Origin of the sequence: Cupriavidus campinensis (genome assembly GCF_905397395.1) — a bacterium.
GTDB lineage: Bacteria > Pseudomonadota > Gammaproteobacteria > Burkholderiales > Burkholderiaceae > Cupriavidus > Cupriavidus campinensis.
This window is the reverse complement of the sequence record NZ_CAJPVH010000013.1, coordinates 57672-113973: the sequence shown is the minus strand read 5'-3', so window position 1 is coordinate 113973 and position 56302 is coordinate 57672. Positions and strand designations below refer to the sequence as shown.

51 protein-coding genes and 1 pseudogene (1 of these 52 running past the window's edge) are annotated in these 56302 nt (G+C 66.6%); 37 read left to right on the top strand and 15 right to left on the bottom strand.

Going from position 1 to position 56302, the window contains the following annotated elements; all coding sequences use genetic code 11:
- The 3 genes and pseudogenes from KHO18_RS10735 to KHO18_RS10725 all read right to left on the bottom strand — a co-directional run.
- Positions 1–237, bottom strand: a pseudogene (locus KHO18_RS10735) (PhoH family protein); the annotation flags it as partial.
- A 336-nt stretch (positions 238–573) separates the two neighbouring features.
- Entirely contained in the window at positions 574–1035 is a 462-nt protein-coding gene (locus KHO18_RS10730; protein WP_144200694.1) for a peroxiredoxin, read from the bottom strand.
- A 177-nt stretch (positions 1036–1212) separates the two neighbouring features.
- A complete protein-coding gene (locus KHO18_RS10725; protein WP_144200692.1) occupies positions 1213–1602 on the bottom strand; it encodes an Mth938-like domain-containing protein in 390 nt (129 codons plus the stop codon).
- 243 nt (positions 1603–1845) lie between these two features.
- Between KHO18_RS10725 and KHO18_RS10720 the strand changes: the two genes are divergently transcribed.
- The 11 genes from KHO18_RS10720 to clpB all read left to right on the top strand — a co-directional run bounded on the left by KHO18_RS10720 (position 1846) and on the right by clpB (position 14565).
- The gene (locus KHO18_RS10720) at positions 1846–3075 is read left to right on the top strand and encodes a pyridoxal phosphate-dependent aminotransferase (protein WP_144200690.1); all 1230 of its coding nucleotides are present in this window, start codon (positions 1846–1848) and stop codon (positions 3073–3075) included.
- Between the two features lie 54 nt (positions 3076–3129).
- Positions 3130–4440 carry a homoserine dehydrogenase gene (locus KHO18_RS10715; protein ID WP_092289434.1) on the top strand — a complete coding sequence of 437 codons (1311 nt, stop codon included), beginning with the start codon at positions 3130–3132 and terminating at the stop codon, positions 4438–4440.
- 13 nt (positions 4441–4453) lie between these two features.
- Positions 4454–5899, top strand: a complete 1446-nt coding sequence (thrC, locus tag KHO18_RS10710; RefSeq protein ID WP_144200688.1) for a threonine synthase — start codon at positions 4454–4456, stop codon at positions 5897–5899.
- Between the two features lie 176 nt (positions 5900–6075).
- Positions 6076–7284: a molybdopterin molybdotransferase MoeA gene (locus KHO18_RS10705; protein WP_144200907.1), complete on the top strand. Its 1209-nt coding sequence runs from the start codon at positions 6076–6078 to the stop codon at positions 7282–7284.
- A gap of 18 nt (positions 7285–7302) precedes the next feature.
- A complete protein-coding gene (gene moaD / locus KHO18_RS10700; protein WP_144200686.1) occupies positions 7303–7560 on the top strand; it encodes a molybdopterin converting factor subunit 1 in 258 nt (85 codons plus the stop codon).
- A gap of 1 nt (position 7561) precedes the next feature.
- Positions 7562–8080 carry a molybdenum cofactor biosynthesis protein MoaE gene (locus KHO18_RS10695; protein ID WP_211943151.1) on the top strand — a complete coding sequence of 173 codons (519 nt, stop codon included), beginning with the start codon at positions 7562–7564 and terminating at the stop codon, positions 8078–8080.
- The gene (crcB, locus tag KHO18_RS10690; protein WP_144200682.1) at positions 8081–8461 is read left to right on the top strand and encodes a fluoride efflux transporter CrcB; all 381 of its coding nucleotides are present in this window, start codon (positions 8081–8083) and stop codon (positions 8459–8461) included.
- A gap of 324 nt (positions 8462–8785) precedes the next feature.
- Positions 8786–10945, top strand: a complete 2160-nt coding sequence (locus tag KHO18_RS10685) for a 3-hydroxybutyrate oligomer hydrolase family protein (RefSeq protein WP_211943150.1) — start codon at positions 8786–8788, stop codon at positions 10943–10945.
- Positions 10946–11110: 165 nt separating this feature from the next.
- On the top strand, positions 11111–11593 hold the full coding sequence (locus KHO18_RS10680) for a DUF2778 domain-containing protein (protein ID WP_144200678.1): 483 nt from the start codon (positions 11111–11113) through the stop codon (positions 11591–11593).
- Positions 11590–11880, top strand: coding sequence for a hypothetical protein (locus KHO18_RS10675; protein ID WP_144200676.1), 291 nt, complete (start codon positions 11590–11592; stop codon positions 11878–11880). The genes KHO18_RS10680 and KHO18_RS10675 overlap by 4 nt, the downstream gene beginning before the upstream one ends.
- 96 nt (positions 11881–11976) lie before the next feature.
- Positions 11977–14565, top strand: coding sequence for an ATP-dependent chaperone ClpB (clpB, locus tag KHO18_RS10670; RefSeq protein WP_211943149.1), 2589 nt, complete (start codon positions 11977–11979; stop codon positions 14563–14565).
- 69 nt (positions 14566–14634) lie between these two features.
- Here clpB and KHO18_RS10665 read toward each other — a convergent pair whose 3' ends face one another.
- The 6 genes from KHO18_RS10665 to KHO18_RS10640 all read right to left on the bottom strand — a co-directional run bounded on the left by KHO18_RS10665 (position 14635) and on the right by KHO18_RS10640 (position 19403).
- Positions 14635–14970, bottom strand: coding sequence for a type II toxin-antitoxin system RelE/ParE family toxin (locus tag KHO18_RS10665; RefSeq protein WP_211943148.1), 336 nt, complete (start codon positions 14968–14970; stop codon positions 14635–14637).
- Complete coding sequence (locus tag KHO18_RS10660; protein ID WP_092289416.1) at positions 14967–15239, bottom strand: type II toxin-antitoxin system Phd/YefM family antitoxin; 273 nt, start codon at positions 15237–15239, stop codon at positions 14967–14969. The genes KHO18_RS10665 and KHO18_RS10660 overlap by 4 nt, the downstream gene beginning before the upstream one ends.
- Positions 15240–15321: 82 nt before the next feature.
- Positions 15322–16122: an enoyl-CoA hydratase/isomerase family protein gene (locus tag KHO18_RS10655; RefSeq protein WP_211943147.1), complete on the bottom strand. Its 801-nt coding sequence runs from the start codon at positions 16120–16122 to the stop codon at positions 15322–15324.
- Positions 16119–17354: a CaiB/BaiF CoA transferase family protein gene (locus KHO18_RS10650; RefSeq protein WP_144200667.1), complete on the bottom strand. Its 1236-nt coding sequence runs from the start codon at positions 17352–17354 to the stop codon at positions 16119–16121. The genes KHO18_RS10655 and KHO18_RS10650 overlap by 4 nt, the downstream gene beginning before the upstream one ends.
- Before the next feature lie 68 nt (positions 17355–17422).
- Complete coding sequence (locus tag KHO18_RS10645) at positions 17423–18400, bottom strand: Bug family tripartite tricarboxylate transporter substrate binding protein (protein WP_211943146.1); 978 nt, start codon at positions 18398–18400, stop codon at positions 17423–17425.
- A gap of 82 nt (positions 18401–18482) precedes the next feature.
- Positions 18483–19403, bottom strand: coding sequence for a LysR family transcriptional regulator (locus KHO18_RS10640; protein ID WP_211943145.1), 921 nt, complete (start codon positions 19401–19403; stop codon positions 18483–18485).
- A 450-nt stretch (positions 19404–19853) separates the two neighbouring features.
- Between KHO18_RS10640 and KHO18_RS10635 the strand changes: the two genes are divergently transcribed.
- From KHO18_RS10635 to aceA, 16 genes are all read left to right on the top strand, one after another.
- Positions 19854–20858: a sulfate ABC transporter substrate-binding protein gene (locus KHO18_RS10635; protein WP_144200661.1), complete on the top strand. Its 1005-nt coding sequence runs from the start codon at positions 19854–19856 to the stop codon at positions 20856–20858.
- A gap of 278 nt (positions 20859–21136) precedes the next feature.
- Positions 21137–22177 carry a sulfonate ABC transporter substrate-binding protein gene (locus tag KHO18_RS10630; protein ID WP_144200659.1) on the top strand — a complete coding sequence of 347 codons (1041 nt, stop codon included), beginning with the start codon at positions 21137–21139 and terminating at the stop codon, positions 22175–22177.
- 53 nt (positions 22178–22230) lie between these two features.
- Entirely contained in the window at positions 22231–23394 is a 1164-nt protein-coding gene (ssuD, locus tag KHO18_RS10625; protein WP_211943144.1) for an FMNH2-dependent alkanesulfonate monooxygenase, read from the top strand.
- Positions 23395–23422: 28 nt separating this feature from the next.
- Complete coding sequence (gene ssuC, locus KHO18_RS10620; RefSeq protein WP_144200655.1) at positions 23423–24217, top strand: aliphatic sulfonate ABC transporter permease SsuC; 795 nt, start codon at positions 23423–23425, stop codon at positions 24215–24217.
- Positions 24218–24247: 30 nt separating this feature from the next.
- The gene (locus KHO18_RS10615; RefSeq protein WP_211943156.1) at positions 24248–25177 is read left to right on the top strand and encodes an ATP-binding cassette domain-containing protein; all 930 of its coding nucleotides are present in this window, start codon (positions 24248–24250) and stop codon (positions 25175–25177) included.
- Between the two features lie 46 nt (positions 25178–25223).
- Entirely contained in the window at positions 25224–26078 is an 855-nt protein-coding gene (locus KHO18_RS10610; protein WP_144200653.1) for an EAL domain-containing protein, read from the top strand.
- Positions 26075–26764: an RBBP9/YdeN family alpha/beta hydrolase gene (locus KHO18_RS10605; RefSeq protein ID WP_144200651.1), complete on the top strand. Its 690-nt coding sequence runs from the start codon at positions 26075–26077 to the stop codon at positions 26762–26764. Before KHO18_RS10610 ends, KHO18_RS10605 begins: the two co-directional genes overlap by 4 nt.
- A 108-nt stretch (positions 26765–26872) precedes the next feature.
- Positions 26873–27817, top strand: a complete 945-nt coding sequence (gene cysT, locus KHO18_RS10600) for a sulfate ABC transporter permease subunit CysT (protein WP_144200649.1) — start codon at positions 26873–26875, stop codon at positions 27815–27817.
- Between the two features lies 1 nt (position 27818).
- The gene (gene cysW, locus KHO18_RS10595; protein ID WP_211943143.1) at positions 27819–28751 is read left to right on the top strand and encodes a sulfate ABC transporter permease subunit CysW; all 933 of its coding nucleotides are present in this window, start codon (positions 27819–27821) and stop codon (positions 28749–28751) included.
- On the top strand, positions 28748–29830 hold the full coding sequence (locus tag KHO18_RS10590) for a sulfate/molybdate ABC transporter ATP-binding protein (RefSeq protein ID WP_144200637.1): 1083 nt from the start codon (positions 28748–28750) through the stop codon (positions 29828–29830). The genes cysW and KHO18_RS10590 overlap by 4 nt, the downstream gene beginning before the upstream one ends.
- Before the next feature lie 39 nt (positions 29831–29869).
- Complete coding sequence (locus tag KHO18_RS10585; RefSeq protein WP_144200634.1) at positions 29870–30817, top strand: CysB family HTH-type transcriptional regulator; 948 nt, start codon at positions 29870–29872, stop codon at positions 30815–30817.
- Between the two features lie 339 nt (positions 30818–31156).
- Positions 31157–32314, top strand: coding sequence for a sensor histidine kinase (locus tag KHO18_RS10580; RefSeq protein ID WP_144200632.1), 1158 nt, complete (start codon positions 31157–31159; stop codon positions 32312–32314).
- Between the two features lie 53 nt (positions 32315–32367).
- Positions 32368–33183: a LytR/AlgR family response regulator transcription factor gene (locus KHO18_RS10575; protein WP_144200630.1), complete on the top strand. Its 816-nt coding sequence runs from the start codon at positions 32368–32370 to the stop codon at positions 33181–33183.
- 81 nt (positions 33184–33264) lie between these two features.
- Positions 33265–33681: a gamma-glutamylcyclotransferase family protein gene (locus KHO18_RS10570; RefSeq protein WP_144200628.1), complete on the top strand. Its 417-nt coding sequence runs from the start codon at positions 33265–33267 to the stop codon at positions 33679–33681.
- A 133-nt stretch (positions 33682–33814) separates the two neighbouring features.
- Positions 33815–34822, top strand: coding sequence for an alpha/beta fold hydrolase (locus tag KHO18_RS10565; protein WP_211943142.1), 1008 nt, complete (start codon positions 33815–33817; stop codon positions 34820–34822).
- A 298-nt stretch (positions 34823–35120) separates the two neighbouring features.
- Positions 35121–36416, top strand: a complete 1296-nt coding sequence (gene aceA, locus KHO18_RS10560) for an isocitrate lyase (RefSeq protein WP_144200624.1) — start codon at positions 35121–35123, stop codon at positions 36414–36416.
- A 94-nt stretch (positions 36417–36510) separates the two neighbouring features.
- On the opposite strand, the gene KHO18_RS10555 is transcribed toward aceA, so the two are convergent.
- The 4 genes from KHO18_RS10555 to KHO18_RS10540 all read right to left on the bottom strand — a co-directional run bounded on the left by KHO18_RS10555 (position 36511) and on the right by KHO18_RS10540 (position 41542).
- Positions 36511–37827 carry a glucoamylase family protein gene (locus KHO18_RS10555; protein ID WP_244844696.1) on the bottom strand — a complete coding sequence of 439 codons (1317 nt, stop codon included), beginning with the start codon at positions 37825–37827 and terminating at the stop codon, positions 36511–36513.
- Between the two features lie 357 nt (positions 37828–38184).
- Positions 38185–39810: a DUF3131 domain-containing protein gene (locus KHO18_RS10550; RefSeq protein WP_244844695.1), complete on the bottom strand. Its 1626-nt coding sequence runs from the start codon at positions 39808–39810 to the stop codon at positions 38185–38187.
- 205 nt (positions 39811–40015) lie between these two features.
- Positions 40016–40450 carry a universal stress protein gene (locus tag KHO18_RS10545; RefSeq protein ID WP_092289374.1) on the bottom strand — a complete coding sequence of 145 codons (435 nt, stop codon included), beginning with the start codon at positions 40448–40450 and terminating at the stop codon, positions 40016–40018.
- Positions 40451–40585: 135 nt separating this feature from the next.
- Entirely contained in the window at positions 40586–41542 is a 957-nt protein-coding gene (locus KHO18_RS10540; RefSeq protein WP_144200620.1) for a LysR family transcriptional regulator, read from the bottom strand.
- Between the two features lie 155 nt (positions 41543–41697).
- Here KHO18_RS10540 and KHO18_RS10535 point away from each other — a divergent pair, with 155 nt between their 5' ends.
- On the top strand, positions 41698–42399 hold the full coding sequence (locus KHO18_RS10535; protein WP_144200618.1) for a haloacid dehalogenase type II: 702 nt from the start codon (positions 41698–41700) through the stop codon (positions 42397–42399).
- A gap of 49 nt (positions 42400–42448) precedes the next feature.
- Complete coding sequence (aceB, locus tag KHO18_RS10530) at positions 42449–44035, top strand: malate synthase A (protein ID WP_144200616.1); 1587 nt, start codon at positions 42449–42451, stop codon at positions 44033–44035.
- Positions 44036–44132: 97 nt separating this feature from the next.
- Here aceB and KHO18_RS10525 read toward each other — a convergent pair whose 3' ends face one another.
- Positions 44133–44543 (bottom strand): VOC family protein, encoded by a 411-nt coding sequence (locus KHO18_RS10525; protein WP_144200614.1) that lies wholly within the window; start codon positions 44541–44543, stop codon positions 44133–44135.
- A 323-nt stretch (positions 44544–44866) separates the two neighbouring features.
- Here KHO18_RS10525 and KHO18_RS10520 point away from each other — a divergent pair, with 323 nt between their 5' ends.
- Positions 44867–45337, top strand: coding sequence for an SRPBCC family protein (locus KHO18_RS10520; RefSeq protein WP_144200612.1), 471 nt, complete (start codon positions 44867–44869; stop codon positions 45335–45337).
- Positions 45334–46791, top strand: a complete 1458-nt coding sequence (locus KHO18_RS10515) for a DHA2 family efflux MFS transporter permease subunit (protein ID WP_244844694.1) — start codon at positions 45334–45336, stop codon at positions 46789–46791. Before KHO18_RS10520 ends, KHO18_RS10515 begins: the two co-directional genes overlap by 4 nt.
- A gap of 15 nt (positions 46792–46806) precedes the next feature.
- On the opposite strand, the gene KHO18_RS10510 is transcribed toward KHO18_RS10515, so the two are convergent.
- Complete coding sequence (locus KHO18_RS10510) at positions 46807–47076, bottom strand: acyl-CoA-binding protein (RefSeq protein WP_144200608.1); 270 nt, start codon at positions 47074–47076, stop codon at positions 46807–46809.
- A gap of 177 nt (positions 47077–47253) precedes the next feature.
- On the opposite strand from KHO18_RS10510, the gene tsaB reads away from it, so the two are divergent.
- From tsaB to KHO18_RS10480, 6 genes are all read left to right on the top strand, one after another.
- Positions 47254–48033 carry a tRNA (adenosine(37)-N6)-threonylcarbamoyltransferase complex dimerization subunit type 1 TsaB gene (gene tsaB, locus KHO18_RS10505; protein WP_144200606.1) on the top strand — a complete coding sequence of 260 codons (780 nt, stop codon included), beginning with the start codon at positions 47254–47256 and terminating at the stop codon, positions 48031–48033.
- Positions 48030–48566, top strand: a complete 537-nt coding sequence (gene rimI, locus KHO18_RS10500) for a ribosomal protein S18-alanine N-acetyltransferase (protein ID WP_377731793.1) — start codon at positions 48030–48032, stop codon at positions 48564–48566. The genes tsaB and rimI overlap by 4 nt, the downstream gene beginning before the upstream one ends.
- Positions 48563–49378 (top strand): uracil-DNA glycosylase, encoded by an 816-nt coding sequence (locus KHO18_RS10495; protein ID WP_144200604.1) that lies wholly within the window; start codon positions 48563–48565, stop codon positions 49376–49378. Before rimI ends, KHO18_RS10495 begins: the two co-directional genes overlap by 4 nt.
- Entirely contained in the window at positions 49359–50492 is a 1134-nt protein-coding gene (locus KHO18_RS10490) for a DUF1853 family protein (RefSeq protein ID WP_211943141.1), read from the top strand. The genes KHO18_RS10495 and KHO18_RS10490 overlap by 20 nt, the downstream gene beginning before the upstream one ends.
- Before the next feature lie 90 nt (positions 50493–50582).
- On the top strand, positions 50583–53537 hold the full coding sequence (locus KHO18_RS10485; protein ID WP_144200600.1) for a putative mucin/carbohydrate-binding domain-containing protein: 2955 nt from the start codon (positions 50583–50585) through the stop codon (positions 53535–53537).
- A 42-nt stretch (positions 53538–53579) separates the two neighbouring features.
- Positions 53580–56302, top strand: the 5' portion of a protein-coding gene (locus tag KHO18_RS10480) for a putative mucin/carbohydrate-binding domain-containing protein (protein WP_211943140.1). Its footprint extends 229 nt past the window's final position; 2723 of the gene's 2952 nt are visible here — the first part of the coding sequence; it begins with the start codon at positions 53580–53582; the stop codon falls past the right edge of the window.

The following is a 56302-nucleotide window of genomic DNA, read 5'->3' as shown; positions in this document are numbered from 1 at the left end:
TGGCGCCGGGGTGTCGGGCGTGCGGGCGCGCGTGGTGCTGCCGGCGCGGCCGCGCGTGGCGGGCGCCTGGAGGTCGCCCGTGTCACCGTTCGGGCCTGACTCGAGCAATGCCTCGCGTTCGAGCGCCGGCACAGGTTTCTTACCCTGCGCGGCTTTGGCCTTGGGCAGTGAGACCGGTGCGAATTCGCTTGGGTCCAGCAGTTGGGCAGGCTTGGCGGGCATGGTAGGCAGCGGCATGCTTGGACATCCTTTCAGGGGGGCGGAAAAGGGCGGGCGGCGGCGCGAAGCGCGCGGCGGGGTGCACACCTTGGTGCATGCCGGGGCGCGACGGCCGCAAACAAAAAAGCCGCCATGCCTGTTGAACAGGTGTGGCGGCTTCTTCGCGGACCCCGGACACGGCAGGTCCGCTACCAGCCCGGGGACTTTCTCTCCTGGGCCGGAACGGTACAACAGCGTGGCAACTGGGATCTGAACGCATTACGGGCCAATGTATCCGAACGTTTTCGGTTTGGCAATGACCCTGCGGACGGAGTGTTGCGCGGTGTTGCAGCCGCGCCAGTGGCGCCTGGCGGACTAGATCTTGCGGATGAGTTCGAGGACTTCGTCCACGTGGTTCGGCACCTTGATGCCGCGCATCTCGTGCCGCAGGATGCCCTTGCCGTCGAGGATGAAAGTGCTGCGCTCGATCCCGCGCACTTCCTTGCCATACATCTTTTTCATCTTGATGACGTCGAACAGGCCGCAGAGCGCCTCGTCGGCGTCCGAGATCAGCTCGAAGGGCAGTTCGAGCTTGGTCTTGAAGTTCTCGTGAGACTTCAGGCTGTCGCGCGAGATGCCGAACACCACGGCGCCGGCCGCCTCGACCTCGGCGTACTGGTCGCGGAAGTTCATCGCTTCGGTGGTGCAGCCCGGCGTGTTGTCCTTCGGGTAGAAGTACAGGACCACGGTCTTGCCGCGCTGGCCGGCAAGATGGAACTCCCCGCCGGTAGCGGGGGCGCGGAAGTCCGGAACGGCCTGGTTGAGACTGACTGTCATGCTGGTGGCTCTCCTGGATGGCGGTGCATCATCGGTGATGGCGGCCCGTTTGTTGTGGGGGTGGACCCGGGCTTGTGCCATGGCGGGTGCAGTTTGGGGCAGTCGGCCAGACTTCAAGCGTGGCGTGCGCTCAACCTCGGCAGGTTGTCGGCCGATATTCGCACCAGGGAGCCGGCTCTAGGCCTCGTCGACCACCGGCTCCACCAGCAGGATCGCCGCCACCTTGCGGCCCTCGGCCATCAGGATATTGTAGGTGCGGCATGCGGCCTGGAGATCCATGGCGTCCACGCCGATGTGGCGGCGGGCCAGCGCGGCGGTCAGGCGCGGGTGAGGAAAACGCAGCTTGTTGCCGGTGCCCAGCAGTACCACCTCTGCCTGTTTATCGAGCAGGACGTCGAAATGGGCCGGTTCCAGGTCCTCGAAGCGGGCCACCGGCCACGGCTCGACCGGGCCTTCCGGCATCACCAGCACGGACTGGTCGTGGCGGACCAGGTTGATTTCGATATACCCGGGACCGTAGCTGGTCACGGTATTGAGATTGTTGGGTTTGTCGGCGTGGAGTTTCAAGTGGGGCTCGCGGTGGCAGGATCGTGCGCCCGGCGCGGGAAAGCGTCGCTGCAATGCAAGAATCCATGCCGAAGTCTGTCATAATCCGATAAATTATAGCTTTTGCCTCCCTGTCTGCCACGCGCCGGGCACATCACCGCGGATGCGCCGCCGTCCGCCCAGACTTGCCAGGACATTCCAGAAGATTCCGAAAATCCGCTGCCACGGAGACCGGCAGCCTGCCCTGACATCGCCAACACCGCCGTGAAACCCATCCAGAAATCGAACAAGCTCCAGAACGTTTGCTATGACATCCGCGGCCCGGTGCTGGAAAAGGCCCGGCAGATGGAGGAGGAAGGGCACAAGATCATCAAGCTGAACATCGGCAACCTGGCCGTGTTCGGTTTCGATGCCCCGGAGGAGATCCAGCAGGACATGATGCGCAACCTGCCCAATTCGGCGGGTTACTCGGACTCCAAGGGCATCTTCGCGGCGCGCAAGGCCATCATGCACTACACCCAGGAGAAGAAGATCCAGGGCGTGGGGCTGGACGACATCTACGTGGGCAACGGCGCCTCGGAGCTGATCGTGATGTCGATGAACGCGCTGCTCAACAGCGGCGACGAGGTGCTGGTGCCGGCGCCGGACTATCCGCTGTGGACCGCCGCCGTGAGCCTGTCCGGCGGCACCCCGGTGCACTATATCTGCGACGAGGCCGACGACTGGATGCCGGACCTCGACGATATCCGCAGGAAGATCACCCCGAACACCAAGGCGATCGTCGTCATCAACCCGAACAACCCCACCGGGGCGCTGTATTCGGACGAGCTGCTGCAGGAGATCGTCGCCATTGCGCGCCAGCACGGCCTGATCATCTTTGCCGACGAGATCTACGACAAGGTGCTGTACGACGGCCATTCGCATACCTCGATCGGCGCGCTGTCCACGGACGTGCTGACGGTGACCTTCAACGGCCTGTCGAAGAACTACCGCTCGTGCGGCTACCGCGCCGGCTGGATGGTGGTGTCGGGCGACAAGCGCCCGGCTCAGGACTATATCGAGGGCCTGAACATGCTGTCCTCGATGCGCCTGTGCGCCAACGTGCCGGGCCAGTGGGCCATCCAGACCGCGCTGGGCGGCTATCAGAGCATCAACGACCTGGTGGCCGAGGGCGGCCGGCTGCGCCGCCAGCGCGACCTGGCCTATGAACTGATCACCCAGATCCCCGGCGTGAGCTGCGTCAAGCCCAAGGCCGCGCTGTACCTGTTCCCGAAGCTCGACCTGTCGATGTACCCGATCCAGGACGACCAGGAATTCATCTACGAACTGCTGCAGGAATCGAAGGTGCTGCTGGTGCAGGGCACCGGCTTCAACTGGGGCGCGCCGGATCACTTCCGGATCGTGTTCCTGCCGCACGAGGAAGACCTGCGCGAGGCCGTGACCCGCGTCGGCCGTTTCCTCGAAACCTATCGAAAACGTCACGGCACGGCCTGAGCCGCCGCGGCGCCCCCGTTCATCCCGCATCAAGCAACCCAGAGTCAGACGTCCATGCAACCCATTAAAGTCGGCCTTCTCGGCATCGGTACCGTTGGTAGCGGCACGTTCAACGTGCTCAAGCGCAATCAGGAAGAAATTCGTCGCCGTGCAGGCCGCGGCATCGAGATTGCGATGGTGGCCGACCTCAATACCGAGCGCGCCCGGGAGCTGACCGGCGGCGAGGTGGAAGTCGTCAGCGATGCCAATGAGGTGGTCACCCGCCCCGAGATCGACATCGTGGTGGAGTTGATCGGCGGCTACGGCATTGCCCGCGAGCTGGTTCTGAAGGCCATCGAAAACGGCAAGCACGTGGTCACCGCCAACAAGGCGCTGCTGGCCGTGCATGGCAACGAGATCTTCGAGGCCGCGCGCCGCAAGGGCGTGATCGTGGCGTTCGAGGCTGCCGTGGCCGGTGGCATCCCCATCATCAAGGCGCTGCGCGAAGGCCTGACCGCGAACCGCATCCAGTGGATCGCCGGCATCATCAACGGCACGACGAACTTCATCCTGTCCGAAATGCGCGACAAGGGCCTGGACTTCGACGTGGTGCTCAAGGAAGCCCAGCAGCTGGGCTATGCCGAGGCCGACCCGACCTTCGACATTGAGGGCATCGACGCCGCCCACAAGGTCACGCTGATGAGCGCCATCGCCTTCGGCATGCCGGTGCAGTTCGACAAGGCCCACGTGGAAGGCATCACCAACCTGTCCGCCATCGACATCAAGTACGCCGAGGAACTGGGCTACCGCATCAAGCTGCTCGGCATCACGCGCCGCCGCGAAGAGGGTGTGGAGCTGCGCGTGCATCCCACGCTGGTGCCGGCGTCCCGCCTGATCGCCAATGTGGAAGGCGCGATGAACGCCGTGCTGGTGCAGGCCGACGCCGTGGGCACCACGCTGTACTACGGCAAGGGCGCCGGCGCCGAGCCGACCGCCTCGGCCGTGATTGCCGATCTGGTGGACGTGACGCGCCTGCATACGGCCGATCCGAACCATCGCGTGCCGCACCTGGCGTTCCAGCCGGACGAGCTGTCCAGCGTGCCGGTGCTGCCGATCGAGGAAGTCACCAGCTCCTACTACCTGCGCATGCGTGTGTCCGACGAGACCGGCGTGCTGGCCGAGATCACGCGCATCCTGGCCGAAGGCGGCATCAGCATCGACGCGATGCTCCAGAAGGAGTCGCGCCAGGGCGAGCCGCAGACCGACATCATCATCCTGACGCACCTCACGCGCGAGAAGCACGTGAACGCCGCCATCCGCGGCATCGAGTCGCTGCCGACGGTGCTGTCCGCCGTGACGCGCCTGCGCATGGAAGAACTGAACTAAGACGCCCTCGCTCATGCAATACCAATCGACGCGCGGCCATGACATGCCGCAATCGTTCTCCGAGATCCTGCTGGGCGGCCTGGCGCCGGACGGCGGGCTCTACCTGCCGAAGCAGTACCCGCAGGTTACGGCCGACGAACTGGAAGCCTGGCGCAAGCTGTCCTACGCCGACCTGGCGTTCGAGGTCCTCTCGCGCTTCTGCGACGACATCCCCGCCGACGACCTGCGCGCGCTGACGCGCAAGACCTACACCGCCGAGGTGTACTGCAACGCACGTCCGGGCGACAACACGGCGGACATTACCCCGCTGCGTACGCTGGGCGAGGAGGGCGGCACGCCGCTGCAACTGCTGGGCCTGTCGAACGGCCCGACGCTGGCCTTCAAGGACATGGCGATGCAGCTGCTCGGCAACCTGTTCGAGTACGCACTGCGCCGCGCCGGCCTGAAGCTGAACATCCTCGGGGCAACCTCCGGCGACACCGGCAGCGCGGCCGAGTACGCGATGCGCGGCAAGGATGGCATCCGCGTGTTCATGCTGAGCCCGCACCGCAAGATGAGCGCGTTCCAGACCGCGCAGATGTTCAGCCTGCAGGACCCGAACATCTTCAACCTGGCCATCGAAGGCGTGTTCGACGACGCCCAGGACATCGTCAAGGCGGTGTCGAATGACCACGCTTTCAAGGCGCGCCAGTCCATCGGCACGGTCAATTCGATCAACTGGGCGCGCGTGGTGGCCCAGGTGGTCTACTACTTCAAGGGCTGGCTGCTGGCCACCGATGGCCCCGGCCAGAAGGTGTCGTTCTGCGTGCCGTCGGGCAACTTCGGCAATGTCTGCGCCGGCCATATCGCGCGCATGATGGGCCTGCCGATCGACAAGCTCGTGGTTGCTACCAACGAGAACGACGTGCTGGACGAGTTTTTCCGCACCGGCACCTACCGCGTGCGGACCTCGGCGCAGACGTACCACACGTCGAGCCCGAGCATGGACATCTCCAAGGCCTCGAACTTCGAGCGCTTCGTGTTCGACCTGCTCGGCCAGGACGGCGACAAGCTCGCCGACCTGTTCCGCGACGTGGACACCAAGGGTGGTTTCGACCTCTCCGGCACGCCGGAATTCGACCGCATTCGCCAGTTCGGCTTTGTCTCGGGCCGCAGCACGCATGAGGACCGCCTGGCCACCATCCGCGACGTGCACGCGCGTTACGGCGTGACCATCGACACCCATACCGCCGATGGCGTGAAGGTGGCGCGTGAGTACCTGACGCCGGGCGTGCCGATGGTCGTGCTGGAAACGGCACTGCCGGCCAAGTTCGCCGACACGATCCGCGAGGCGCTGGGCCATGAGCCCGAGCGGCCCGCCGCGTTCGATGGCATCGAGGCGCTGCCGCAGCGTTTCGAGGTGATGCCGGCGGACGCCGCGCAGGTCAAGGCGTATATCGCCCGCCACACCGGGCTGTAAGCGACACCACCGCGGCGACCGACCGGCACTCAACTCGCTACAATCGGGTTTGCCGGGCCCGCTGCCACGGCCCCCAGGCTTCGCGCCGGGGGCTGTTTTTCATGGGCCAACCTGATTCCAGCCACGCTCACATGACTCAAGCCCCCACCCAAACTGCTGCGGCCAACCGTCCGCCGATGCTGACCATGGCCGAGGCGCTCGTGGCCCTGATGGCCGGCGTGCGTCCGCTGACGGCCACCGAGACCGTCGACACGCTCGACGCCAACGGCCGCGTGCTGGCCGCGCCCGTGACCAGCACGCTGCGCGTGCCGCCCGCCGACAATACCTCGATGGATGGCTACGTGATGCGCGCCGCCGACGTGCCCGCGCCGGGCACGCGCCTGCCGGTCTCGCAGCGGATTCCGGCCGGCCACGTGGGCACGGCGCTGGCCGCCGGCACTGCCGCGCGGATCTTCACGGGCGGCCTGATCCCGCCTGGCGCTGATGCCGTGGTCATGCAGGAGCAGTGCGTGGCCGATGGCGACGCGGTCGTCGTCAATCATGTGCCGGCTTCGGGCGAATGGATTCGCCGCGCAGGCGAGGACATCGAGGCCGGCGCGGAAATCCTGCCGGCCGGCACGCGGCTGACGCCGCAGGCGCTGGGACTGGCGGCCTCGGTGGGACAGGCGAGGCTGGACGTGGTGCGCCGCGTGCGCGTGGCCGTGTTCTTTACCGGCGACGAACTGGCGATGCCCGGCGAGCCGCTCAAGCCGGGCGCCATCTATAACTCCAACCGCTTCACGCTGCGCGGCCTGCTCGAAAACCTGGGCTGCGAAGTGTCCGACTTCGGCATCGTGCCGGACACGCTGGCCGCCACGCGTGACACCCTGCGCCGCGCCGCCGAAGGGTGTGATCTGATCATCACCTCGGGTGGTGTCTCGGTGGGTGAGGAAGACCATATCCGGCCGGCCGTGCAGGCCGAAGGGCGGCTGGACCTCTGGCAGATCGCCATCAAGCCCGGCAAGCCGCTGGCCTTCGGCCAGGTGGCGAATGGCTCGGACAGCCCGGCGCACTTCCTTGGCCTGCCCGGCAACCCGGTGTCGAGTTTCGTCACCTTCCTGCTGTTCGTGCGGCCGTTCATCCTGCGTCTGCAAGGCGTGGCCGATGTGACGCCGCGCCGCCTGCCGCTGCGTGCCGATTTCGATCTGGCGCGTGGCGACCGCCGCAACGAATTCCTGCGCGCGCGCCTCAACGACGCGGGCGGCCTCGACCTGTTCCCGAACCAGAGTTCGGGCGTGCTGACGTCTACGGTCTGGGGCGACGGGCTGATCGACAACCCGCCGAACCAGACCATTCGCCGCGGCGACACCGTGCAATTCATCCCGTTCGACGGCCTGCTGGGCTGACGCGCGGACCCAACCATCATGCAAATCGAACTCCGATACTTCGCCAGCGTGCGCGAGCAGGTGGGGCAGGGCGCCGAGCGCGCCGAGGTGCCCGCCAGCGTACGCACCGTGGGCGACCTGCGCGGCTGGCTGCGCGAGCGCGGCGGCCACTGGGCCGAGGCGCTGGCCGAAGGCCGCGCCCTGCGCATGGCCGTGGACCACGCCGTGGCCCGCGCCGACACCCCGCTGGCCGAGGGCTGCGAAGTGGCGTTCTTCCCGCCCGTGACCGGAGGCTGAGATGAGCGCACGCGTGCAGCACGACGATTTCGACCTCGGCGCGGAAGTGGCGGCGCTGCGGGCCAGCAATCCCGGCGTGGGCGCCGTGGCCAGCTTTATCGGCACCGTGCGCGATGTCACGCATGGTACGGCGGTCCGCACGATGGAGCTCGAGCACTATCCAGGCATGACCGAGAAGTCGCTGGAGCGCATCGAAGCCGCCGCGCGCGCGCGCTGGCCTCTGCTTGGCGTGACCATCGTCCATCGCGTGGGGCTGTTGCAGCCGCTGGACCAGATCGTGCTGGTGGCGGTGGCCTCCGCGCACCGGGGCGATGCCTTCGCCGCGTGCGAGTTCATCATGGACTACCTGAAGTCCGAGGCGCCGTTCTGGAAGAAGGAAGAAACGCCCGAGGGCGCGCGCTGGGTCGATGCGCGGGTCTCGGACGATGCGGCGCTGCGCCGCTGGGGCATCGAATCGTTCAACGCCGAATCATCGAGCAACACGTCGAACAACACGTCGAACAATAACAAGGAAGGCTGAATGGGTCCGCTTGGATTTGTGGCGGTGGGCGCCGGCGCCGCCGTGGGCGCCTGGCTGCGCTGGGGATTTTCCGTATGCTGGAACGCGGCCAACCCGGCGTTGCCGTACGGCACGCTGGCCGCCAACCTGGTGGGCGGCTATCTGGTCGGGATCGCCGTGGCGTTCTTCCAGTCGCACCCGGGCCTCTCGCCCGAATGGCGGCTGCTGGCCGTCACCGGCTTCCTCGGCGGCCTGACTACGTTTTCGACGTTCTCGAGCGAGGTGGTCGGCAACCTGATGGCCGGCGACTATCGCTGGGCGCTGGCCCACGTGGTGGTGCACCTGGGCGGCTCGCTGGTGCTCACGGCCCTCGGCATCTGGACCTGGCGCGCGCTCGCCTGAGCGTTTTCCCTTTTCCGTCAAGCACTTGGCCGGCCTGATGCCTGTGTACCGGGTCGCACATACAGGTTCCGGTAGTGGCGCTATAGCTGGCATTCGACTGACTGCCGGCTCGCATCCCACCACCTGAACCGTCTACTATGTCCCGGGAGGGACGCATACGGCGCTCCGCCCGGGCGTGTTCCCCATCGCGCCCCGTCGCGCCTCATCGCCCCTCGTCGTATTGCATTTGCGGTTTGCGGTTTGCGGTTTGCAGTTTGCGGTTCGTTGGTCTTGTTTCTGTTTTACCGATCCGGCCCCGCCGGCATACATAACAGGAGACACCCCATGACGCACAGCCTTGCAACGCGCGCAGGAAAACTACTAGTCGATCCACGATGCCAGACCGCCATCGCCGCCGCCGTGGCGGTGCTGCTGATTGGCGCCTGCGGCGGCGGGGATGACAATAACAACGGCGGGGGCGGCGGCGGCCCCACGACGCAGAACCCGAACAACCGGCCGACTTTCGTGGTGGGCACCATCGGCGTGCAGAACTACGACGGCAATACCGACGACCTGCTGACTGCCGGACTCGGCAAGGACGGCCTGATCGCCACGGCCACCGCGCCGGTGCCGGCCGATCCCGCCGCGCCCACGGCGGCCGAGCTGCGCCGCATCGCCATCTTCAATAACTACCGCGCCATCGTCGATACCAACCCGCTGGGTGGCTACGGCTCGCTGTACGGGCCGAACGTGGATGCCCAGGGCAACGTCACGGCCAGCCAGGGCAAGGTGCCCGGTACCGAGTACATCGCCTTTGCCGACGATGGCACCGGCCAGCAGAACGTGACGGTCATGGCGCAGATCCCGACCAATTTCGACCCCGCCAATCCGTGCCTGATCTCGGCCACCTCGTCGGGCTCGCGCGGCATCTACGGCGGGATTTCGGTCGGCGAATGGGGCCTCAAGCGTGGCTGTGCCGTGGCCTACACCGACAAGGGCACCGGCGCGGCGCCGCACGACCTCGACTCGGACACCGTGCCGCTGATCAACGGCACCCGCCAGGCCCGTACCGGCGCCGGCAAGCTGGCCCAGTTCGCGGCGCAGCCGGGCGCGCAGACGCTGGCGGACTTCACCACCGCCAATCCGCATCGGCTGGCCTACAAGCATGCCCACTCGAAGCAGAATCCGGAGGCCAACTGGGGGCTGAACACGCTCCAGGCCATCGAGTTCGCCATCTGGGCGATCAACGACAAGTTCGGCACCGTGGGGTCGGACGGGGTGCGGCAGGCATCCATCGGCAAGGACAAGATCCTGGTCATCGCCTCGGCCGTCTCCAACGGCGGCGGCGCGGCCATCGCGGCAGCGGAGCAGGATACGAACGGCCTGATCGACGGCGTGGCCGTGGGCGAGCCGAACGTGAACATGCCCGCCGTGCCGGCCATTACCGTGAAGCGGGGCGGGGTGACGGTGGGGTCATCCGGGCGGCATCTGTATGACTACACCACCACGGCGAACCTGTTCTCGCTCTGCGCGGGCACGGCGTCGCTGCCGGCACCGTTCACCTCGGTGACGGTCATCCAGGGCGCCAATCGCTGCGGCTCGCTGGTCGGCAACGGGCAACTCACGGGCGCGTCGCTGACTGACCAGTCGACCGATGCCTTCACACGCCTGCACGCCGCCGGCTGGGAGCCAGAATCCGATGTGCTGCATGCATCGCTTTCATCGCTCGAAGTGGCCAGCTCGATCTCGGTGACGTACGCCAACTCCTACTCGCGTGCCAGCGTCACCGACAAGCTGTGCGACTACACCTTCGCCTCGCCGGGCGGCGCTACCGGCACCCCGGTGACCATCCCGCCAAACATATTGGCCCTGACGTTCTCCACCGGCAACGGCGTGCCGCCGAGCACCGGCGTGACGCTCATGAACGAGAAAGCCCAGGGCGGCCCCGCCCGCGACTTCCTCTCCACCAACAGCGTCGGCGGCGTCGCGGACGCCAACCTGCCCGGCGCCAACTGCCTGCGCGACCTGCTGACCAACAGCGCAGCACTCCAGGCGGGCATCGGCCAGACCCTGCGCACCGGCAACCTGCGCGGCAAGCCGGCGATGATCGTGCATGGCCGCAGCGACGGCCTGCTGCCGGTCAACCACACCTCGCGGCCCTACCTGGGGCTGAACAAGGTGGCGGAAGGCACGGCCAGCAAGCTCTCTTATATAGAGGTGACCAACGGCCAGCATTTCGACGCCTTCATCGACGTACTGCCTGGCTACGCCAACACCTTCATCCCGCTGCACGTGTACCTGAACCGGGCGCTGGACGCCGTCTACGCCAACCTGCGCAGCGGCACCGCACTCCCGCCGTCGCAGGTGGTGCGCACCACGCCACGCGGAGGCTCCGCCGCACCGGCACCCCAGATCCTGCCCTCGAACGTCCCCCCGATCGCCGCCACCCCGGCGGCGGGCGATGTGATTTCGGTGAGTGGATCGACGGTGAACGTGCCGAACTAGTCGGGCAGGTGCGTTAAACGCCACGTTTCCCGTCGAGAGACCCCACATCTCGACGGGAGCGTTCTGACCCCAGTCAGTTTGATGACCGCTTTCGAACAATTCCTATTGGGCCTGGCGCGCCCCTAAGCCAATCTCGATGCTCCTTTCACGAAGGAGCATCGAGTCATGATCGATTTGACGTTTAATCTCAACGACCGGCCCATGAGTCGGCTTCGGGCCGGCGTACTCGATGTGCCGGCATTCTCGGGACGAGATGGGGACATCAATAGTTATCTTGCCGCCTGTCGCAAGAACTCCGGTCCGATCACGCCTGGCACTTATTACGTGTTAGACCGGCCCTCCGGCGGGCGTTTGAGATGGTTTCGGGAGCAAAATCCGTTTTCGACCGATAGGCGCAGGTGGTTCGCCCTCTTCGCCGCGGATGGAAGAGTGGACGATGTCTCGCGATTCTGTGCCGAAGTGGAGCGCGGGGAGTTTCGCCTCCACCCTAACGGTTCGCAAGGCATCAGTGAAGGTTGCATTGCTGTCAACAGCCACACCGACTTTGACCGCCTGAGGGCTTTGCTCAAAGCATCGACAGTCGGCCGGATTCCCAACACGGATGTTGCCTGCTACGGCAGACTCACGGTCAAGAGGTCCACGCCGTGACGGCGGTCTTAAAGGCACTTGTCAAAGTCGTGTTGCTGGCCGCGTGGCTTGTGCTTTTTCCTCTGTACCTGACTGCCAAGTGGCTGGATTACTCGGAGGTCATTTCTATTCCTCCGTGGCTCGGACAGTGGTTGTTCGACCATTACCGGCGTTTCGATCCCGCTGAGGACGGATACAACTTCGAAGCGTTGTTGTATTGGCTTCCCTCGTTTGTGACGACGCTGGTGGTCACTGCGGTCGCCATATGGCTTTGGCGCCGCCGCTCGAAATCTGCCCGTCAGCCTTGAAATGTCAAGTCACAGCCCTATCTTTCCGAAGTAACGTGTCCGGGCCGGGCCACCCCGCGCAACAGGGCACACTTTCCTAGAGAGAGAGGGATCCGAATGCGACTCGATAAATTCACCACCCGGTTCCAGGAGGCGCTTGCTGATGCGCAGAGCCTGGCGCTGGGGCATGACAACCAGTACATCGAACCGGTGCACCTGCTGCGCGCGCTGCTGGCGCAGAACGATGGCGCCGCGCGCACGCTGCTGGCGCGCGCCGGCGTGAACGTCAGCGGCCTGCAGACCGCGCTGGACGCCGCCATCAAGCGGCTGCCGCAGGTGCAGGGCACCAACGAGGTCCAGGTGGGCCGCGACCTCAACAACCTGCTCAACGCCACCGAGAAGGAAGCCATCAAGCGCAATGACCAGTTCATTGCCAGCGAGCTGTTCCTGCTCGCCGTGGCTGACGACAAGGGCGAGGGCGGCCGGATTGCGCGCGAGCATGGGCTGTCGCGCAAGTCGCTCGAGGCAGCCATCCAGGCCGTGCGGGGCGGCGACACGGTGCAGAGTGCCGATGCCGAATCGCAGCGCGAGGCGCTCAAGAAATATACCGTCGACCTGACCGAGCGCGCCCGTGCGGGCAAGCTCGACCCGGTGATCGGCCGTGACGACGAAATCCGCCGCTCCATCCAGATCCTGCAGCGCCGTACCAAGAACAATCCGGTGCTGATCGGCGAGCCGGGCGTGGGCAAGACCGCCATCGTCGAAGGGCTGGCCCAGCGCATCGTCAACGGCGAGGTGCCCGAGACGCTCAAGAACAAGCGCGTGCTGGTGCTCGACATGGCCGGTCTGCTGGCCGGCGCCAAGTATCGCGGCGAGTTCGAGGAACGGCTCAAGGCCGTGCTGAACGACGTGGCCAAGGACGAAGGCCAGACCATCGTCTTCATCGACGAAATCCACACCATGGTCGGCGCGGGCAAGGCCGAGGGCGCCATCGATGCCGGCAACATGCTCAAGCCGGCGCTGGCGCGCGGCGAGCTGCACTGCATCGGCGCGACCACGCTCAATGAGTACCGCAAGTACATCGAGAAGGACGCCGCACTGGAGCGCCGCTTCCAGAAGGTGCTGGTGGAAGAGCCGAGCGTGGAGGCGACCATCGCCATCCTGCGCGGCCTGCAGGAAAAGTACGAACTGCACCACGGCGTGGAGATCACCGACCCGGCCATCGTCGCGGCGGCGGAACTCTCGCACCGCTACATCACGGACCGCTTCCTGCCGGACAAGGCCATCGACCTGATCGACGAGGCCGGCGCGCGCATCAAGATGGAAATCGACTCCAAGCCGGAGGCGATGGACAAGCTCGAGCGCCGCACGATCCAGCTCAAGATCGAGCGTGAAGCCGTGAAGAAGGAGAGCGACGAGGCGTCGCGCAAGCGGCTGGAGCTGATCGAACAGGAAATCGAGCGGCTTGGGAAGGAATATGCCGACCTGGACGAGATCTGGCGCGCCGAGAAGGGCGCCGCCCAGGGCGCGGCCGCGCTGAAGGAAGAGATCGAGAAGATCAAGCTCGAAATCACCCGGCTGCAGCGCGAAGGCAAGCTGGACAAGGTGGCGGAGCTCCAGTACGGCAAGCTGCCGGAACTGGAAGGCAAGCTGCAGGCAGCGACCAAGGCCGAGGCCAGCGAGCAGAAGCAGCCGAACAAGCTGCTGCGCACGCAGGTGGGCGCCGAGGAAATCGCCGAGGTGGTCAGCCGCGCCACCGGAATTCCGGTCGCCAAGATGATGCAGGGCGAGCGCGACAAGCTGCTGAAGATGGAAGACCGGCTCCACGCCCGCGTAGTGGGCCAGGACGAGGCCGTGCGGCTGGTGTCCGACGCCATCCGCCGCTCGCGCGCCGGCCTGGCGGACGAGAACAAGCCCTATGGCTCGTTCCTGTTCCTGGGGCCGACCGGCGTGGGCAAGACCGAGCTGTGCAAGGCGCTGGCCGAGTTCCTGTTCGACTCGGAGGATCACCTGATCCGCATCGACATGAGCGAGTTCATGGAGAAGCACAGCGTGAGCCGGCTGATCGGCGCGCCCCCGGGCTACGTGGGCTACGAGGAGGGCGGCTACCTGACCGAGGCGGTGCGGCGCAAGCCGTACGCCGTGATCCTGCTCGATGAAGTGGAGAAGGCGCACCCGGACGTGTTCAACGTGCTGCTGCAGGTGCTGGACGATGGTCGCCTGACCGACGGCCAGGGCCGCACGGTCGATTTCAAGAACACGGTGATCGTGATGACCAGCAACCTGGGCTCGCACCTGATCCAGTCGATGTCCGGCGAGCCGCAGGATGTGGTGAAGGGCGCGGTCTGGCAGGAGGTGCGCACGCATTTCCGCCCCGAGTTCCTGAACCGGATCGACGAGGTGGTGGTGTTCCACTCGCTGGACCAGCAGCACATCGAGTCCATCGCCCGCATCCAGCTGCAACGGCTGCAGGCGCGTCTGGCACGCATGGACATGACGCTGGACGTGACCGAGGCGGCGCTGGAGAAGATTGCCAGCGCAGGCTACGACCCGGTGTTCGGCGCCCGGCCGCTGAAGCGCGCGATCCAGCAGCAGATCGAGAACCCGGTGGCCCGCGCCATCCTCGAAGGCAAGTTCGCCGCCAAGGACGTGGTGCCGGTGAACTACGAAGACGGCGCGTTCACGTTTGGGAAGATGGTGGACTGAGCGGCTGGCTAATCTGCCGGTACAAGAAAACGGCCCGGAGGGGGATACCCTCCGGGCCGTTTTTCGCATCTAGTTGCCTTCTGGAGTTGCTCGCAGGAGCCTGCGGGAAAGGAGGGTGCGCATGTCGCGGCGCGTGTCGCAGACGATGTGGATGTACAGGACGTCAGCCCTGACCTCGTAGAGGATCCGGTTCATGCCCGAGATGACCTGTCGGTACTGCCGGAGGCCGAGGTCCGCCAGTTCCTCAGGGATGGCGCCGCCTTCAGGAAAGGTCTGGATCGAGCGAACGGAGTCCTTGATGCCCTGAAAGGTTTCCTGCCAACTTGCCTTGCCGAAGCGCCGGACGATGTAGCGGCGCAGTTCGTGCAAATCCTCTTCTGCCGCTGCAAGGAAGACGGCCCTCACGCGTCGTCGTCCTTATCTAGGTCGGCGAAGACGTCCTCCACATCACGAAAACGCCCGCGCTCGATGTCGCGGGCGCCCATCGCCAGCAGCTTCAGCAGGGCGAGGGTTTCTTCCTGTTCCTCGAACGTGCGCACATCCATGACCACGAGCTTGGCCTCGCCGTTTTGGGTGATCAGCATCGGCTCGCGCGACGCCGAGATGTCCTTGACGATCTCGGCGGCGTGGCTCTTGAGGTAACTGATGGGTTTGACCTGGGTGGAGAATTTCACGGCTTGGCTCCCTCGGTCCATGGTGGATGGGGTCCAAATATAGACCAAATATGGTCTTGTCCGCAAGTCTCCCCGCCTGGAGTCAGCTTCCCCGCCACACCGGCGACCGCTTGGCCACGAACGCATCCACCCCTTCCCGGAAATCCTCGCTCCCATAGCATTGCCGGACCAGGTCGTCGGTGTTCGCCACGGCGGCCACGGTCTGGCGGCGCAGGGCTTCCTTGACCACGGTCTGGGTGACGGGGGCAAGGGCGCCGAGGCGGTCGCACAGGGCGGCCACTTCGGCCTCCAGCGCTTCAGGCGTGTGCACGCCTTCGAGGAATCCGCAGGCCAGGGCGGCGTCCGCGTCGAGGATCTGGGCCAGCAACAGCATGCGGCGCACCGGTTGCAGGCCCCAGGCGGCGCGCAGCCGGGTGAGGTTCAGCGCCGACAGCGTGTTGCCAAGCGTGCGGGCGATCGGCACGCCGAAGCGGGCCTTGGGCGTGGCGAGGCGGAAGTCGCAGGCCGTGGCGATGGCGAGCCCGCCGCCGACCGCCCAGCCTTCGATCACCGCCACGGTAGGCATCGGCAGCTGCTCGACCAGCCGGATGCCTTCGTCGATGCGTGACTCGTAATCCACGCCATCGTCGCCACTGGAAAACTGCTGGAACTGGGCGATGTCGGTGCCGGCCACGAAGGCCTCGCCGCCGGCGCCGCGCAGCACCACCACGCGGGCGCCGGCCGTGCCTTGCGCGGCCAGCGTGCGGCAGTGCCCGGCCAACTGCTCGTACATCGCCCAGGTCATCGCGTTGCGCGCGGCGGGGCGGTCGAAGGTGAGCGTGGCGATGCCGCCCGCCACCGTCAGCGTGACCTGCCCCTCCGGGGAGGGCAGCGGGGCGCTCATGATCCGAACGCGCCGGCCGTCGCCAGCGACTCTTGTTTGTCCTGCGAGAGGCCCAGCTCGGCCAGGATTTCCGCGGTGTGCTGGCCCAGCAGCGGCGGCGGGCGCCGCACCTGCTGGGGCGTGCCGCCCATCTTCACCGCGAAGCCGATATTGGGCACCTTGCCCTCGATCGGATGGTCGATCTCGATGCGCATCTGGCGATGCTTGCCGTGCTCGCTGTCGAACGCTTGCGGGTAGGTCAGGATCGGCCCGGCCGGGATGCCCACGGCGAGCAGCCGCTCGATCCATTCATCGCAACTCGCCTTGGCGAAGCTCTGCTCCAGCTCGGCGATCAGCGCCGGCCGGTTGGCCAGCCGCAGCGACACGCTGGCGAAGCGCTCGTCCTTGAGCAGGTCATGCCGGTCCAGCGTCTGGCACAGCAACTGCCACAGCTTCTGGTTGGTGGCGCCCATCACGAAGTAGCCGTCGGCGGCCTTCATGGCCTGGTAGGGCGCGCTCATGCGGTTGGCCGTGCCCAGCGGCTCGGGCTCGCGCCCCGTGCCCCAGTACTCGCAGGTGTCCCACACCGAGAACGCCAGCGCGGAGTCGAACAGCGACGCATCCACGTACTGCCCCTTGCCCGTCTGCTTGGCGCCGATATAGGCCGCCAGCATGCCGTAAGTGGCGAAAAGCGCACAGCCGATATCGGCGACCGGCACGCCAGCCTTCACGGGCGCGCCGCCGGGGTAGCCGGTCACGCTCATCACGCCCGACATGGCCTGCGCCATCAGGTCGAAGCCCGGCCGGTTGGCCCACGGCCCGCTCTGGCCGAAGCCCGAAATGCTCACGTACACCAGCTTCGGATTGATCTTGGCCAGCGTCTCATAGTCGATGCCAAGCCGCTTCATCACGCCGGGCCGGTAGTTCTCGACCAGGATGTCGGCGGTTTCCGCCAGCCGGTAGAGCACCTCGCGGCCGGAATCGGTCTTGAGGTCCAGCGTGACGCTGCGCTTGTTCCGGTTCATGTTAAGGAAGCCCATGCTGTCCGGCCCCTTCATCTTGAAACCCATGGCGCCGCGGGTCTGGTCGCCGCCATCGGGCGGTTCGATCTTGATCACGTCGGCGCCGAGGTCGGCCAGCAGCATGCAGGCGTAGGGGCCGGCCATGACCTGGCTCACGTCGAGCACACGCACGCCGGCCAGCGGCAGGGGGGTGGCAGGCGCCGCGGCGCCAGCTTGGCTGAGATCTGTCATCGGGTGAATCCTGAATTCGTGGAGAGGGGGGCGAGGGTGGCGCGCGCGGGCGCGCCGTCTCGCAGCCATCAGCTTTCGGCTTTCACGCCGGCGTCCTTCACGACCTTGGCCCACTTGGTGGACTCGGACGCGATAAAGGCGCCGAACTGCTGGCTCGAGCCGCCGGAATCTTCGGCGCCGAAGCTCTTGAGCCGCTCGGCCACATCGGGCATGAGCAGCACGCGGTTGACGTCGTCGTTCATGCGCTGCACCAGCGCCGGGGACATCCCCTTCGGCCCGACCAGGCCGTACCACGACGCTGCGTCCAAACCGGGAAAGCCCGATTCCGCCAGCGTCGGCACATTGGGATGGCTGGCCGCGCGCTTGAGCCGGGTCTGGGCGATGGCGATGACCTTGCCCTGCTGGATGAAGGGCGTGGCGGCGGTCATGGTGTCGAACGCGTAGTCGATCTGGCCGCCGATCAGGTCCGCCACGAGCGGGCCGGAGCCTTTGTAGGGCACATGCACCACATCGAGCTTGGCCTGCAGCCGGAACATTTCCAGCGCCAGATGCTGGGCCGAACCGATGCCGGACGAGCCGAACGAGATCTGCCCCGGCTTCTGGCGGCACAGCGCGACGATATCCTTCACCGTACGCACCTTCTGCTCGGGACGGCAGGTCAGCATGTTGGGGGTGACACCGACCATCGAAATCGGCGTGAAGTCGGCGCGCGGGTCGTACTTGACGTCCAGCAGCGCCGGGCCGATGGCATGGCTGTTGACGTGCGCCATCAGCAGCGTGGTGCCGTCAGGTGGCTGTTTCGCCACATAAGCCGCGGCAATCGCCCCGGTGGCGCCGGGTTTGTTCTCCACCAGTACGCTGGTGTTCCACATCGCGCCGAGCTTCTGGCCGATGACCCGCGCCAGCACGTCGGTGCCGCCGCCCGGGGCGAAGCCCACCACGATGCGCACCGGGCCGGCCACATCGGCCGCCCGCGCCAGGCTGGGCATCAGGCCCGGCACGGCCAGTCCGGCCACGGCTCCGAGTAGGAATTGTCTGCGCTGCATTGCCTGTCTCCATCCTTGATTGTTATGGAGCCATCATCCGCAATGCGCCCGGCGCGGGCTATCGCTATTTGGGGGATTCTGGTTACGCGTTTTGCGCAAGCACCTTGAGCACGCCCTGCGCCGCCGAGGACAGCGCGTCCGCCGGGCGATGGCACAGCACGAACTGCCGCTGCGCCCAGGGGGCGTCGATGGGCAGGCGCACGAAGCGGCTGCCGCCCGCCACCTCGCCCGCAACGGCCTCCGGCATCACGCCGCAGCCCAGGTTCTGCGCCACCAGCGCGGCGATGCTGTCGAAGCCGCCCACGCGCATGCGCATGCGCAGCACCCGCCCGGCTTCCTCGGCCAGCCGTTCCAGCCCGAGCGAGATGGCCGAGCCTTCGCCCAGCACGATCAGGTCGCAGTCGAGCACATCGTCCGAGGTCACCTGGGCGTGCCCGGCCAGCGCATGGTCGCGCGCCACCACCAGCACCAGCCGGTCATGCCGGTAGGGCGCGGTCGGCAGGTCGATCATGCCGAGGCTGCCTTCGTAGATGCCGATATCCACGGTGCCGCGCCGCAGCGACTGCTGCACCTCGAGGCTGTTCATCTCCTGGAGGTCGATGCGCACGCCCGGGCAGGCGGCGGCACAGCGCTGGATATCGAAAGGCAGGAACTGGATCACGGCGGATTTCGGCGCAGCAATGCGCACCACGCCAAGATCGCCGCCGATAAAGGAGGCCGCATCGTCCTGCATGCGCTGCACGGTGTGGGTGATGCCGCGCGCGTGGGCCAGCAGGGCGCGGCCGGCTTCGGTCAGCGCCATGCCGTGGGGCAGGCGTTCGAACAGCGCCACGCCCAGCTGGGCCTCCAGTTCGAGGACGCGGCGCGAGGCTGCGGCCGGGGCCAGGTGCAGCCGCTCGGCGCCACGCGTGATGCCGCCGAGTTCGGCCACGGCGATGAACAGCTGGACGGTCGTGAGATCGAAATGCAGCCGGGGGCTGCGCAAGGGCAGGGGGGACGTCACGATGGGCGGCGTTGATGGACAGCCTGCAATTGTCCGCGCGTGGGGCGGCGCCGGCCATTGCGGATTTCCCGCCCAAACCGTACCGGATTACACCAGCCTATGCCGGCTTTGATATGGGTCAATCCCGGAGTGGCGTGCGCTGGATAAGATGGCATCCGTCATGGAGATGCGGGGGCGCTCTTCATGACTTGTCTACCCGTTTCCGGAAATGGAAACTTGGCCCGCGATGCTTCTCCGGCTTCGCGGGCTTTCTTTTTTGGGCGCCGCCCGGCGCCTTTCGGGCGGATATGTGCATATTCCTGCCCGTTCTTATGCGGATTTCGTGCTTGGATCGGCGAAACCATTCGTTCCGTTCAGAAGACCCCGTCGGTAGTCTCTAACCCTGACAGAAGCCCGGAAGCCATCCGGGCCGGTTTCCACGCCATTGACACCTGACGGGAGCAAGACAAGATGATTCGCAAGCTGGCCATCGGCCTCGCCGTACTCTCCGCACTCGGCGCCGCCCAGACCGCCTCGGCCACCAATCTGCTGAACGTATCGTATGACCCCACGCGCGAGCTGTACGTCGATGTGAACGCGGCCTTCGCCAAGGCCTGGAAGGCGCAGGGTGGCGATGCCGTGACGATTCGCCAGTCGCACGGCGGTTCGGGCAAGCAGGCCCGCTCCGTGATCGACGGGCTGGACGCCGACGTGGTCACCCTCGCCCTCGGCTACGACATCGACGCCATCGCCGAAAAGGGCTGGATCAAGCCGGACTGGCAGAAGCGCCTGCCGCACAACGCCTCGCCGTACACCTCGACCATCGTGTTCCTGGTGCGCAAGGGCAATCCCAAGCAGATCAAGGACTGGGGCGACCTGGTCAAGCCGGGCGTGCAGGTGATCACCCCGAACCCGAAGACCTCGGGCGGTGCGCGCTGGAACTACCTGGCCGCGTGGGGCTATGCGCTGCGCCAGCCGGGCGGCAATGACGCCAAGGCCCGCGATTTCGTCTCGGCGCTGCTCAAGAACGTGCCGGTGCTCGACTCGGGCGCGCGCGGGGCCACCACCACGTTCGTGGAACGCGGCCTGGGCGACGTGCTGATCGCCTGGGAGAACGAGGCCATCCTGGCCATCAAGGAACTGGGTCCGGACAAGTTCGATATCGTCGCGCCGTCGGTCTCGATCCTGGCCGAGCCACCCGTAGCCGTGGTGGACAAGGTGGTGGACAAGAAGGGCACCCGCAAGGCGGCCGAAGCCTACCTCCAGTTCCTCTACACCGACGAGGGCCAGGAAATCGCCGCCAAGAACTACTACCGGCCAATTTCCGAGAAGGTGGCGGCCAAGTACGCGGCCAACTTCCCGAAGGTGAAGCTGTTCACGATCGACGAGGTATTTGGCGGCTGGCAAAAGGCCCAGAAGACGCACTTCGCCGATGGCGGGTCGTTCGACCAGGTCTACCAGCCGGGCCGGAAGTAAATCCGCAACGGGGCGGTGCCATCGCGCGTGCCGCCCCGGCCCATCAGGAAGATCCATCAGGAAGACCCACCAAGGAGCGCCCGATGTCTGCCAGCCCGATCCGCATCGCCCGCCGGCGATGTCCCGCCTGACCTGAATCCCCCGCGCCGCGCCTGACGCGCGCGCATTCCCGGAAGACCGCTTGCCCGATGCCGCTGTTCGCCAGCCGGCAGGGAGGCCTGTCGCCCGTGGCCCGTCGCTTTCAGATTTCTCTCATAGACAGATCCAGGACAACTCGCATGACATCGCCCATTGCTCGCTCCCTCTCTAAACGCCGCCGCCTGTTGACGGGCGCGCTGGTCCTCGCCACCGGCCTGGCCTACGGGCTGCTGGCCGCGCCGGTACAGGCCCAGTCGCAGACCGTGAACCCGAAGCTGCTGCGCATTGGCTATCAGAAGTACGGCACGCTGACGCTGCTCAAGGCGCGCGGCACGCTTGAGAAACGTCTTGCGCCGCAGGGCATTACGGTCAAGTGGACCGAGTTCCCGGCCGGCCCGCAGCTGCTGGAGGGGCTCAACGTGGGCGCCGTCGATTTCGGCACCGTGGGCGAGGCCCCGCCGATCTTCGCGCAGGCCGCCGGCGCGCAACTGGCCTACATCGGCAATGAGCCGCCCGCGCCGACCGCCGAGGCCATCGTGGTGCCAAAGGGCTCCGCGCTGAAGTCCGTGGCGGACCTGCGCGGCAAGCGCGTGGCGCTGAACAAGGGTTCGAACGTGCACTACCTGCTGGTGAAGCAGCTGGAGGCGGCCGGCGTGGCCTACAGCGAGATCCAGCCGGTCTACCTGCCGCCCGCCGATGCGCGGGCCGCCTTCGAGCGCGGCGCGGTGGACGCCTGGGTGATCTGGGACCCGTTCCTGGCCGCCGCCGAGAAGCAACTGGGCGCGCGCGTGCTGATCGACGGACGCAGCGCGGATGGCAAGAACGTGGTCAGCAATCACCAGTTCTACCTGGCCTCGCGCCCCTACGCGCAGGCCAAGCCGGACGTGGTGAGCACGATCCTCGACGAACTCGCGCAACTGGGCCAATGGGCCGGGAAGCAGCCGAAGGACGCCAGCACGGTGCTGGTGAAGGAAACCGGCCTCGACGCCACCGTGCTCGACCTCGCCGTTTCAAGGTTTTCCTACGGCGCCAAGCCGGTCACGCCCGCCGTGCTGGCCGAGCAGCAGCGCATTGCCGATGCCTTCCACACGCTCAAGCTGATTCCCAAGCCGATCCAGGTGGCCGATGCCGCCTGGACCCCGCCGGCCGGCAAGGCGCCGACCCAGCAGGCCCAGCGCTGAACCCCGCTGATCCCCTGGTCCCCCCCATATCTAGACAAATTACGAGGCCCGACATGCAACTGTTTTGGTTCATCCCCACCCATGGCGACAGCCGCTACCTGGGCACGTCCGAAGGCGCGCGCGAGGTCAGCTTCGACTATCTGAAGCAGATTGCCGTCGCCGCCGATACGCTCGGCTATGAAGGCGTGCTGATTCCCACCGGCCGTTCCTGCGAAGACCCGTGGGTGGCGGCGTCCGCGCTGTCCGCCGTGACGCGCCAGCTCAAGTTCCTGGTGGCGGTGCGGCCCGGGCTGATGACGCCGACGCTGGCCGCGCGCATGGCGGCAACGTTCGACCGGCTCTCCGGCGGGCGGCTGCTGGTGAACCTGGTCACCGGTGGCGACGTGGCGGAGCTGGAGGGCGATGGCCTGTTCCTCGACCATGCGGCGCGCTACGAGGCGTCGGCGGAGTTCATCCGCATCTGGCGTGACGTGCTGGCCGCCAGCCATGACAGCGGCCAGATCGACTTCAGCGGCAAGCACCTGACCGTGAAGGGCGCCCGGGTGCTGTACCCGCCCGTGCAGCGCCCGCATCCGCCGGTGTACTTTGGCGGGTCGTCCGAGGCCGCGCACGAGCTGGCGGGCGAGCAGGTCGATACCTACCTGACCTGGGGCGAGCCGCCGGCAGATGTGGCAAAGAAGCTGGCCGATGTGCGCGCCCGCGCGGCGAAGCATGGCCGCACGGTGAGGTTCGGCATCCGTCTGCACGTAATCGTGCGCGAGACCGACGATGCCGCCTGGGCCGCCGCCGAAGACCTGATCAGCCGGCTCGACGACGAGACCGTGGCGCGCGCGCAGGCCGTGTTCGCCAGGATGGATTCGGAAGGGCAGCGCCGCATGGCTGCGCTCCACGCGGGCGGGGCCGAGCGCACGCGCGAGGCGCTTGAGATTAGTCCCAACCTGTGGGCCGGTGTGGGGCTGGTGCGTGGCGGTGCCGGCACGGCGCTGGTGGGCGATCCGCAGACCGTGGCGGCGCGCATCGAGGAATACGCGGCGCTGGGCATCGACACCTTCGTGCTGTCCGGCTACCCGCACCTCGAAGAAGCGTACCGCTTCGCCGAGCTGGTGTTCCCGCTGCTGCCGCGCACCGTGCGGGAGAAGCTGCCGGGGCAGGTGCTGTCCGGGCCGTTCGGCGAAGTGATGGCCACCGGCATCGTGCCGCGTGCGTCGCAGAGCTAGCGCGGGGGAGGGTCTCAAGATGTCTCAGATGTCTCAATCGAAACGCATTTCCGTGCCGACCATCAACGCGCAGGCCATCGCCCCGTGGATCGTGCCGGTGCTGCTGATTGGCGTGTGGCAGGCGGCGTCGCAACTGGGCTGGCTGTCCAACCGCGTGCTGCCGGCGCCGCTGGCCGTGGTGGAGGCCGCGTGGACGCTGGCCGCCTCCGGCGAGCTGTGGCGCCATGTCTGGGTCAGCACCTGGCGTGCGGTGGTGGGGCTGGCCGTGGGCGGCGGGCTGGGCCTCGCGCTCGGGCTGCTGACCGGCACCTTCCGCACCGCCGCCACGCTGCTCGACAGCACGCTCCAGATGGTGCGCAACATCCCCACGCTGGCGCTGATTCCGCTGGTGATCCTCTGGTTTGGCATCGACGAGACCGCCAAGCTGTTCCTGGTGGCGCTGGGCGTGTTCTTCCCGGTGTACCTGAACACGTATCACGGCATCCGCGCGGTGGACCCGGGGCTGGTGGAGATGGCGCGCAGCTACGGCTTGTCCGGCTGGCGGCTGTACCGCGAGGTGATCCTGCCCGGCGCGCTGCCGAACATCCTGGTGGGCGTGCGGTTCTCGCTCGGCCTGATGTGGGTGATTCTGATCGTTGCCGAGACGATCTCTGCGCAGTCAGGTATCGGCTATATGACGATGAACGCGCGCGAATTCCTGCAGACCGATGTGGTGCTGGTGGGCATCCTGCTCTACGCGCTGCTCGGCAAGCTGGCGGATGTGCTGTCGCGCGCGCTGGAGCGCTTCTGGCTGCGCTGGCATCCGGGCTACCAGTCCGCCTGACCTGAAAACGACATGAACAAGGAGTCGACGATGCATACCCATCCGGTGGAACAGGCGGCGCTGGCCTACCTTGACGCGGGGCTGGCCGCCCGTGCCCCGACGCGGCCGGCGACGCGCGATACCCGCGATACGCGCGATACCCGACCTTCCGGGGGGGTGTCCCTGCGCGTGGAGCAGGTGGTCAAGCGCTACAACGGCCGGGAGGTGCTGCACGGCATTGACCTCCAGGCGCAGCCAGGCGAGTTCGTGGCGATCGTCGGACGCAGCGGCTGCGGCAAGAGCACGCTGCTGCGGCTGGTGGCGGGGCTGGAGGCAGCCGATGGCGGCGCCGTGAACATCGACAGGAGCGAGGCCCCCCACGCCCGTGGGGGCCGGGCGGTGCGCGAGGATATCCGCGTGATGTTCCAGGACGCGCGGCTGCTGCCGTGGAAGCGTGTGCTGGACAACGTGGCGCTGGGCCTGCCGCGCACGCGCCGCGACGACGCGGCCAACGTGCTGGCCCAGGTGGGGCTGGCCGAGCGTGCCGGCGAATGGCCCGCGCGGCTCTCCGGCGGCCAGCGGCAGCGCGTGGCACTGGCGCGGGCGCTGGTCCACCATCCGCGCCTGCTGTTGCTCGATGAGCCGCTCGGCGCGCTGGACGCGCTCACGCGCATCGAGATGCAGGGGCTGATCGAATCGCTGTGGCGCCGGCTCGGCTTCACGGCGCTGCTGGTCACGCACGATGTGTCCGAGGCGATTGCCCTGGCCGACCGCGTGGTGCTGATCGAGGACGGCCGCATCGCGCTGGACCAGCGCGTGGACCTGCCCCGGCCCCGCCAGCGCGGCGCGGCGGCGTTCGCGGAACTGGAGGCGGCGGTGCTCGACCGCGTGATGCGGAAGGCGGACCCGGCCGCGGAGACCCCCACGGAAGTATCGACCTCGCAGAATCTTCATGCCCCGTTGGCGGAGGAGCTTCTATGATGATCCATCAGGCCATCCACGCACCGGCGTTGCCGGCGGAGTTGCCATGACCCTTTCGACGCAAGCCCTGTCTTCGTCGGCCAGCCCGCTGGCCACCTATCTCGACACCCTGCCGCGTGTGCCGGTGCCGGGGCGCGAGCTGTGGCGCGACGCCCGGGGGCAGGTGCAGGGCCAGTATTTCAACTGCTCGCTGACCAGCGCGTTCGAGCCGCTGGTGACGCTGGCGGCGCGCGAGGTGGTGGCCCACGAGGGCTCCATCCGCACCTATGCCGAGGACGGCGTGGGGCTGGCGGCGTGGAAGCTGTTCGCGATGGCGGCGGACGATGCCTCGCTGGTCTCGCTGGACCGCCTGTCGCGGCTGGTGCACGCCATCAACTACTTCGCGGCCGATGGTTCCCATCAGCTTGTCTTGAATGTTCACAACCGGCTGCTCGCCGCCGTGGCGGACGACCACGGCGCGGCGTTCCGGCGCGCGCTGGAGTCGCTGGGGCTGCCGATCGATCGTTTCGTGATCCAGGTGCCGGCCAGCGCCAATGACGACCTGCCGCTGCTGCTGCACGTGGTGGGCAACTACCGGCGCAATGGCTTCAAGGTGAGCCTGCAGGCATCGGACCCGGCCGAGGCCGGCGCGCTGATGGCGCACGCGCTGCCGGACTGGCTCAAGCTGGACATGCGCCGCACCTGGACGGACCGCCAGCTGGCCGGCCTGCGTGCGAGCGCCGATACCGCCGGCGTGACGCTGATCGGCCGGCGCGTGCAGGACGACGTGGCCGTGGCGCGGCTGCAGGACGCGGGCATCGCGCTGGGGCAGGGCGTGGCCGTGGCCGGGGAGCCGGTGTCGGCACGTCACTTGCATGCATCGGATCATCCATCGAACCCCGCGCAAAGGGAGCCCGCATGACAGCATCGATCGCTTCGTTGTCCGCTTTGTTGTCGGATAGCACGGCCGCGCCGCGCCTGGCGGTGCCGCGCGGCTTGCAGATCCTGACCGTGCCCGGGCTCCATGGCAGTGGGCCGGCCCACTGGCAGAGCCGCTGGGAAGCGAAGTTTCCGGACTGGCAGCGAATCGACCAGCACGACTGGGGGCGCCCCAGCCTGCCGCTCTGGGCGGAGCGGGTCTCGGAAGGCATCTCCCGAGCCCAGCGCGTGGCGCCGCGCGGGGCGGTGCTTGTGGCGCACAGTTTTGGATGCCTGGCCACGCTGCGCCAGGCCGTGCTGGACCCCGCCGGCGTGGCCGGCGTGCTGCTGGTGGCGCCGGCCGATCCGGACAAGTTCGGCGTGGCGCCGCTGCTGCCGACCTCCCGGCTGCCGTTTCCGACCATTCTCGTGGCCAGCCGCAACGATCCGTGGATGCACCAGCGCACCGCCTTCAGCTGGGGCACGCTCTGGGGCAGCGAGCTGGTCGATGCCGGCCCCCTCGGCCATATCAATGCCGATTCCGGGCTGGGCGAGTGGCCAGAAGGGCAGGCCCTACTCGCCACTTTGCTGCAAAGAATTGAGTCCGATGGACGGATTTTGGCTTCAGGTGACGGTTCGGACACCTGGGAGGCCTCTGCCGAGGTCAGTCCGACCGTCCCTTATATCTAAAACGATTAAAGAAATACGTAAAGATTCGTTCTGTTTATAAGGGCGCATCTGCAAAATTTGTCTCGTACCCCGGCGCCTTATGCGCCGGCTTCATAAAGACGAGACGACATGCCCCCATCGATCACCCTGGCGGCCCCTGCGCCCACCGACGCGCCGCGCCGGCCGGCCCGCTCCGGCACGCAACGGTTTACCGTGCTGCCCGGCTTCGGCCTGTCCCTGGGTTTCACCATCTTCTATCTGACGCTGATCGTCCTGATCCCGCTGTCGGCCACGTTCCTGAAGACTTTCACGATGACGTGGGACGCGTTCTGGACCACGGTGACCGCGCCGCGCGTGGTGGCGTCTTATCAGTTGAGCTTCGGCGCGTCGCTGGTGGCAGCCATCATCAATACCGTGTTCGGGCTGGTGGTGGCGTGGGTGCTGGTGCGTTACCGCTTTCCGGGCAAGCGCCTGATCGACGCGCTGGTGGACCTGCCTTTCGCGCTGCCCACCGCCGTGGCCGGTATTGCGTTGACGGCGCTGTTCGCGGGCAATGGCTGGATCGGCAAGTACCTGGAGCCCCTCGGCATCAAGGTGGCGTTTACGCCGCTTGGTGTGGTGGTGGCGCTGACCTTTATCGGCCTGCCTTTCGTCGTGCGCACGGTGCAGCCGGTGCTGGAAGACGTGGAGCGCGAGCTTGAGGAGGCCGCCGCCAGCCTGGGCGCCTCGCGGCTCCAGACCTTCTGGCGCGTGATCCTGCCGGCCATCCTGCCGGCGCTGCTGACCGGCTTCGCGCTGTCGTTCGCCCGGGCCACGGGCGAGTACGGCTCGGTGGTGTTCATCTCCGGCAACATGCCGATGGTGTCCGAGATTGCCCCGCTGATGATCTATTCGAAGCTGGAGCAGTACGACTACGCCGGCGCCACTGCCGTGGCGGTGGTGATGCTGGTGATCTCGTTCGGGCTGCTGCTGTTGATCAACCTGTTGCAGGCGTGGACGCGCCGTTCCCAGTCGGGCCGCCGCGCTGCGGCGCTGCCTGATGGTCCCCACCACGGCAATCCGGAGGCGAACTGACATGGCCGGCGCAATTTCCCGACTCGGCGCGTCGCAAGGGGCCAACCCCGGCGCCCCGCATCGCCACGACGCCACCGGCGAAGCCCCGTGGGTACGGTACACGCTGATCACGGTGGCGGTGCTGTTCCTCGGCCTGTTCCTGTTTATCCCGCTGGCCTCGGTGTTCTATGAGGCGCTGAAGAAGGGCGTCGATACCTACTTCGCCGCGCTGGTGGAGCCGGACGCCGTCTCGGCGATCCAGCTCACGCTGCTGGTGGCCGCCATCGCCGTGCCGCTCAACGTGGTGTTCGGCGTGGCCGCCGCCTGGGCCATCGCCAAGTTCGAATTCCGGGGCAAGCAGCTGCTGACCACGCTGATCGACCTGCCGTTCTCGGTCTCGCCGGTGATCTCGGGCCTGATCTACGTGCTGATGTTTGGCGCGCAGGGCTGGTTCGGCCCGTGGCTGGAGGCGCACGACATCAAGATCATGTTCGCGGTGCCGGGCATCGTGCTGGCGACGATCTTCGTCACCTTCCCGTTCGTGGCGCGCGAGCTGATTCCGCTGATGCAGGCCCAGGGCAGCGAGGAGGAGGAGGCCGCCATCGTGCTGGGCGCCTCCGGTTGGCAGACCTTCCGGCACATCACGCTGCCGAACATCCGCTGGGGCCTGCTGTATGGCGTGATCCTGTGCAATGCGCGGGCGATGGGCGAGTTCGGCGCGGTGTCGGTGGTCTCGGGCCATATCCGCGGCCTGACCAACACCATGCCGCTGCACGTGGAAATTCTTTACAACGAGTACAACTTCGCGGCCGCGTTCGCGGTGGCGTCGCTGCTGACGCTGCTGGCGCTGGTCACGCTGGGCATCAAGACGCTGGTGGAAATTCGCGCCGGCAAGGAACATCAGGACGAGGGCGCGAGCCGCCCCGCGCCGACACTGCAAGGGCAGCCATCATGAGCATTCAGGTCAGGAACGTACAGAAGCATTTCGGCGATTTCGTCGCGCTGGACAACGTCTCGCTCGACTTCGACGAAGGCGAGCTGACCGCGCTGCTGGGCCCCTCGGGCTGCGGCAAGACCACGCTGCTGCGCATCATCGCCGGCCTGGAGCGCGCCGATGCTGGCCAGGTGGTGCTGGGCGGGCAGGACGCCTCCGCGCAGCACGTGCGCCAGCGCAATGTCGGCTTCGTGTTCCAGCATTACGCGCTGTTCAAGCATATGAGCGTGTTCGAGAACGTGGCCTTCGGCCTGCGCGTGAAGCCGCGCGCCGAGCGGCCCTCGGAAGCGAAGATCCGCGAGAAGGTGAAGTCGCTGCTGGAACTGGTGCAGCTCGACTGGCTGGCCGACCGCTATCCGGCGCAACTCTCGGGCGGGCAGCGCCAGCGCATTGCGCTGGCCCGCGCGCTGGCCGTTGAGCCGCGCGTGCTGCTGCTCGACGAACCGTTCGGCGCGCTGGACGCCAAGGTGCGCAAGGAACTGCGCCGCTGGCTGCGCCGCCTGCACGATGAACTGCACGTGACCAGCGTATTCGTCACGCACGACCAGGAAGAGGCGCTGGAAGTGGCCGACCAGGTGGTGCTGATGAACCACGGCCGCGTGGAGCAGTCCGGCACGCCCGAGGCGGTCTACAACCATCCGGCCACGCCGTTCGTGTTCGGCTTCCTCGGCAATGTGAACCTGTTCCATGGCCGGCTGGAAGTGGGCGATACCGGCGGGCTGCTGCATACCGGCGAGGCGATTCTGCCCGTGGTGGGCAGCGGCCACGAGACCGCCGGCGACGCGGTGGCCTACGTCCGTCCGCATGACCTGGACGTGGAGCGCTACGCGCCGGGCACCGATGGCATCGCCGTCACGCTGCGCCGCGCGCTGACGCTGGGGCCGGTGGCCCAGCTGGAACTGGAGCGCGAGGACAACCAGGACGTGATCGAGGTGGCGCTGCCGCTCGAACGCTTCCGACACGCGGGGTTCCGGGAGGGCGAGTTGCTGGCGGTGCGTCCGCGCCAGTTGCGCGTCTTCACGGCCGGCACCCGTAACTGATCCGCCCCCAACAAACAGAGCAGACCCAGGAGCGCCCCCATGAACTTCCAGCAACTGAGATCGATCCGCGAGGCGGTGCGCCGTCAGTTCAACCTGACGGAAGTGGCCAATGCGCTCTATACGTCACAACCAGGCGTGTCGCGCCAGATCCGCGAACTCGAGGAAGAACTCGGCGTGGAGATCTTCGAACGCTACGGCAAGCGCCTCACCGGGCTGACCGAGCCGGGCCGCGAGATCGTCCGCATCGTCGAACGGCTATTGCTCGAAGCCGAGAACCTGCGCCAGGCCGGCGACGAGTTCGCGGGCCGCCATACCGGCCGCCTGACGGTGGCTACCACGCACACGCAGGCACGCTACGCGCTGCCGAAGGTGGTGCAGAGCTTCCGGCGTGAATACCCCCACGTGACGTTGGCGCTGCAGGAAGCGTCGCCGTCCCATATCGTCGAATTGCTGCTGACGGGGCAGGCCGACATCGGCATCGCCACGGAGGCCGTGGCCAACGAGGCCGGGCTGACCTCGTTCGAGGCCTACAGCTGGCAGCACGTGCTGGTGGTCTCGCCCGAGCATCCGCTGACGCGGCTGCCCGAGCCGACGCTGGAGGACATCGCCAATTTCCCGATCATCACCTACGACGCCGGCTTTACCGGGCGCCGCAAGATCGACGGGGCGTTTGCCGAGGCCGGTCTCCAGCCGGAAATCGTGCTGACGGCGATGGATGCCGACGTGATCAAGACTTACGCCGAACTGGACCTGGGCGTGGGGATCATCGCCTCGATGGCCTACGACGCACGCAAGGACGCCGGCCTGGTGCGGATCTCCGCCGACCATCTGTTCGAGCCGAACACGACCAGCGTGGCCGTGCGGCGGGGCGCGTACCTGCGCGGCTACGCGCACGCGTTCATCAATATGTTCGCGCCGCATCTGTCGCGCGATACGGTGTCCACGGCGCTGGCCGAGAGCGCCAACCGCCCGGCGCTGGCCGCCTGATCCTGCGCGGACGGCTTTCAAACGGCCGTTCGCGGGGGGTTGCCCGCGGCAGATCCTTGCCCGATCCCGCCTTCCGGTCGTCCCAGCCGGTCGTCCCGGCGCACACTTCGCGCCGTGTGCCGCCGTTTCGTCGCACGGTGCTTCCTTCCTCGCCGCGTCCGGCGTAAAGTGCCCTCACGCAGACCGCCTTTTAAGCAAATTGCGATAACAGGCGGATGCATGCTGCAGTGCATCATCAGAATGCCACGCGGCCACTGCCGTGAATCTACGAGGAGGGAAGACCATGCGGCAAATCCATGATGCCGGGGATGGGTGCGTCGGCCCCGCGAGCGGCCGCCCATGAAGCGCTGCCTCTCCACCGCGCTGCCATCGCGGCTGAATATCCTTGGCCGCGACTTGCTGTTCGTGCTCTGCATGAACACGGTGATCGCCGTCAGCCTGAATTACGGCTTCCAGACGGGCGGTACCTTCGCGCACAACTTTCTCTATAGCCAGTTGATCGGCCTGTCGATCTGGATCTTTATCGACGTGCCGCGCGTGCTGATCTGGTGGAACGACCGCCCGCGCCGCTGGCCGTTCATGTGCCTGGCCGTGGTGGCCGTGCCGCTGGGCGTGGTGCTCGGCAGCTGGGCCACGCGCGAGCTGCTGGGGCTGCCGATCAAGTCGCAGGCGGAGGCGGGCGACATGCTGCGCATGTGCCTGGTGGTGGGCATGCTGGCATCGGCGAGCATGATCTATTTCTACTGGTCGCGCGAGAAGCTGGCCTACCTGGAGCGCCAGGCCGCGCTGGACGCGCTCCAGCGCGAGGAATCCGAAAAGCAGCTCGTGCGCGCCCAGTTGATGGCGCTGCAGGCGCAGATCGAACCCCATTTCCTGTTCAACTCGCTGGCCAACCTCGATGGCTTGATCGCCACCGATCCGCGCGCGGCGCGGCAGTTACTGCAACGGCTGATCGGCTTCCTGCGCATGTCGCTGCAACACACGCGGGCGGAGCAGTGCACGCTGAAGCAGGAGTTCGAGCTGCTGCGCAGCTATCTCGATATCCAGGGCATGCGCTTTGGCGCGCGGCTCGCATTCCAGATTGATTTGCCGCCGGCGCTGGCCGAGGCCGAGATTCCGCCGATGCTGATCCAGCCGCTGGTGGAGAACGCGGTGACGCATGGCATCGAGCCGTGTATGAATGGCGGAAAGATCACATTGTCTGCCCGGGATGCCGGCGACGGCAGCGTGCAGGTCATCATCGCCGATACCGGCGTGGGCTTCTGCCAGGGCCACAGCAAGGGCTCGGGCATGGGCCTGACCCATGTGCGCGAGCGCCTGGCGCGGATCTTCGGTGCCACGGCCAGCATGCAGATGGAAGAAAACACCCCGCGCGGCGTGGTGGTGCGGGTGACGCTGCCGCTGGTGCGGCGGACCGATCCCACGCTCGCACCCGTGCGCGCCCCCGCGCATGGCGGTGCACCGGCCATGGCCACGCCTGCCGTGTCCAGCTCCTGATTCCCTTCTGCCTCCCCGAGTCCGACCCCGACCTCGACCTCGACCTCGACCCCATGAGTCCGACCCTGCTGATCGCTGACGACGAAGTGCTGCTGGCCCGCGTGCTGGCGTCCGAACTGGCCGGCCTCTGGCCCGAGGCCAATATCGTCGCCGTGGTCCATGACGGCGTGGCGGCGCTCGATGCCGCCCGCGAACATCGGCCCGACGTGGCCTTCCTGGACATCCGCATGCCCGGCATGAGCGGCATGGACGTGGCGCGCGAACTGATCGAGTTCGACGACCCGCCGCTGGTGGTCTTCGTCACCGCCTATGACCAGTTCGCGCTGGAAGCCTTCGAGCGCGCCGCCGTGGACTACGTGCTGAAGCCGGTGCAGCGCGAGCGGCTGGAGGCCACGGTGTGCCGGCTCAAGGCGCGCATGGAGGCCCGGGACAGCAGCCACGAGACCCACGACGTGGGCGCGATGGTCGATGCGGACAAGCTCGCGCAGCTGCTGCACCGGCTCGAGTCGCTCGAAAACCAGACCCCCGCGCGTTCCGCTGGGCAGTATTTGCGCTTCATCAAGGCGCTGGTGGGGCAGGAGGTCCGCATCATTCCCGTGGACGAAGTGGTCTACCTCGAAGCCACCGACAAGTACGTGAACGTGGTCTCCACCAGCGGCGAGGCGCTGATCCGCACCAGCCTGCGCGAGCTGGCGCAGCAATTGGACCCGGACCGCTTCTGGCAGATTCATCGCGGCACGGTGGTCAATATCGACTGCGTGGCGAGCGCGATCACCCAGTCGCTGGGCCGGCTCTCGCTGCGCCTGCGCGACCGCGAGGAAGTGCTGCCGGTGGCGCGGCAGTACGCCCACCTGTTCAAGCAGATGTAGGGCGGCACGCCGCCGCAATCCGCCATATTTCCTCTACCATGGCCGCTTTGCGACTGGCCATTTTCCTGAGGAGACGTTTCGATGCCCCGCGTTTTCGTCTACGGCACGCTGCGTGCCGGCGAGGTCAACGACCTGAACCGCGCCGCCACGCGCCACGGCATTGCCGCGCCAACGCTGATCGGCACGGGCGTGCTGGCGGGCCGGCTGTATGACTTCGGCACCTATCCCGGCCTTGTGCCGGACGCGGCGGCCGGGCCGGTCACCGGCGATCTCTACGACATCCCCGACGCGCTGCTGCCCGTGCTCGACGAAATCGAGGAAGTCTACCCGGGGCAGGCCACGCTGTTCCTGCGCGAATCCTGCATCGTGGACTGCAACGGCGCCCCCATCGAATGCCTGCTGTATCCGGTGGCCGACGCCGCCGTGGCCGGGCTCGCCCGCATCGACAGCGGCGACTGGGTGGCCTACCGCAAGGCGCGTGACGGCGTGGTGGCCTGATCCGCGAATTTGTCCCGCTTTTGTCACGTTTCAAACAGCGCCGCACGGCTCGCGGCGCTGCAGCGTTCGGCGTAGCATGGATCGACGATGACAGCACCGGCTGTCATCGCGCCATCCCCGGAGCCTGCCGCCGATGCCAGCCAGCCATCCCCTTCATATAGATAGAGAGATAGAGCGAGACGGGCCGCAGCCGTATCCCTATCCGCATCCGGCCTGCCGCTTCCACGTCCAGTCCGGCACCGTGCGCCTGGCCGCCACGGCGTGGGGCGATCCTGCCAGGCCGGTGGTGGTGCTGGTGCACGGCTACCCGGACAACAGCCACGTCTGGCAAGGCGTGGCGCAGGCGCTGGCCGACCGCTTCCATGTGATTGCGTACGACGTGCGCGGCGCGGGTGGCTCAGACGTGCCGCCGCGCGTGGACGACTACCGGCTGGAGCGCCTTGCCGACGATTTCATCGCGGTCATCGACGCCGTGGCGCCAGATCGGCGCGTGCATCTGGTTGGCCATGACTGGGGATCGATCCAGGGCTGGGAATTCGTGACCGACCCGCGCCTGCACGGGCGCATCGCGTCGTTCACCTCGTGCTCGGGGCCGTGCCTCGACCATGCCGCCAGCGCGCTGCGCACGCCGGGGCGGCGCACCTGGGCGCAGCGGCGCGCCACGCTGCGGCAGGCGCTGGCCTCCTGGTACATCGTCTTCTTCCATATTCCCAAGCTGCCCGAGTGGCACTGGCGCCTCTGGCTCGGGCGCGGCTGGACGCACTGGCTGCGCCATACCGAGGGGCTGTTCGCGCCGCCCAATCCTACGCAGACCGCCGATGGCATCCAGGGCCTGCGGCTCTACCGTGCCAACTTCCGCGCCCGGCTGCGCGCCCCGCGCGAGCGCCGCGCCCACGCACCGGTGCAGGTCATCGTGCCGACGCTGGACCGCTACGTGCGTCCCGCACTCACCGAGAACCTCGGCAAATGGGTGGCCGACCTCTGGCGCCGGCAGGTGGAGGCCCACCACTGGCTGCCGCTGGCACAGCCCCGCCGCATGGCGACGATGGTCAGCGAATTTGTCGACCATCTGGAGGGGGCGCCGGCGTCGCCAGACCTCGCAAAAGCGCGAGTGTCGTCCTCGGCTGCCAATATTTCATGATGTGGAAAGCTGTTTTGGTGCGCAAAAATACATGGGTGCGCGGCACAACGGTCATTTCTCATCATGGAAGATTGCTTGCCGCATCGTGAAATTTATTTTGCAACGTATTGATTGATAAGGAATAAAAATCTCTGCCTGACGATGATTGAGCGCTTGTTGCGACGCGGGAAGCTTCCCTACACTCTTATATAAGACACATGACCTGAGACGCCAAAAACCGGCGTCGCAGGGTGTCACAAGATCCGAAGCCAAGTACCCGAATTTTCGCCAACTACCATCTGTCATCAGGAGAGTGAACATGACTTCCCGCCAACAACAAATCGACGCCCTGCAAAAAGACTGGGACACCAATCCCCGCTGGAAGGGCATTCAACGTCACTACACGGCCGAAGACGTGGTGCGCCTGCGCGGCTCGGTCCAGATCGAGCATACGCTGGCCCGCCGTGGCGCCGAGAAGCTCTGGCACCTGCTGAACACCGAGCCGTTCGTCAACACGCTCGGCGCGCTGACCGGCAATCAGGCCATGCAGCAGGTGAAGGCCGGCCTGAAGGCGATCTACCTGTCCGGCTGGCAAGTGGCTGGCGACGCCAACCTGGCCGGCGAAATGTACCCGGACCAGTCGCTGTACCCGGCCAACTCGGTGCCGATGGTGGTCAAGCGCATCAACAACACCTTCCAGCGCGCCGACCAGATCCAGTGGAGCGAAGGCAAGGGTGACACCGACTTCTTCGCCCCGATCGTGGCCGATGCCGAAGCCGGTTTCGGCGGCGTGCTGAACGCCTTCGAACTGATGAAGTCGATGATCGACGCGGGCGCCGCCGGCGTTCACTTCGAAGACCAGCTCGCCTCGGTGAAGAAGTGCGGCCACATGGGTGGCAAGGTGCTGGTGCCGACGCGTGAAGCCGTGGCCAAGCTGACGGCCGCGCGCCTGGCTGCCGACGTTTCGGGCACCCCGACGCTGGTGATCGCCCGGACCGACGCCGAAGCCGCCGACCTGCTGACCTCGGACGTGGACGAGCGCGACCAGCCGTTCCTGACCGGCGAGCGTACCGTGGAAGGTTTCTATCGCACCAAGCCCGGCATCGAGCAGTCCATCGCCCGTGCGCTGGCCTATGCCGAAGTGGCTGACCTGGTGTGGTGCGAAACCGGCAAGCCGGACCTGGAGTTCGCCAAGAAGTTTGCCGAGGCCGTCCACGCCAAGTTCCCGGGCAAGATGCTGGCCTACAACTGCTCGCCGTCGTTCAACTGGAAGAAGAACCTCGACGACGCCACGATCGCCAAGTTCCAGAAGGAGCTGGGCGCGATGGGCTACAAGTTCCAGTTCATCACGCTGGCCGGCTTCCACTCGCTCAACTACTCGATGTTCAACCTGGCCCACGGCTACGCCCGCAACCAGATGAGCGCGTTCGTGGAACTGCAGGAGAACGAGTTCGCCGCGGCCGAGAAGGGCTTCACCGCCGTCAAGCACCAGCGCGAAGTGGGCACCGGTTACTTCGACGCCGTGACGCAGGCCATCGAAGGCGGCCAGTCGTCGACGACCGCGCTGAAGGGCTCGACCGAAGACGAGCAGTTCTTCGACAAGAAGGTGGCCTGATTCCCGGCTAGTCGTCGATAGGCGATAAAACGCCGCGCCGTCCGGTAGGGGACGGCGCGGCGTTTTTCATTGGCGACGGGGTAGGGCTGCCGGACTAGGGCTGCGCCGGGATGCTGAATTCCTCGATCTCCAGCAGCGGCTGGAGGATGTGGCCCCATTCCTTGTCCACGTAGCCACGCAGCTTGCCATCGGTCAGATAGTTGGCCACGGCGCCGAGCGCCAGCGAATTGTCGAGGTAGAGCGCGCAGTTGGACACAATGCCGGTCTGCACGTCGACACTGTCCATCAGCCCATAGGTCGGGTGGTCCAGTGCGGGGAAGTTGGTGATCAGCTTGCGCATGGCGTCCATCACGGCCTCGGGCTCGTATTCGATCAGCGACAACACGGAATAGGGCGATACCACCGGGCCGGCACGGGTGGATTCACGCTGCCCCACCGGGCGGTAGCCGCCCGCCACGGACAGCGGCGGCGCGCCGTACTCGGTGTACCCGCCCGTGGCCGGAATGGTGGCGGGCGAGAAGCCCCAGTAGCCGAACTGGTCGAGCCCGTACTGGATCTGCGCCTTGGCCATGTTCGGATGCGAACGTGCCCAGCTGTTGGTACCCCATTTCTGCTCGTTGATCATGATTGGCACGGCAAATGTCTCGAATACGGAGCCGCCCCAGGTCGGGATGAAGGACTGCCCCCCGAAGCTGCGCGAGGCCTCGTAGACGCGCACGCCTTCATAGGTGCGGTACTTCGACTGGTCGATGCTGCGCTCGGCCCATTCCGGCACGCGGTCGAGGTGGAAGTACTGGCTGCGCGGCACATTGCCCAGCGCAATCGCCGCATAGCTGATCAGCCGCGTCTCGCTCATCAGGTCATAGGTGCTCCCCGAGTTCTGCTGCGTGGCGGGGTTGTAGTTGATGTAGAACTGCTGCTTCGTCGGGTGCAGCATGGTGTCGAAGCGCATCTGGGCGAGGATGGCGCCCGCCTGCGCGGCGAGTTCCGGGAAGGCCTGCTTGGCCATGGCCAGGCCGGTGGCCACCCAGGCATTCTCGATGACGCCCACGTCGCCGTCCGGCACGCCCGTGGTGCTGTTGAGCGAGCCGAGGAACAATCCGCCCGGCGCGCCCTTGTCCCTGGCCTGCTGCTGCAGCACGGCGATGGCGGGCAGCATGCGCGCCATGCGCTGGCTGGCGTCTTCCGGTGCAATCAGGCCAAGGTCCCGCGCGGCCACCAGGTTCGAGATATACGACGCAAGCTCGCCGATGAACATCCAGTTGACCGCGTTCATCTTGTTCTCGGCATTGACGCAGGCCTTGTTCGACGGGAACGCTGGCTTGGTCTCCATCGCCTCGATGGACTTCCACAGCGACTTCGCATAGATGCGCGCTTCGGCCTTCAGGGCCGCCTGCGGGTCGGGCAGCACGGGGACATCGGGCGCGACTTCAGCAGGCGGGTCCCCGGCAGGTGTCGGGCCTGGGGCCGGTGTCGGGGCTGGGGTGGGGGTTGGCTGGGGCGCTGGGGCAGGCACCGGCGCGGCGCCGGGATCCACCTGCGCCGGGGTGCCCGGTTGGGCCGGCGGGGCCACTGGCTCGTCGCTCCCGCCGCCTCCGCAGGCGACCAACAAGGCGCTGAGGCCGATGCAGATGGCCCGGCGGGCCAGTGGGTGTGCGGATGAGGCAAATGTCATGATGCGCTCCGAGCGAGAATGTTCTGATGAACCATTCTCGTCCGCGACAGCGATCACGATAATCGTAGTTCGTCCATTTCTTGGCCCTGATTTTCAGGCCTGCGCCGGAATGCTGAATTCCTCGATCTCCAGCAGGGGCTGCAGTGCATGGCCCCATTCCTTGTCCACGTAGCCGCGCAGCTTGCCATCGGTCAGGTAGTTGGTCACGGCGCCCAGCGCCCAACCCACGTTGCCGGCAAGCAGGCACTTGGAGACGGTGCCGTTTTCCACGTCGACACTGTCCATCAGGCCGTATTGCGGGTGGTTCAGCGTGGGGAAGTTGTCGAGCAGCTTCTTCATGTTGGCCATCACCGCCTCAGGCTCCTCCTCGATCAGCAGCAGCACCGAGTAGAGCGACACCACGGGGCCGGCACGGGAGGCCGTGTGTTGCCCGCGGGGGTTGTAGCCCGAGCCGCCCAGCGAAGCCGGCGGCGTGCCGTACTCCGTGTACCCGGCGGTGGCCGGCACGGAAGCGGGCGAGAAGCCCCAGTAGCCAAAGGTGTCGAGGCCGTACTTGATCTGCGTCTTGGCCATGTTCGGATGCGAGCGTCCCCAGCTGTTGGGGCCCCATCTGGATTCGGAAATGACCACGGGCACCGCGAATGATTCGAACACAGAGCCGCCGTTGGTGGGCATGAAATGCAGGCCGCCATAGGAGCGGGTGCCTTCATACACCCGCACGCCCTCGTAGGTGCGGAATTTTGCCGGGTCCGGGGAGCGCTCGCTCCAGCTCGGCACGCGGGCGATACTGAAATACTGGCTGCGCGGCACGGTGCCGAGGGCGATGCCCGCATAGGCCAGCAGCCGTGTCTCGCCGAGCAGGCCGTAGGTCATCCCCGAAAATGTCTGCGTCTTGGGGTTGAAGGAGATTTCGTATTGCTGCTTTTGCGGGTGCACCATGGTCTCGAAGCGCATCTGGCCGAGGATGGCGCCAGCCTGCGCGGCGAGTGCGGGGTACGCCTGCTTGGCCATGGCAAGGCTGACCGCCAGCCAGGCGTTCTCGATCGACCCCACATCGCCACCCGGCACGGCCGTCCGGTTGTCCGTGGTGCCATGGAACAGGCCGCCGGGCGCGCCATTGCGCCGGGCTGTCTCTTGCAGGACGGCGAGGGAACTCAGATGTCGCGCCACGCGCCGCTGCGCTTCGGCGGCGTCCAGCAGGCCGAGATCGCGCGCGGCGGTCACATTCCAGATGAACTGGCCGAGGTTGCCGGTGAACACCCAGCCAACCGGGCTGGCCACGCCCTGGGCATTCATGCAGGACTTGTTGACCGGCAGCGCGCGGCCCGGGTCCAGCGTTTCAGCGGACTTCCACAGGGCTTCGGCGTATACGCGCGCCTGCGCTTTCAGTACCGATTCCCGCGTGATCACTTCGGTCTCGATGGGCGGCTCCGGATCTGGAATGGGCGGTATCGGCTGCGGCTCGGTCGGGACGACGGGAGTCTCGGGTGTCTCGGGTGTCTCGGGCGTGGGGTCCTGCGGCGGGTCCGGCGGCGCCGGCATGGGCGGGACGCCGGGCGGGAGCGGGGCGGGGCCCGCCTCCGGCTGGGTCACGGAGATGTCCGTGCCAGCGGGCTCCGAATCGTCACCGCCGCCACCACAGGCGGCCAGCAACGCACTTACGCCAATACAGACCGCGCGGCGGGTCCACAGCCGGACGCAAAGCTCGAGTGCCATCATGCTCTTCCCGTTGGAGATAAATGATGGGATTCTCGTCAACGGCAGGGGTCACGAATACCGCAGTTCGTCCAATTCCTGGCGCCAATTTGGATAATTCTGGTGTGATTGCGACATGATCTTGACGCATGAAGCAACAAGGCCGCGCAGGTTGCCGTGCGCGGCCTTGTTGTGTGCTGGACGCGGCGGGGTGCCGCCTCTCAGCGTGTCATCGGTAGACGATGACCGGGATGTCGGTGTGGGTCAGGACTTTTTGCGTTTCGCTGCCGAGCAGCAGGCCGGACAGCCCGCGCCGGCCGTGCGAGGCCATGAAGATCACGTCGCAGCCATGGCGTTCCGCCGCGTCGATGATGCCGAGGTAGGGCACCGCGAAGGTCGTCATGTCGGCGTCGAAGGGCAGGCCATCGGCCACGGCGGCGGTCTCGATCTCCTTCAGGTAGAGCCGCGCCTGGTTCTCGATCCGGTCCCGGAAGGCTTGCGGGGCCTCCACGACAATCTCGCTAAACGGCGTGTAGGGGTATTCCTCCAGACAGACATAAGCGGTGACCCGGGCGCCAATCGCCTTGGCCAGCTCCAGGCCGCCATTGATGGCCTTTTTGGAGAGTTCCGACCCGTCGGTGGGCAACAGGATGTGCTTGAACATGCCATACCTCCCTTCACGAATTAACGATTTCACGATAAGGCGGGGCAGGCCAGACGGCGCCTGTCTGATTCGATTGTAGTCAGTGTGAAGCAGCCGCCATTGCGGAATATCAAGGTTTTCCGTGGGTGAAACCACCTATGCCACGGCGGCGGATGCCTCGGCGGCGGCGCTGGTCGGCGCCTGCTCGGCGCGGCGCCAGTAGGCCGGGTTGCCGTAGGTGTGCTTCAGATGGTCGATGAACAGCCGCACACGCAGCGGCAGGTGCTTGCGCTGGGGAAACACCGCGTGGATGCCGATGGGGGGTGCCTGGAAGTCGTCGAGCACGGTGACGAGCCGGCCGCTGGCGATTTCCTGGCCCACTTCCCACCAGGACCGCCACGCCAGGCCATGGCCTTCGAGGCACCAGGCGTGCAGCACGGCGCCGTCGGTGCATTCCATATTGCCGCCCACCTTGACGGTGACCGCACGCCCGTCCTGCTGGAACACCCAGCCGCGCTGCACGTTGGCGCTGGCCCCGAAGGCCAGGCAATTGTGGCGCGACAGGTCCTCGGGCAGCTTCGGCGTGCCGGCGCGGGCCAGATAGCCGGGGGCAGCCACCACCACACGGCGGTTTTCCGCCAGGCGGATCGAAACCAGGCTGGAGTCCGGCAGGTCGCCGAGGCGGATGGCGCAGTCGAAGCCCTCGTTGACGAGATCGACCACCCGGTCGGAGAGGTCGAGCGTGAGCGTCACGTCCGGGTGCGATTCGATGAACAGCGGCACCACTGGCGCCACGTGCTTGCGGCCGAAGCCGGCCGGGGCGGTCACGCGCAGGTGGCCGCTGGCCTTGACGCCGCCGGCGGACACGCTGGCCTCGGCGTTGTGGAGGTCGTTGAGGATGCGCTGGCAGTCCTCGAGAAAGGCGGAGCCTTCGAACGTCAGCGTGATTTTGCGCGTGGTGCGTACCAGCAACTTTACGCCGAGCCGTTCTTCCAGCGCATCGATGCGGCGCCCGATGATCGCCGGCGCCACGCCCTCGGCGGCGGCGGCAGCAGAGAGGCTGCCACGTGACGCGACCGACACAAAAGTCTCCAATTGCTTGAAATGATCCACGAAAGCTCGCCGGTTAATACACAGTCTTGTGCGGATCGGCCAAGATTAGTTGCCAAAAAGTAAAAGATCAAGTGACCCGGTGCGACTTTGCCGCACTGCAACGACTGACTACAATCGGATGCATTCAACGGTGTACAGGCCCATTCAGTCCCTCCATGAACAAGATCCGCGCGGTGGTGTTCGATGCCTACGGCACGCTGTTCGACGTGTATTCGGTCACGGCGCGCGCGGAGCAGCTGTTTCCCGGCAAGGGGGAGGCCCTGGCGCTGTTGTGGCGCGAACGCCAGATCGACTACACCCGGCTGCGCACCATGGCCGCGCCCGACGGCGCCCTCTACAAGCCGTTCTGGGCCCTGACCGTGGATGCGCTGCGCTACGCCGCCGAGCGCCTCGGGATGAAGCTGGACGAGGCCACCGAGGCGCAGTTGCTCAAGGAGTACGCCTGCCTCTCGGCCTTCCCCGAGAACCTCGGCGCGCTCAAGCGGCTGCGCCGGGCGGGGCTGCCGCTGGGCATCCTGTCGAATGGCAACCCCGAGATGCTCGACATCTCGGTCAAGAGCGCGGGCATGCATGGGTTGTTCGACCATGTGCTGTCGGTGGATGCGGTGCGCCAGTACAAGACCGCGCCGGCCGCCTACGCGCTGGGGCCGCAGGCTTTCGACCTGCCCGCCGGGGACATCGTGTTCGTGTCCTCGAACGGCTGGGACGCGTGCGGCGCCACCTGGTATGGCTACAAGACTTTCTGGATCAACCGTGCCGGCCACCCGGCGGAGCGCCTGGACGTGGCGCCCACCGGCACCGGGCACGACATGAACGACCTGCTGGCCTTCCTCGCCGCCTCCGGCGTCGCGGTCTGACGGACGGGTCCACCCGACAACACACCATCGCACACACAGGAGAAGACTGATGGCTATCACGCTGCCCGCGGGCATGAAGATTACCGGCGACATCCTGCCGGCCTACGAAGACATCCTCACGCCGGAAGCCCTGGCCCTGGTAGACAAGCTGCATCGCGCCTTCGAGCCGCGCCGCCAGGAACTGCTGGCCGCCCGCGTCGCGCGCGCCAAGCGCCTGGACGCCGGCGAGATCCCCGACTTCCTGCCGGAGACCAAGAGCGTCCGCGAGGGCGAATGGAAGGTGGCACCGGTGCCGCAGGCGCTGGAATGCCGTCGCGTGGAGATCACCGGTCCGGTGGAAGCCAAGATGGTCATCAACGCCTTCAACTCGGGCGCTGACAGCTACATGACGGACTTCGAGGACTCCAACACCCCGAACTGGCACAACCAGATGCAGGGCCAGGTGAACCTGAAGGCCGCCGTGCGCCGCACGCTGACGCTGGATTCCAACGGCAAGCACTACAAGCTCAACGACAAGATCGCCACGCTGCAGGTGCGCCCGCGCGGCTGGCACCTGGATGAAAAGCACGTCACCATCGACGGCAAGCGCATCTCGGGCGGCATCTTCGACTTCGCGCTGTTCCTGTTCCATAACGCCCGCGAGCAGATCGCACGCGGCGCCGGCCCGTTCTTCTACCTGCCGAAGATGGAAAGCCACCTGGAGGCCCGCCTCTGGAACGACATCTTCGTGATGGCGCAGAAGGAGATCGGCCTGCCGCAGGGCACGGTCAAGGCCACGGTGCTGATCGAGACCATCCTGGCCGCGTTCGAGATGGAAGAAATCCTCTATGAACTGCGCGACCACAGCGCTGGCCTGAACGCCGGCCGCTGGGACTACATCTTCTCGTGCATCAAGAAGTTCAAGGTGGACAAGGACTTCTGCCTGGCAGACCGCGCCAAGGTGACGATGACCGCGCCGTTCATGCGCGCCTACGCGCTGCTGCTGCTGAAGACCTGCCACAAGCGCGGCGCGCCCGCGATTGGCGGCATGAGCGCCCTGATCCCGATCAAGAACGATCCGGAAAAGAACGCGATTGCCATGGAAGGCATCATCAGCGACAAGCGCCGCGACGCCACCGATGGCTACGACGGCGGCTGGGTGGCCCACCCGGGTCTGGTCGAGCCGGCGATGAAGGAATTCGTGGCGGTGCTCGGCGACAAGCCGAACCAGTTCGAGAAGCAGCGTCCGGACGTGAACGTGAAGGGCGCCGACCTGCTCGATTTCAAGCCCGAGGCCCCGATCACCGAGCACGGCCTGCGCATGAACATCAACGTGGGCATCCATTACCTGGGCGCCTGGCTGGCCGGCAACGGCTGCGTGCCGATCCACAACCTGATGGAAGACGCCGCCACGGCCGAGATCTCGCGCTCGCAGGTCTGGCAATGGATCCGCTCGCCGAAGGGCAAGCTGGAAGATGGCCGCAAGGTGACCGCCGAACTGGTGCGCGCGCTGATTCCGGAAGAGCTGGCCAAGGTGAAGACGCTCGTGGGTGGCGATACCAGCACTTACGACCGTGCCGCGCAGATCTTCGAGGAAATGTCGACGTCGGAAGACTTCGCCGAATTCCTGACGCTGCCGCTGTACGAGGAAGTCTGAGCTTTTTCAGGCTTGCCATGAAAAACCCCACGGTTCGCGCCGTGGGGTTTTTTGTTTGTGGCTGGGGTTGGCCACGGGGTTGGCCAGGCCGGGAAGGTCAGGGGCTGGCCACCGCGCCGTAGCCCTGGCCCCGCCATTCGATGAAGCAGAGACCATGGCCGAACGGGTCCGACAGGCGGGCCTGCCGGCCCCAGTCGAAATCCTGCGGCCAGTCCTCGATCTCGGCGCCGGCGCCGAGCGCGCGCTCGATGGCGGCTTCAAGGTCTTCCACCACGAAGTCCAGGTGCACCGGGGTCCAGTGCCGCGCGTAGTCGCGCCGCGCATCGGCCCGCGCCGTGGCCACCGTGCCGGCCTCCTTGGCCAGCAGATAGATCGGCGCGCAGGCGCCGTGCATTTCCGCCACGCTGTTGTCGAACAGCCGGCGGCCCAGCCGCAATCCCAGTCCTGCTTCGTAGAAGCCGATGCCGTGTTCGAGGTCATCGACGTCGATATTGATCAGCAACTCCATGCCAGCCTCCTGCTTTGTGAGCGTTCTCGGGCGTGGCGGCGGCCAGTGTGCTTTTCGCTCCTGTCCGCTCCTGATGGCTGATGGCTGTTGATGGCTCCTGATGGTTCCTGACGCCTTCTGACGCCCTCTGACGCCTTCCTTGCCCGGGCCAGCATTGTGCGCCGGCGCTCCTGACAAGAGCTGTCAGGAGTGATGCCGCCGGGACAGGATCATCGATGCGCTGCATGGCGGCTATGAGATGACTCTGAAAATGAAAGCGCGGACCGGCGCGGCGCCCAAGGAGCCTTCATAATATGGACATTCAACGAGATTGGAGAGTCAAGTTGCGTTTTGAACACCTGGTGGAGATCAATGACCCAGGCAATCCCACGCTGGAGCCGCTGACCGCCGAACAGCTGTGGCAGGGCCTGGTGCTGCGGGCCGAGTCGCCCGAGCTGTTCGTCCTGGGGCTGGAGCGCGCCGAGGTACTGGCGCGGGGCGATGGCTGGCTGGACCGCGTGCTGCATTTCGGCCAGGCGACGATACAGGACCGCGTGGTATTCGAGCCACGCCGTGCAGTGCGCTACGAGACCGCGGCCACGGCCGAGCATGCCGGCGGCACGCTGTCGATGAGCATCGAGACCCCCGCGCCGGGCGCGCTGCTGGTGCGTTTCATCTATGAAACGACCCTGCCCGACACGGATGCCAGCGGCGACGACCGCTATTCGGAGATCGTCAAGTCGGCGTACCACGAGGCAGACCTCGACACGGTGCGCAAGATCCGGGAGATCGCTCACAGCGGGCGGCTCGGGTGACGGGCGCCCAGCCGGCCGGCGGGCCGACGCGCGCCGTACTGCGCGCCCGCTACGGCGAGCGCCTGCGCTGGCTGATCCTGCTCACGCTGATGCTGGGCACGATGTCGTCCATCGTGTCATCTACCATCGTCAACGTGGCCGTGCCGGACCTGAGCCGGCATTTCCAGCTGGGCCAGGAGCGCGCGCAGTGGGTGGCGGCCAGTTTCATGATCGCCATGACGCTGTCGATGCTGCTCACGCCGTGGCTGCTGAACCGATTCGGGCTGCGCCGGACCTTCGTCGGCAGCCTGTTGCTGCTGGGCGCGGGCGGGCTGATCGGCGGGTTTTCGCCCACCTTCGGCGTGATGCTGGCCATGCGCGTGGCCGAGGGCATCGCGGCCGGCATCATGCAGCCGCTGCCCAATATCTTCATCCTGCGCGTGTTCGAGGAACGCGAGCAGGGCAAGGCGCTGAGCCTGTTCGGGTTTGGCGTGGTGCTGGCGCCGGCCATCGGCCCCAGTGTGGGCGGCTTCCTGGTGGAGACCTTCGGCTGGCGCTCGATCTTCTTCGTGGTGGTGCCGCTGACGCTCATCGGCCTGTGGATGGCACGCCGCTACATGGCCGTGGACTCCGCGATGATCGGCGAACGCAAGGCACTGGACTGGCGCGGACTGGCGCTGGCCGGCGTGGCCACGGTGACGCTGCTCAACGGTCTCGTGGAGATGCGCGAGAACGTGCCGGCCGGACTGGCGCTGGCCGGGCTGGGCGTCTTGCTGCTGGCGGGTTTCGTGGTCTGGCAGTTGCGCGCGCCCGAGCCGTTGATGGATATGCGGCTCTACAGCTACCGCCAGTTCTCGGCCGGGGCTGTGGTGGCGTTCATCTATGGCGCCGGGCTGTTCGGTTCCACGTACCTGCTGCCCGTCTACATGCAGATGGCGCTGGCCTATACGCCGTCGCAGGCTGGCATCGTGCTGATGCCGGCCGGGATCGTGCTGGCGGTGACGATCGCGGTGGCGGGGCGGCTGACCAATTACATCCTGCCGCACCGGCAGGTGTCGTTCGGGTTGGCCCTGCTGGCGGCGTCGTTCCTGCTGATGGCCACCGGGTCGATGGCGACGCCTTACTTGCTGCTGGTGCTCTATGCGGTAATCGGGCGGATCGGGCTTGGCTCTATCCTGCCGTCGCTGACACTTGGGTCGATGCGTGGGGTCGATTTCTCGCTGATCGCCCAGGGGTCGAGCTGCATCAACTTCCTGCGGCAGCTTGGCGGGGCGATCGGGGTGAGTCTGGCCGGGGTGGGGCTGCAGTGGCGGCTGGCGGAGCACGGCGCGGTGCTCGGGCCGGGTGGCGATCCGGTCGCCCGGATCGCGGCATTCGATGAAACCTTCCTGGCCGTGGGCGTGGTGATTGCCACGGCGATCCTGGCCGCGTGGCGCATCCGGCCGAAGCCGCTGCCGGCCGGCGCAGGGGTCTAGGGCTAGGGCGGGGACTTAGCTGGCGGTGCCGGCCAGCAGTTCGCCGACCAGTTCGACGTACTTCTGCTTGGCGTCGTCCTGGCTGGTGCCCTTGAGGGCTTCCCAGGCTTCGAACTTGTAGCGGCCGACGAAATCGGTCATGCCGGGCTTGTCGCCGTGGGCGTCGCCCTCGGCACCCTGCTTGTAGAGCGCGTAGAGGCGCAGCAGCGTCATATTGTTAGGACGCTCGCTCAGGGTCTTGACGTCGATTTGGGCCTGGTCGAAGCGGGCCTGCAGGTCGCTCATGGTGTCTCCGGGTAATCAGTGGGCGTAGAAGTGCGATGATAGCCGCCGCACCGCGCCGTTTGCGGCGGAAAAAACCGAAGAAGCCTTCGGTCAGCGCGTGGCGGCACGGTCTGCCGGCGCACGGTGCCGGCGTGCCTGCCAATTCAGCTTTGGCCGCGCTCCGGATACAATCGCGCCATGTCCTGGATTCTTGCTGTCGAGACCTCTACCGAGTGGTGCTCCGTCGCACTGGGGCGCGCCGCCACCGACGGCGCCCTCGAGTGTTTCTCCCGCCATGAGCATACGGGCGCGCGGTCGTCTGCGCGCGTGCTGCCGGCCGTGGCCGAAGTGCTGGCCGAGGCCGGCATCACGCTGGCCGACTGTGCCGCCATCGCGTTTGGCGCCGGCCCCGGCTCGTTCACCGGCCTGCGTACCGCCTGCGGCGTGGCGCAAGGGCTCGCCTTCGGCGCCGATCTCCCCGTGATTCCCATCAATGTGCTGACGATGTGCGCCGAAAGCGTCCGATCCGGCACTTCGCCGTGGCCAGCGGACACGCGCGTGCTGGTGGCGCTAGACGCCCGCATGGACGAGACCTATGCCGCCACGTTCCGCTGGGACGCCGCCGCGATGGAATGGTCGATGGAGACCCCGGTGCAGGTGGGGCCGCCCGAAACCGTGGCGCAGCCCGATGGGGCATTCTGGCTCGCCGGCAATGGATCGACAGTGTTTGGCGAACGGCTCCAGGTGGCCGCGCAGGCCAGCCGCGTGATGCCCGAGGCCATGCCCGACGCCCGCGCCGCCGTGGCCATCGGCCTCCGAGCACTGGCGCGTGGCGAGACCATCGACGCCGCCGACGCCATGCCGATCTATGTGCGCGACAAGGTCGCCCACACCATCGTCGAGCGCGAGGCGATTGCCGCCGAGAAAGCTGAAAAAGCCGCCAAGGCCGCGAATGCTGCCGCAGGGGAGGCCGCGTGAGCGCCGCGCTGCTGCCCGAGTCGCCCCAATGGCCGGCCGTGCCGGTCATGCCCGAGCTTGGCGATGGCTGGAGGCTCGGCCGCATGACTGCGCTGGACCTGCACGCCGTGGCCGATATCGAGCTGCGCGCCTACAGCCATCCCTGGACGCGCGGCAATTTTGAGAATTCCCTGAAATCGGGCCATGTCGGCCTGACGCTCCGTGATCCAGCCAATACGCTCGTCGGCTACGCCGTGCTGATGCCGGTGGTCGACGAAATGCACCTGCTCAATATCACCGTGGACCCGCGCCGGCAGCGGCAGGGCCATGGCCGGCTGCTGCTGGCCGTGGCGCTGGCCACCGCCCATGCCCACAACCTCGGCACGATGCTGCTGGAAGTGCGCCCGTCCAATGTGGGCGCGCTGGCGCTGTACGAGGAAGCCGGGTTTGCCGAGATCGGCCGCCGCAAGGGCTACTATCCGGCCACGGCCAACGGGCGCGAGGATGCGCTTGTGCTGCGCCGGGCCTGGCACGATGGCAAGGAGTCCGCATGAATCGCCGCGCGCAGTTCCTCGAAGTGCTCGGTATCCCGGCGGAATGGGTGCCGCGCCGCTTGGCCGAGGCGTCCGTAGAGGTTGAAACCAAGGTCGAGGTCGCCACCGTAGCTGTGGCCGAAGTCGAAGTCGAAGTAGCGATGCCCGCCCCGGCCGCGCCGCCGCGCTCCGTGGTGATCGAAGCCCTGTCGCCGCAACCCGCCGTGCAGGATGAGGCCGCTCTGGCCCGGGACGCCGCCATCGCCGCCATGGACTGGGCCGCGCTGGAAGCCGCCGTGGCCCAGTGCACCGCCTGCGGCCTGAGCGACTCCCGCACCAACACGGTCCTCGGCGTGGGTGACCGCCGCGCTGAATGGATGCTCGTGGGCGAGGCCCCGGGCGAGAACGAAGACCTGCAGGGTGAGCCGTTCGTCGGCCAGGCCGGCAAGCTGCTCGACAACATGCTTGGCGCGCTGGGCCTGGCGCGCGACCGTAATGTCTTTATCGCCAATGTGCTGAAGTGCCGCCCGCCCGGCAACCGCAATCCGGAGCCGGAGGAGGTGGCGCACTGCGAGCCGTTCCTGCGCCGGCAGATCGCGCTGATCCGGCCGAAGGTGATCGTGGTGCTGGGGCGCTTTGCGGCGCAGTCGCTGCTGCGCTCCACCACGCCCATCGGCAAGCTGCGCGGCACCGTGCACCAGTATGAGGGGATTCCCGTGGTGGTGACCTATCACCCGGCCTACCTGCTGCGCACGCTGACCGACAAGGCGCGCGCATGGGAAGACCTGTGTCTGGCCCGCGAGGTACACGACCGTGCGGGAGCTGAAGCCTGATCCCGCGCAGGCCATCCGCCCGGGCGGGCCGGTAGCAGCCGGCGCCGACGGGCCCGAGCCCCTGTGGCGCACCGCCGCGTCCCAGCGCGTGCGCGATCTGGCGTGGTGCTCGCTCTCGCCGCCGCTGCTCTCGCACCTGCCGGCCGGCTACGGCGCTGGCGCCGCGCTGGCCCACTGGCCGCCCGGCGCGCAGGCCGCGTGGCAGCGCTGGCTGGAGCGCGCCGACCCCGCCACACTCCCGGAAACCATCGCCGAATTGAGCGGCCACCCGGACCCCACCGGCAACCGCAGCCTGCGTCTGGGGCGTCATGCCGAGCGGCTGCTCCATTTCGCGCTGCACCGGGCCGAGGGGATTGAACTTGTCGCCGCCAATGTGCCGATCCGGCGCGCCAATGGCCATGGCATCCAGACGCTGGGCGAACTGGACGTGATCTGGCGCGACCCGGCCAGCGCGCAGACCGTGCACTGGGAAATGGCGGCCAAGTTCTACCTGATGGTGGATGGGCAGCCGGGAACGCCGCCCGACCGCCGCAACTTCGTCGGCCCCAATCTCGTCGATCGGCTAGGAGACAAGCTCGACCACATCGTCAGTCGGCAGCTGCCGCTGGGCCGCGCGGCCGAAGCGCAGGCGGTGCTGACCCATCCCATCGACCGCAGCGAGGTCTATCTGCTGGGCTGGCTGTTCTATCACGATGGCCGCCTGCCGGCCGGGCTTGACGCGCTGGGCATCGCGCCCGATCACCTGCATGGCTGGTGGTCCACGCTGGACGACTGGGCCGCGCGCGCGCAGGCCCATCCGGCCGCGGCCAACACGCGCTGGTGCCGGCTGCCGCGCGCGGACTGGCTCTCGGGCGCCCGGGTGCCCGAGGCGCAGACCGAGAGCGCCGCCGTGCTGCACACGGCGCTGGCGCAACGCTTTGCCGATCCGCACCAGGCGCATAGCTGGCGGCGCGAAGCCCCGGTGATGGTCTGCGAACTGGCGCCCGCCGGGCCCGATCAACCCGGCATCTGGCAGGAGCGCTCGCGCGGCTTCGTGGTGCCGCCGGGCTGGCAGGCGCGCGCCGTCGAGCGGGCCACTATCGACAGATCCCCTCCCGCCGCCGGCTCCCGCTAATCCATTCCGGCTGCCGCACCGCGCCGCGATACTTCCCTCACGCTGTATCGGAACGTTCGCCCTGGACGTTGCGACGATGGGGGATGGAAGATGCCGGACATCGAGAAAGTCAAGACACTCCACTGGCTCACGGACCCCGAGTGGTTCCGCAAGGCTGGGCTCGAAAAGGGCGTCGGTCATGACCGACAGCACCTCGGCGTGATCCTGGCGGCGGGCGGCGAGCTGACCATCAGCCAGATCGACATGGATTTCACGGGCGAGCTGACGCTGCGCCTGCTCAACAACGACGGCCGCACCGAGCGGGTGTTCAAATTTGGCGAAATGCCACTTACGATCACAGCGCAAACCGTCTCGGTGCCGTTCATCGATACCCCGTACCCCGGCGGTGGCACGCCGCCCACAGTCTGGTACACCTGTTCGCCGACCAGCAAGACGCTCCCGGTGTTCGAAGCCGGCGGGGCGGAATCCTCATTTTTTGCGAAGTGGGACCAACAGGCGGCCGAATTCGCGCTGATCCAGTCACGCTATGTCCGGATGCTGGTGCCCCAGGTCGACAAGGCCACGCTCCGGACCCAGCCGGGCGGCCTCGCTGCGCTGACCGCGTATTACGACAACGTGGTTTCCACGTTCAACGCGTTGTGCGGGGTGGCATTCGATCCCGAACTTGCCACGGACCTCAACATCCGAAACCTGTTCTTCATCAAGGCGGATGCGGGGGGCAGCGGCGGCGCCTACTACGGCCCCCTGTGGGCCGCATCGACCGGAGTGTCGATGGCGGCGGACTGGTTCGCCAGCCTGCGCACCAACTGGATCCCGCTGGAAACGCTGGGCCACGCCTACCTCGGCACCTTCATGGCGGCCGGTTCGGTCAGCTTTCTCGAGGTCTGGAACAAGCTTTATGCGGCCAGCTGGCAGGACATCACGCTGGGCGCCGAGGTGCACACCGATGGCTGGCTCTACCAGGGCGAGGCGGCTCTGTTCAGCGGTGTCATTGACCGGATCACGACCGGCACGCCGCTGCAGGATTGGAGTGTGCGCGAGAAGCTCTATTTCCTGATGCTGCTCAAGTACAAGGCGGGCAACACGGCGTTTGCCAGCTTCAACCGGCAGTACCGGACCTATGCCAACGCGCTGCCGTTGCCGCCGATCGCGCCGCCCGTGATCGACATGATGGCCGAGGTCTATGCCGCCGACGCCGGGGTGGATGTGGCGCCATTCATCGGCATGGTGGGCGCCAGGATGGCGTCGGTGCGGGCGGTGCTCAATATGTTCAGCGACGCGCGGGCGTCCTATCCGCTCTACGCGCTGGTCAGCGAGGCCAGCCTGGTCCAGGCGCAGGAGACGCTCCATGCCACGTCGCCGCTGCAACTGGTGGACTCGGTGGAGCTGCACCGCACCGGCCTGCGCGGCAGCGTGACCGTGCAATTTGCCATCGATGAGTTCGTGCAGATCTACGGCGAACCGCTGTTCGTGATGGAAGGTCCGAGGGAGGTGGCCTCGCTATACGTGGTAGACACCGGGATGACCTTTGCCGACATGCCTGTCGGCGCGTACACGCTGCGCCTGCCCACCGGAAAAAGTCGTAAATATTCGATAGATCCCTACTACCTGATCGTCAAGGAGGGGGCGAGCACGCAGACGCTGGCGTATGCCTACAAGCAGGGGTCCGCCATCGTCACCCAGACCTTCCTGCTGTTGGGGGCGGATAACGGCCTGTACGGCACGATCCGCGTGGACGCGCCCACACGCCGGATCACCGTGGATCTCATGAGCAACCCCAATACCGCGTTCATGGATACGGTCTACATCGGCGTCACGATCCGGACGGCCGATGGCGATCCGGTCTATCAGCGGGACTTTCACGGCAACCACCCAGCCCCGGAGCATGCGGACATTCCGTTCGAGATCGGCTATCGGATCGAGGTGCGCCATGAGGAGCCATCGCGGCTGCGGGTGCTGCCGGCCGCCCCGGGACTGATTCGGCCGCAGGCGACCAACGACTTCGTGATCACGGCGCACGGGCTCGAGAACCCGCAGGCGATGAACAGTCCGGTGGCGGACCTGTCGTTGCGCATTGCGGAAGCGGCGGCACTGGTGCGGGAGCGCCTGCCGATTGCCGCGGCGCCCTATGCCACGGTCAAGGACGATATCTACCTGGCCGTGATGGCGCTGCCGGAGCCGGAGCGCGCCCAGGCCGTGGCCGAGTACGCCGACGTGATGTCCCTGCAGAACGCCGGGCCGGGCACCAATATCGGCAACAACTTCTTCGTCTCGCTGAAGGGCCTCGGCACCTGGACGTTCTTCACCATGACGATCGATCTGGTGCGTTTCGAGGTGCGCTTCCAGGTCAACGGCGGCAAGCCGCACAGTTATTTTGCGAACACTTATGCCTACGTCAGCTTTCGTGAACCGGGCGGCCAAGAGCTGTTCTCCTATGACTTCATCGGCAACGTGTCGTCGACCGGCATGGTCCACACGTTCCCGCTGTCCCGGTACGGTGGCGAGCAGTACTACTCGTTCAAGGAGGAGCTGGGGACTCGCTACGCCATCGAGAACCGGATGCAGGGCGTCACGTGGTACGGCTTGGCCAGCATGACCCTGGACCTGCCCGGCAACGGCGTGGTGATGACCGCCGCGGCATCGGAAATTTCCGAAACGCCATCCGTGCAGGGCAACATGTTCAGCTGGAATCTGCTCGGTAATGCGGATCAGCCGGTCGCCACGCTCGAACTGGACCTGGTGATCAATGCGCTGAGAGTGACGCTGCAGGCTGCAGTGCCGAATCCTGGCATGTCGGCGGTCTACATCAGCATCGGGGTGACAGACCGCTACGGCGATGCGGTCTATGCCATCGCCATGCCCGGGAATGTGCTGGTGGAGGCCGATGCTCACACCTTCCCCCTGCAAAAGGGCTATACGGTCACGGTCTTCCACCAGGACCCCACGCGCTCGGTATTGATCAACACGGAGACGCAGACGCGGACCACCGTGGCGGCCACGGCGCACTACCAGACCATGGCGCGCGGGCTGCGGGCAGTGGCCTGACGCGCGGCCGAGTCTGATTGCATCCTTTCCGAGGTATCCAAGATGGCGGAAATCCTAAAATCGAAGTCCGTGTACACGCTCCAGGATCCGGTATGGATTCGCAACGCGGGGCAGCCGAAAGGGCTCGATCACGACAAGCAGGCGCTGGGCATCATCCTGGCGCCCGGCGCCACGCTGCGGCTTCGGAAGATATCGCCTGACTTCACTGCTTCGATACAGGTGGTCTGTGTCGGCGACGGTACGGCCCCGGCGCAGTCGGTGTCGGTAGGGGACGCGTGGGTCAGTGTCACGGCCGGCGCGGCGCTCGTCCCATTCGTCTCAACGCCCTATGAGGCGGGCGCCCCGGTGATCGAGTTTGCCTACCCTTCGACGAGCAAAGTGCTGCCGGTGTTCCTGGCGGGCAATGCCGAGGCGCCTTTCTTCGCCACCTGGGACGTGCAGGATGCCGAATTCGGCCTGATCGAGGGCGATTATCTGCGCATGCTGGTGCCTGCGCGGGACAAGGCCGCGCTCCGGGCATATCCCGGCGGCCTGGCTGCGCTGGGGGCCTACTATCAGGACCTGCTGACCGCTTTCAATGCCCTGCTGGGGGTGTCATTCCATCCCGAGCGCCCCACCGATCTCAACGTCAGGAACCGCTACTTCCTGGCGGCCGATGCCGCGGCGGCTGACACCGAGCCCGCCTACTATGGCCTGGGGATGGCGGCCACGACGTCGTCGTCGGTCGCCCCGGTCTGGCTCGACAACCTGCCGACCAGCTGGACTGCGCCCCAAACCATCGCCGGCGGCTATCAGCGCCAATTCTCCGCGACCAATGTCGCCGACCCGAATTCCGTATGGGGCAAGGCTTTTGCGGCCAGCTGGCAGGACTTCCTGATGGGCGCCGACGTCTACACCCAGGGATGGCTCTACCAGGACGCGCCGGCATTCTTCGCGAGCGTGATGGCGCTGCTCCGCAATGGCACGCGCTATGAGTCCTGGGATGTCCGGGCAAAGGTCTATCTGGTGATGCTGCTGAAATACAAGGCCGGGGATGGCGCCATCACCCGGACCAATCGGCTGGATCGCGTCCATATGAACACGCCGCCGCTGCCGGCAGTACGGCCCCCCGGGTTCGATGAAATGGCCGCCGCCTGCGCCGAATGGTGGGATGTGGACATTGCGCCATTTCTCACGCTGGCTCGCGCGCCGGTGACCCCGCTACGCGCCATGCTCAACGTGTTCAGCCACGCCCGCGCCGTCTATCCGCTCAGCGAACTGGTGACGGCGCAGACGCTGCCGACGGTGCAGTCCGCGCTGCATCTCGATTCGCCGCTGCGCCTGGTCGATACGGTAGAGCTGCAGGGTACCGGCGTCACCGGCAGCCTTACCCTGCGGTTCGTGATCGACGAATTCAAGCAGATCTACGGCGAGCCGCTGGTCCTGATGGAAGGCGCCCGGGAGGTGCTCCACATTCCGGTCAGCGCGTCGGAGATGATCCTCGAAAACCTGCCAATTGGCGCTTATACGATTCGGCCGCCGACCGGGAAGAACCGCAAATACCTGGTAGATGCCGATTACCTGATCGTCAAGGAGGGGGAGGCCAGCCAGTCGCTGACGTATACCTTCAAGCGGGGGTCGGGCACGATCAGCCAGACGCTGGTGCTGCTCAGTACCGACTACGGGGTGAGTGGCACGATTCGCGTCGACTTCACGACCATGCAGGTGCGCATCGATGTCAAGGCTGAACCGCTGTCTGCCATGATGACTGGGGCTTACGCCACGATCGGGGTGAAGAACGGCGCGGGAGGCAGCATCTATACCCGCGCGATCAGCGCTCGGGAGGCGGCGCCGATTCACGACGCCGTGCCCTTCGAGATCGGTTATCGGCTAGAGGTGTACGTGGAATATCCCAGCCTGCTGGCCGTAGAGCCTCCCACGCCGGGGCTGCTCCCGTCGCAAGAGAGTCACGTGCTGACGATCACGGCGCTGGGCCTGCAGAACGCGGCGGCCAGCAACAATCCCGAAGCGGACCTGCTGGCGCGCATCGCCGCCGGGGCGACCATCGTGCGCGAGCGCCTGCCGATGGCCCATGCACCCTATGCCCAGATGAAGGACGACCTCTACCTGGCCGTCATGGCGCTGCCATCTCTGGCCCGCAACGTGGCGCGGCGCGAGTATATGGACGTCATGTCCCCGTTCAACTTCGAGCCGGGCGACCACGTTGGCAACCTCTTCACCCTCACGATGAAGGGCTATTACAGCGACATATTCTTCATCGCGACCGTCGACCTGCAGGCGCATGAAATACGCTTCGAAGTCATTGCGACCAAGCCGCACGTCTATTTTTCGGACACGTACGGTTATGTCAGTTTCAGCGATGTGTACGGCAATGAAGTCTTCTCATATGACTTTATCGGCACATTGAAGGCGACCGGCATGTCTGTGACGTTTTCGCTGTCACCGGATGGCGGCGAGCAATATTACTCGTTCAAGGAGGAGGCAAGCTTGGCCCGCTATCCCATCGAAAACGTGATGCAGCAGCAGGTCACGAGCGCGGTAACGAACATGGTGGCCGAGGTGCTTGTCGATGGCCTCATCACCTATGCGTCGGCATCCGAGATCGCGGTGGTGCCGACCGTGCGCGGGAACATGTTCCTGTGGTCACTGTTCGACGGTGCCGGCAATCCGGTGGCGACGCTGAACCTCAGCCTGGTCTTCAATACGCTGACGGTTTCCGTTTCCGCCGGGACGCACCAAGGGGGATTGCGCGTCAGCGTGCATGT

Bases quoted from the DNA above. Each gene is read 5' to 3' on its own strand.
- KHO18_RS10550 (WP_244844695.1), bottom strand. From the start codon at position 39,810: ATGATGGCACTCGAGCTTTGCGTCCGGCTGTGGACCCGCCGCGCGGTC.
- tsaB (WP_144200606.1), top strand. From the start codon at position 47,254: ATGTCCTGGATTCTTGCTGTCGAGACCTCTACCGAGTGGTGCTCCGTC.
- KHO18_RS10545 (WP_092289374.1), bottom strand. From the start codon at position 40,450: ATGTTCAAGCACATCCTGTTGCCCACCGACGGGTCGGAACTCTCCAAA.
- KHO18_RS10645 (WP_211943146.1), bottom strand. From the start codon at position 18,400: ATGCAGCGCAGACAATTCCTACTCGGAGCCGTGGCCGGACTGGCCGTG.
- KHO18_RS10715 (WP_092289434.1), top strand. From the start codon at position 3,130: ATGCAACCCATTAAAGTCGGCCTTCTCGGCATCGGTACCGTTGGTAGC.
- aceA (WP_144200624.1), top strand. From the start codon at position 35,121: ATGACTTCCCGCCAACAACAAATCGACGCCCTGCAAAAAGACTGGGAC.
- KHO18_RS10615 (WP_211943156.1), top strand. From the start codon at position 24,248: ATGCATACCCATCCGGTGGAACAGGCGGCGCTGGCCTACCTTGACGCG.
- KHO18_RS10525 (WP_144200614.1), bottom strand. From the start codon at position 44,543: ATGGAGTTGCTGATCAATATCGACGTCGATGACCTCGAACACGGCATC.
- ssuD (WP_211943144.1), top strand. From the start codon at position 22,231: ATGCAACTGTTTTGGTTCATCCCCACCCATGGCGACAGCCGCTACCTG.
- KHO18_RS10485 (WP_144200600.1), top strand. From the start codon at position 50,583: ATGCCGGACATCGAGAAAGTCAAGACACTCCACTGGCTCACGGACCCC.
- ssuC (WP_144200655.1), top strand. From the start codon at position 23,423: ATGTCTCAATCGAAACGCATTTCCGTGCCGACCATCAACGCGCAGGCC.
- KHO18_RS10705 (WP_144200907.1), top strand. From the start codon at position 6,076: ATGCTGACCATGGCCGAGGCGCTCGTGGCCCTGATGGCCGGCGTGCGT.
- KHO18_RS10570 (WP_144200628.1), top strand. From the start codon at position 33,265: ATGCCCCGCGTTTTCGTCTACGGCACGCTGCGTGCCGGCGAGGTCAAC.
- KHO18_RS10635 (WP_144200661.1), top strand. From the start codon at position 19,854: ATGATTCGCAAGCTGGCCATCGGCCTCGCCGTACTCTCCGCACTCGGC.
- KHO18_RS10610 (WP_144200653.1), top strand. From the start codon at position 25,224: ATGACCCTTTCGACGCAAGCCCTGTCTTCGTCGGCCAGCCCGCTGGCC.
- KHO18_RS10535 (WP_144200618.1), top strand. From the start codon at position 41,698: ATGAACAAGATCCGCGCGGTGGTGTTCGATGCCTACGGCACGCTGTTC.
- KHO18_RS10585 (WP_144200634.1), top strand. From the start codon at position 29,870: ATGAACTTCCAGCAACTGAGATCGATCCGCGAGGCGGTGCGCCGTCAG.
- KHO18_RS10605 (WP_144200651.1), top strand. From the start codon at position 26,075: ATGACAGCATCGATCGCTTCGTTGTCCGCTTTGTTGTCGGATAGCACG.
- KHO18_RS10685 (WP_211943150.1), top strand. From the start codon at position 8,786: ATGACGCACAGCCTTGCAACGCGCGCAGGAAAACTACTAGTCGATCCA.
- cysT (WP_144200649.1), top strand. From the start codon at position 26,873: ATGCCCCCATCGATCACCCTGGCGGCCCCTGCGCCCACCGACGCGCCG.
- KHO18_RS10575 (WP_144200630.1), top strand. From the start codon at position 32,368: ATGAGTCCGACCCTGCTGATCGCTGACGACGAAGTGCTGCTGGCCCGC.
- clpB (WP_211943149.1), top strand. From the start codon at position 11,977: ATGCGACTCGATAAATTCACCACCCGGTTCCAGGAGGCGCTTGCTGAT.
- KHO18_RS10590 (WP_144200637.1), top strand. From the start codon at position 28,748: ATGAGCATTCAGGTCAGGAACGTACAGAAGCATTTCGGCGATTTCGTC.
- KHO18_RS10695 (WP_211943151.1), top strand. From the start codon at position 7,562: ATGAGCGCACGCGTGCAGCACGACGATTTCGACCTCGGCGCGGAAGTG.
- cysW (WP_211943143.1), top strand. From the start codon at position 27,819: ATGGCCGGCGCAATTTCCCGACTCGGCGCGTCGCAAGGGGCCAACCCC.
- KHO18_RS10580 (WP_144200632.1), top strand. From the start codon at position 31,157: ATGAAGCGCTGCCTCTCCACCGCGCTGCCATCGCGGCTGAATATCCTT.
- moaD (WP_144200686.1), top strand. From the start codon at position 7,303: ATGCAAATCGAACTCCGATACTTCGCCAGCGTGCGCGAGCAGGTGGGG.
- KHO18_RS10510 (WP_144200608.1), bottom strand. From the start codon at position 47,076: ATGAGCGACCTGCAGGCCCGCTTCGACCAGGCCCAAATCGACGTCAAG.
- crcB (WP_144200682.1), top strand. From the start codon at position 8,081: ATGGGTCCGCTTGGATTTGTGGCGGTGGGCGCCGGCGCCGCCGTGGGC.
- thrC (WP_144200688.1), top strand. From the start codon at position 4,454: ATGCAATACCAATCGACGCGCGGCCATGACATGCCGCAATCGTTCTCC.
- KHO18_RS10680 (WP_144200678.1), top strand. From the start codon at position 11,111: ATGATCGATTTGACGTTTAATCTCAACGACCGGCCCATGAGTCGGCTT.
- KHO18_RS10495 (WP_144200604.1), top strand. From the start codon at position 48,563: ATGAATCGCCGCGCGCAGTTCCTCGAAGTGCTCGGTATCCCGGCGGAA.
- KHO18_RS10630 (WP_144200659.1), top strand. From the start codon at position 21,137: ATGACATCGCCCATTGCTCGCTCCCTCTCTAAACGCCGCCGCCTGTTG.
- KHO18_RS10655 (WP_211943147.1), bottom strand. From the start codon at position 16,122: ATGAGCGCCCCGCTGCCCTCCCCGGAGGGGCAGGTCACGCTGACGGTG.
- KHO18_RS10650 (WP_144200667.1), bottom strand. From the start codon at position 17,354: ATGACAGATCTCAGCCAAGCTGGCGCCGCGGCGCCTGCCACCCCCCTG.
- KHO18_RS10730 (WP_144200694.1), bottom strand. From the start codon at position 1,035: ATGACAGTCAGTCTCAACCAGGCCGTTCCGGACTTCCGCGCCCCCGCT.
- aceB (WP_144200616.1), top strand. From the start codon at position 42,449: ATGGCTATCACGCTGCCCGCGGGCATGAAGATTACCGGCGACATCCTG.
- KHO18_RS10565 (WP_211943142.1), top strand. From the start codon at position 33,815: ATGCCAGCCAGCCATCCCCTTCATATAGATAGAGAGATAGAGCGAGAC.